50 protein-coding genes, 1 tRNA gene and 5 pseudogenes (2 of these 56 cut by a window edge) are annotated in these 57671 nt (G+C 35.3%); 23 read left to right on the forward strand and 33 right to left on the reverse strand.

From position 1 onward, the window contains the following. From OM961_RS03375 to OM961_RS03390, 4 genes are all read right to left on the reverse strand, one after another. On the reverse strand, positions 1-597 hold the beginning of the coding sequence (locus OM961_RS03375; protein WP_264339404.1) for a coiled-coil domain-containing protein. It extends 762 nt beyond the left edge of the window; the window shows 597 of its 1359 coding nt (coding positions 1-597); the start codon lies at positions 595-597; its stop codon lies off the left edge, out of view. A 165-nt stretch (positions 598-762) separates the two neighbouring features. Further along, on the reverse strand, positions 763-1875 hold the full coding sequence (locus tag OM961_RS03380; RefSeq protein ID WP_264339405.1) for an AAA family ATPase: 1113 nt from the start codon (positions 1873-1875) through the stop codon (positions 763-765). Positions 1876-1880: 5 nt separating this feature from the next. After that, complete coding sequence (locus tag OM961_RS03385) at positions 1881-2225, reverse strand: hypothetical protein (protein ID WP_264339406.1); 345 nt, start codon at positions 2223-2225, stop codon at positions 1881-1883. Positions 2226-2297: 72 nt separating this feature from the next. Continuing rightward, the gene (locus OM961_RS03390; protein ID WP_264339407.1) at positions 2298-4958 is read right to left on the reverse strand and encodes a valine--tRNA ligase; all 2661 of its coding nucleotides are present in this window, start codon (positions 4956-4958) and stop codon (positions 2298-2300) included. Between the two features lie 249 nt (positions 4959-5207). Here OM961_RS03390 and OM961_RS03395 point away from each other — a divergent pair, with 249 nt between their 5' ends. Further along, positions 5208-6500 (forward strand): coiled-coil domain-containing protein, encoded by a 1293-nt coding sequence (locus OM961_RS03395; protein WP_264339408.1) that lies wholly within the window; start codon positions 5208-5210, stop codon positions 6498-6500. A gap of 50 nt (positions 6501-6550) precedes the next feature. Here the strand turns inward: OM961_RS03395 and OM961_RS03400 are convergent, their stop codons facing one another. Next, positions 6551-7066, reverse strand: coding sequence for a gamma carbonic anhydrase family protein (locus tag OM961_RS03400; RefSeq protein WP_264339409.1), 516 nt, complete (start codon positions 7064-7066; stop codon positions 6551-6553). 144 nt (positions 7067-7210) lie between these two features. Here OM961_RS03400 and secG point away from each other — a divergent pair, with 144 nt between their 5' ends. The 4 genes and pseudogenes from secG to OM961_RS07625 all read left to right on the forward strand — a co-directional run. Further along, positions 7211-7531 (forward strand): preprotein translocase subunit SecG, encoded by a 321-nt coding sequence (secG, locus tag OM961_RS03405; RefSeq protein WP_007548880.1) that lies wholly within the window; start codon positions 7211-7213, stop codon positions 7529-7531. Next, positions 7531-9135, forward strand: a complete 1605-nt coding sequence (locus OM961_RS03410; protein ID WP_264339410.1) for a CTP synthase — start codon at positions 7531-7533, stop codon at positions 9133-9135. Before secG ends, OM961_RS03410 begins: the two co-directional genes overlap by 1 nt. Positions 9136-9160: 25 nt before the next feature. Further along, positions 9161-9571: a nucleoside deaminase gene (locus tag OM961_RS03415; protein ID WP_015588966.1), complete on the forward strand. Its 411-nt coding sequence runs from the start codon at positions 9161-9163 to the stop codon at positions 9569-9571. A gap of 180 nt (positions 9572-9751) precedes the next feature. Then, a pseudogene (locus tag OM961_RS07625) lies at positions 9752-9859 on the forward strand (WPE palindromic element domain-containing protein); the annotation flags it as partial. A gap of 72 nt (positions 9860-9931) precedes the next feature. Here OM961_RS07625 and OM961_RS03425 read toward each other — a convergent pair. The 3 genes from OM961_RS03425 to OM961_RS03435 form a co-directional block, all read right to left on the reverse strand. After that, positions 9932-11257: an IS4 family transposase gene (locus tag OM961_RS03425; protein WP_264339146.1), complete on the reverse strand. Its 1326-nt coding sequence runs from the start codon at positions 11255-11257 to the stop codon at positions 9932-9934. 378 nt (positions 11258-11635) lie between these two features. After that, positions 11636-13102 carry an IS4 family transposase gene (locus OM961_RS03430; protein ID WP_264339584.1) on the reverse strand — a complete coding sequence of 489 codons (1467 nt, stop codon included), beginning with the start codon at positions 13100-13102 and terminating at the stop codon, positions 11636-11638. A 186-nt stretch (positions 13103-13288) separates the two neighbouring features. Continuing rightward, entirely contained in the window at positions 13289-14554 is a 1266-nt protein-coding gene (locus tag OM961_RS03435; RefSeq protein ID WP_264339412.1) for an MFS transporter, read from the reverse strand. 153 nt (positions 14555-14707) lie between these two features. On the opposite strand from OM961_RS03435, the gene OM961_RS03440 reads away from it, so the two are divergent. From OM961_RS03440 to OM961_RS03460, 5 genes are all read left to right on the forward strand, one after another. Then, positions 14708-15292 (forward strand): hypothetical protein, encoded by a 585-nt coding sequence (locus tag OM961_RS03440; protein WP_264339595.1) that lies wholly within the window; start codon positions 14708-14710, stop codon positions 15290-15292. Positions 15293-15349: 57 nt separating this feature from the next. Further along, a complete protein-coding gene (locus OM961_RS03445; protein ID WP_264339413.1) occupies positions 15350-16675 on the forward strand; it encodes an IS4 family transposase in 1326 nt (441 codons plus the stop codon). A gap of 395 nt (positions 16676-17070) precedes the next feature. Further along, positions 17071-17892, forward strand: a complete 822-nt coding sequence (locus OM961_RS03450; RefSeq protein WP_264339414.1) for an AAA family ATPase — start codon at positions 17071-17073, stop codon at positions 17890-17892. A gap of 150 nt (positions 17893-18042) precedes the next feature. Continuing rightward, positions 18043-18396, forward strand: coding sequence for an ATP-binding protein (locus OM961_RS03455; protein WP_264339415.1), 354 nt, complete (start codon positions 18043-18045; stop codon positions 18394-18396). Between the two features lie 547 nt (positions 18397-18943). Continuing rightward, positions 18944-19942 (forward strand): pyruvate dehydrogenase complex E1 component subunit beta, encoded by a 999-nt coding sequence (locus tag OM961_RS03460; protein WP_012673123.1) that lies wholly within the window; start codon positions 18944-18946, stop codon positions 19940-19942. Here the strand turns inward: OM961_RS03460 and OM961_RS03465 are convergent. Beyond that, positions 19918-20292, reverse strand: a complete 375-nt coding sequence (locus tag OM961_RS03465; RefSeq protein ID WP_006279664.1) for a TrbC/VirB2 family protein — start codon at positions 20290-20292, stop codon at positions 19918-19920. The two genes, OM961_RS03460 and OM961_RS03465, sit on opposite strands and share 25 nt — an antisense overlap. A gap of 359 nt (positions 20293-20651) precedes the next feature. Here OM961_RS03465 and OM961_RS07630 point away from each other — a divergent pair. Together OM961_RS07630 and OM961_RS03485 are read left to right on the forward strand one after the other, a co-directional pair. Continuing rightward, positions 20652-21592 (forward strand): annotated as a pseudogene (locus OM961_RS07630) (IS5 family transposase). Positions 21593-21599: 7 nt separating this feature from the next. After that, positions 21600-21734 carry a hypothetical protein gene (locus OM961_RS03485; RefSeq protein ID WP_264339417.1) on the forward strand — a complete coding sequence of 45 codons (135 nt, stop codon included), beginning with the start codon at positions 21600-21602 and terminating at the stop codon, positions 21732-21734. Between the two features lie 511 nt (positions 21735-22245). On the opposite strand, the gene lepA is transcribed toward OM961_RS03485, so the two are convergent. The 11 genes and pseudogenes from lepA to pgsA form a co-directional block, all read right to left on the reverse strand. Continuing rightward, positions 22246-24042 carry a translation elongation factor 4 gene (gene lepA, locus OM961_RS03490; RefSeq protein ID WP_264339418.1) on the reverse strand — a complete coding sequence of 599 codons (1797 nt, stop codon included), beginning with the start codon at positions 24040-24042 and terminating at the stop codon, positions 22246-22248. A gap of 75 nt (positions 24043-24117) precedes the next feature. Continuing rightward, entirely contained in the window at positions 24118-25521 is a 1404-nt protein-coding gene (locus OM961_RS03495; RefSeq protein WP_264339419.1) for a malonyl-CoA decarboxylase, read from the reverse strand. A gap of 713 nt (positions 25522-26234) precedes the next feature. Beyond that, positions 26235-26369: a hypothetical protein gene (locus tag OM961_RS03500; RefSeq protein WP_264339417.1), complete on the reverse strand. Its 135-nt coding sequence runs from the start codon at positions 26367-26369 to the stop codon at positions 26235-26237. 7 nt (positions 26370-26376) lie between these two features. Continuing rightward, positions 26377-27317 (reverse strand): annotated as a pseudogene (locus tag OM961_RS07635) (IS5 family transposase). Between the two features lie 480 nt (positions 27318-27797). Beyond that, the gene (locus OM961_RS03520) at positions 27798-28499 is read right to left on the reverse strand and encodes a thiamine diphosphokinase (RefSeq protein ID WP_264339420.1); all 702 of its coding nucleotides are present in this window, start codon (positions 28497-28499) and stop codon (positions 27798-27800) included. A 39-nt stretch (positions 28500-28538) separates the two neighbouring features. Next, positions 28539-29384: an SPFH domain-containing protein gene (locus tag OM961_RS03525; RefSeq protein WP_264339596.1), complete on the reverse strand. Its 846-nt coding sequence runs from the start codon at positions 29382-29384 to the stop codon at positions 28539-28541. Positions 29385-29391: 7 nt separating this feature from the next. Beyond that, the gene (locus OM961_RS03530) at positions 29392-30330 is read right to left on the reverse strand and encodes a M23 family metallopeptidase (protein WP_264339421.1); all 939 of its coding nucleotides are present in this window, start codon (positions 30328-30330) and stop codon (positions 29392-29394) included. Continuing rightward, a complete protein-coding gene (locus OM961_RS03535; protein ID WP_155968523.1) occupies positions 30327-31061 on the reverse strand; it encodes a YebC/PmpR family DNA-binding transcriptional regulator in 735 nt (244 codons plus the stop codon). The genes OM961_RS03530 and OM961_RS03535 overlap by 4 nt, the downstream gene beginning before the upstream one ends. Before the next feature lie 59 nt (positions 31062-31120). Next, complete coding sequence (locus OM961_RS03540; protein ID WP_155968525.1) at positions 31121-31828, reverse strand: outer membrane protein assembly factor BamD; 708 nt, start codon at positions 31826-31828, stop codon at positions 31121-31123. A gap of 60 nt (positions 31829-31888) precedes the next feature. Continuing rightward, complete coding sequence (locus tag OM961_RS03545; RefSeq protein ID WP_264339422.1) at positions 31889-32830, reverse strand: hypothetical protein; 942 nt, start codon at positions 32828-32830, stop codon at positions 31889-31891. Positions 32831-32941: 111 nt separating this feature from the next. After that, positions 32942-33484, reverse strand: a complete 543-nt coding sequence (gene pgsA / locus OM961_RS03550) for a CDP-diacylglycerol--glycerol-3-phosphate 3-phosphatidyltransferase (RefSeq protein ID WP_012673109.1) — start codon at positions 33482-33484, stop codon at positions 32942-32944. A gap of 134 nt (positions 33485-33618) precedes the next feature. Between pgsA and OM961_RS03555 the strand changes: the two genes are divergently transcribed. Then, the gene (locus OM961_RS03555) at positions 33619-34941 is read left to right on the forward strand and encodes a malic enzyme-like NAD(P)-binding protein (protein WP_155969552.1); all 1323 of its coding nucleotides are present in this window, start codon (positions 33619-33621) and stop codon (positions 34939-34941) included. A gap of 14 nt (positions 34942-34955) precedes the next feature. On the opposite strand, the gene OM961_RS03560 is transcribed toward OM961_RS03555, so the two are convergent. Beyond that, positions 34956-35828: a P44/Msp2 family outer membrane protein gene (locus OM961_RS03560; RefSeq protein WP_080717615.1), complete on the reverse strand. Its 873-nt coding sequence runs from the start codon at positions 35826-35828 to the stop codon at positions 34956-34958. Positions 35829-35992: 164 nt separating this feature from the next. On the opposite strand from OM961_RS03560, the gene OM961_RS03565 reads away from it, so the two are divergent. Both OM961_RS03565 and grxD read left to right on the forward strand, forming a co-directional pair. Beyond that, the gene (locus OM961_RS03565; RefSeq protein WP_006280012.1) at positions 35993-36211 is read left to right on the forward strand and encodes a BolA/IbaG family iron-sulfur metabolism protein; all 219 of its coding nucleotides are present in this window, start codon (positions 35993-35995) and stop codon (positions 36209-36211) included. Between the two features lie 15 nt (positions 36212-36226). Continuing rightward, positions 36227-36550, forward strand: coding sequence for a Grx4 family monothiol glutaredoxin (gene grxD / locus OM961_RS03570; RefSeq protein ID WP_006280013.1), 324 nt, complete (start codon positions 36227-36229; stop codon positions 36548-36550). Between the two features lie 194 nt (positions 36551-36744). On the opposite strand, the gene fumC is transcribed toward grxD, so the two are convergent. From fumC to murC, 5 genes are all read right to left on the reverse strand, one after another. After that, positions 36745-38139 (reverse strand): class II fumarate hydratase, encoded by a 1395-nt coding sequence (gene fumC / locus OM961_RS03575; RefSeq protein WP_264339423.1) that lies wholly within the window; start codon positions 38137-38139, stop codon positions 36745-36747. Between the two features lie 264 nt (positions 38140-38403). Further along, positions 38404-38562, reverse strand: a complete 159-nt coding sequence (locus OM961_RS03580) for a hypothetical protein (protein WP_264339424.1) — start codon at positions 38560-38562, stop codon at positions 38404-38406. Between the two features lie 52 nt (positions 38563-38614). Next, on the reverse strand, positions 38615-39637 hold the full coding sequence (gene cgtA / locus OM961_RS03585) for an Obg family GTPase CgtA (RefSeq protein WP_174515741.1): 1023 nt from the start codon (positions 39635-39637) through the stop codon (positions 38615-38617). After that, positions 39625-40899 carry a phosphopyruvate hydratase gene (gene eno, locus OM961_RS03590; RefSeq protein WP_264339425.1) on the reverse strand — a complete coding sequence of 425 codons (1275 nt, stop codon included), beginning with the start codon at positions 40897-40899 and terminating at the stop codon, positions 39625-39627. Before eno ends, cgtA begins: the two co-directional genes overlap by 13 nt. A gap of 4 nt (positions 40900-40903) precedes the next feature. Further along, on the reverse strand, positions 40904-42400 hold the full coding sequence (murC, locus tag OM961_RS03595; protein WP_264339426.1) for a UDP-N-acetylmuramate--L-alanine ligase: 1497 nt from the start codon (positions 42398-42400) through the stop codon (positions 40904-40906). Between the two features lie 26 nt (positions 42401-42426). Between murC and OM961_RS03600 the strand changes: the two genes are divergently transcribed. The 3 genes from OM961_RS03600 (at position 42427) to OM961_RS03610 (ending at position 46935) form a co-directional block, all read left to right on the forward strand. Next, positions 42427-43101 carry a septal ring lytic transglycosylase RlpA family protein gene (locus tag OM961_RS03600; RefSeq protein WP_010082236.1) on the forward strand — a complete coding sequence of 225 codons (675 nt, stop codon included), beginning with the start codon at positions 42427-42429 and terminating at the stop codon, positions 43099-43101. A gap of 847 nt (positions 43102-43948) precedes the next feature. Next, the gene (locus OM961_RS03605; RefSeq protein WP_065095203.1) at positions 43949-45313 is read left to right on the forward strand and encodes an ankyrin repeat domain-containing protein; all 1365 of its coding nucleotides are present in this window, start codon (positions 43949-43951) and stop codon (positions 45311-45313) included. Between the two features lie 134 nt (positions 45314-45447). Next, positions 45448-46935 (forward strand): type II secretion system protein GspD, encoded by a 1488-nt coding sequence (locus tag OM961_RS03610; RefSeq protein ID WP_264339427.1) that lies wholly within the window; start codon positions 45448-45450, stop codon positions 46933-46935. A 7-nt stretch (positions 46936-46942) separates the two neighbouring features. Here the strand turns inward: OM961_RS03610 and OM961_RS03615 are convergent, their stop codons facing one another. Both OM961_RS03615 and mtaB read right to left on the reverse strand, forming a co-directional pair. Beyond that, positions 46943-47854, reverse strand: coding sequence for a P44/Msp2 family outer membrane protein (locus OM961_RS03615; RefSeq protein WP_264339597.1), 912 nt, complete (start codon positions 47852-47854; stop codon positions 46943-46945). Between the two features lie 66 nt (positions 47855-47920). Next, positions 47921-49147 (reverse strand): tRNA (N(6)-L-threonylcarbamoyladenosine(37)-C(2))-methylthiotransferase MtaB, encoded by a 1227-nt coding sequence (gene mtaB / locus OM961_RS03620; protein WP_010082135.1) that lies wholly within the window; start codon positions 49145-49147, stop codon positions 47921-47923. Positions 49148-49536: 389 nt separating this feature from the next. Between mtaB and gatA the strand changes: the two genes are divergently transcribed. Next, positions 49537-51006, forward strand: a complete 1470-nt coding sequence (gene gatA / locus OM961_RS03625) for an Asp-tRNA(Asn)/Glu-tRNA(Gln) amidotransferase subunit GatA (RefSeq protein WP_264339428.1) — start codon at positions 49537-49539, stop codon at positions 51004-51006. Positions 51007-51241: 235 nt separating this feature from the next. After that, positions 51242-52567, forward strand: coding sequence for an IS4 family transposase (locus OM961_RS03630; protein ID WP_264339429.1), 1326 nt, complete (start codon positions 51242-51244; stop codon positions 52565-52567). A gap of 59 nt (positions 52568-52626) precedes the next feature. On the opposite strand, the gene OM961_RS03635 is transcribed toward OM961_RS03630, so the two are convergent. Next, positions 52627-53211, reverse strand: a complete 585-nt coding sequence (locus OM961_RS03635) for a hypothetical protein (RefSeq protein ID WP_264339430.1) — start codon at positions 53209-53211, stop codon at positions 52627-52629. Between the two features lie 94 nt (positions 53212-53305). On the opposite strand from OM961_RS03635, the pseudogene OM961_RS07640 reads away from it, so the two are divergent. Next, positions 53306-54392: pseudogene (locus tag OM961_RS07640) on the forward strand (IS3 family transposase). 46 nt (positions 54393-54438) lie between these two features. On the opposite strand, the pseudogene OM961_RS03650 reads toward OM961_RS07640, so the two are convergent. The 3 genes and pseudogenes from OM961_RS03650 to OM961_RS03660 form a co-directional block, all read right to left on the reverse strand. After that, positions 54439-54809: pseudogene (locus tag OM961_RS03650) on the reverse strand (IS4-like element ISWosp8 family transposase); the annotation flags it as partial. Positions 54810-55030: 221 nt separating this feature from the next. After that, positions 55031-56032, reverse strand: a complete 1002-nt coding sequence (locus OM961_RS03655) for a gamma-glutamyl-gamma-aminobutyrate hydrolase family protein (RefSeq protein WP_264339431.1) — start codon at positions 56030-56032, stop codon at positions 55031-55033. A gap of 90 nt (positions 56033-56122) precedes the next feature. Continuing rightward, positions 56123-56195: transfer RNA gene (locus tag OM961_RS03660), tRNA-Phe, on the reverse strand. 79 nt (positions 56196-56274) lie between these two features. Between OM961_RS03660 and coaD the strand changes: the two genes are divergently transcribed. Beyond that, positions 56275-56781, forward strand: coding sequence for a pantetheine-phosphate adenylyltransferase (gene coaD, locus OM961_RS03665; protein ID WP_015589048.1), 507 nt, complete (start codon positions 56275-56277; stop codon positions 56779-56781). 68 nt (positions 56782-56849) lie between these two features. Further along, complete coding sequence (locus OM961_RS03670) at positions 56850-57041, forward strand: zinc-finger domain-containing protein (protein WP_006279326.1); 192 nt, start codon at positions 56850-56852, stop codon at positions 57039-57041. A gap of 16 nt (positions 57042-57057) precedes the next feature. Here the strand turns inward: OM961_RS03670 and OM961_RS03675 are convergent, their stop codons facing one another. Then, positions 57058-57671, reverse strand: partial view of a phosphatidate cytidylyltransferase gene (locus tag OM961_RS03675; protein WP_015589049.1) — the 3' portion only. Its footprint extends 13 nt past the window's final position; only the last 614 of its 627 coding nucleotides appear in the window; the start codon falls outside the window, past its right edge; it ends in the stop codon at positions 57058-57060.

Here is a 57671-nt window from a genome sequence, read left to right on the forward strand (position 1 = left end):
GTCTATTTTCCCTTTCAATTCTGTTATACGTTCTTCTTTTTCTTGTAACTGTTCACGTAAACACGAGATTTTAAGATGTAATTCTTCTTCTCGTGCAACAAGCTTATCTATTTCCTCTTTTGTTTTGTCCAATTCATTGTCTATTTCAAACGTACGATTCTTTGCTGTTTCTAATTTTTTCTCTAAAGATTTTTTTTCTTCAAGAAGAGATTCTCTCTCAACTTCTGACTCATTTACTTTCTGATTCAATTTTTTTGCTCTCTTGTCCAAATTTTGCTTTTCTCGAGTTAATTCATGTAATTGATTCTTCACTTCTTTGTTTGCAGCTTCTTCAGCTTCCTTTCCTAGAGTTATTTTATTTTCCAACTCTTGCTCTTTTTGAGCGAATTTATTTCTCTCAATCTCTATTTTCTTATTATTACGAATTATTTTATATAAAAGTGCAAGCACCAAAACAGATAATGTAGCTAAAGCAAGAATTAGAGGAAGAGGCACATTAGAAGTTACAATAAGCGCTAAAGATGTAAGTAACGTAAGAGTAGCTAAGGAACTAGCTACAAAATAAAATGCATTAGCCTCACTAAGCAAATTGCTCATTACTCCCCTCCCCCCCACGTTCAGCAGTCTTGTATATATTTATTAAAATTCTCTTATCTGTGGAGGGGAGTATTTATTTTTATCCTGCACCTACAACAAACTTCCCATCTTCAGTCTGCTAGCTAAAAATGGCTAAGGTTTTATGTATCCAGTGTACAACTGTACTCAAAATGTGTGGTAGCTATTGGTTGGGGTAGAACATATACTGGTATATCCAGAATCACATGAAGCGTCATTCAGCTTACGTGATGGTCTGGATGTGTATTGCTGTGATTCTCCTATAGAATTTTCAATTTTCCCGTTAGTCTGCTTATTCGACACCTTTGTAACATTATGAGTCTTCTTAAAATTTCGACAAATAACCCCAATCCTAGTATTGTCAAGTACTTTACTTCCACAATCTTCTATTTCCTTTAATAAACTAATCAGATTTGCTGGTGAAAAATTCTCATTAGTATTGCGTAAAATTGTGTCAATAAATATATTTTGCAATTCTTTCTTCTGAAAATACTCATTTATTATTTTTTTACGTGTGTCTGTGTCTAATGTAGGAATCTTAATGTGTGTAGACAAACGACCACCCCTAATAAGTGCATCATCTAAAACATTTATACGATTAGTTGCAGCAATCACCGTCACACCTTTTCTAAATTCAAATCCATCCAATTCAGCTAATAAATTATTTAAAGATTCTACATTATTATCACTGCGCATTTTGCCAATGCTATCAATTTCATCTATAAAAATTATACAAGGAGTGTTTTTTTTTGCTTTCTCAAAAACCTTATTTATATTTGACACATTAAGCAAATCAGATCCAGAAACACTTATAAATGCAGATTTGAATCTAGTTTCACTTGCAATCGCCTTAGCAGTCATAGTCTTACCAGTTCCTGGTGGACCATACAAAATGTATCCTTCTCCTTTTTCTAGAGCATTTGGTTCACAAATCCTTATCAACTTTTGTTTTATATCGTTTTGAAGTATAACATCATCAAATGTTATCTTTCCTCTTTCTTCATCTTTTCCATAAAACTTCATCCGCAGCTCTTCTTTTACTTCAACTTTCTTTATGAGACTACCAAGCCTTTCTTCTAATTCCTCTTTTGTTATGAGACTACCAATTAGCTTTTCCATTTCATCGCTAAGCTTCTTACTTAGCTCTTCCATTTCACCTTTTGTTGTAGCATTATTAGCTTGCTTTGAAATTTCATCTAATTTTGCCGTGAAACTACTAATTAGCCCTTCCACTTCATCTTTTTTTGCAGCACTACCCATTAGCTTTACAATTTCATTGTATTGACTACTAAGCCTCTTATTAGCTCTTTGATTTGAAGCTCTAAGCTTTGTATTATATTTTCTTGCTCTTTAGCTAATCCATTTTTTTCATTAGGTTCTGCTTTTTGTGCATCAAGCTTTTTATTCTGGCTGATCATTTTACATGAAAGTACAAGCACCAGAACAGAAAGTATAGACAAACTCAAAGCAACAGGAAGAGCTACATTAAAGGCTGCAACTGAAGACAAGAACTTAACATAAGGGGCAACAGCAAGTGTCCCAGACGCAAGCAATACCAAAGTAGCAAGAGCACCAGCTATAAGATATGGTGCATTGGTTTTACTATACAAATCCCTCATTATTCCCTCATACTAATAATGATTACAATAGCATGGATATTAAAGGAAGTAAAGCTATAAAAATCAGTATAAGTCTATATTCACTATGTATTTTCCGTCTTCAGTTTCAAGCTCAGACTGCATCCACTCTATCGTTTCCGCATTGCAAACTGCCTGCAAATCATCCTGTGCAGATTGATTCAATTTATCCTCTCGTAGATCTGCTTTTATCATCAACTTTTTTATCAGATGCTTAACTGATACATTATTATCTGCCTTTATCTTTCTGATAATGTTTAATATCTGAATAACATTATCTCCCATTTCCTCTGAATATTTATCGTAGATAAGTTCTTCTTTGCTCGGCCAATTACTTTGATTGTGTACAGAATTATAACTATACAATTGGTGGTATATCTCTTCTGTAATGTAAGGCAAGAAAGGTGCAAATAACCGCAAAATAATATTCAGTACATACGCCAAGCTTTGTTTTGCACTTAAACTGCTTCCGTACGCACGTTTTTTTACTAACTCCAAGTAACTATCACAAAAATCCTTCCAAAAAAATTCCTCTATTACGCCCAAAGCTTCGCAGTATTCAAATTGTAATAGGTTGTTCGTTGCTCTTTCTATAACTTTGTATAACTTAGACAATATCCACTTATCCATTGTCTCGTGAGCAGAATTTATGCTCATCACTTGATGCTTTTCCATGAACATGGAAACGAACTTGCTAGCGTTCCAAAGTTTTGTAACGAGGCGCTTGCCAATTTTGAATGTATTTTCAGAGTAGACTGTATCAACTCCAAGCCTTGAGTTCGCTGCCCAATAGCGCACTACATCAGCTCCATAAGTTTCAAGTATTACATGAGGAGTAATGATGTTACCCTTTGATTTACTCATCTTTTTCTTATCATCTGCTAAACACCAACCGCTGATCATAATGTTTTTCCAAGGTAAAGAATTTGCATGATAATGTGCCTTTAAAATAGTATAAAAAGCCCAAGTTCTTATTATCTCATGGCTCTGGCTGCGCAGATCTGCAGGAAATATCGTATCATAGCGATGATTTGGTAAGCTAAACTCACTGTTTACTGCTAGTGCACTTAGTTGAGGAGTAATTGAACTTGTGGCCCAGGTATCCATTACATCTTGATCTGGGATAACCTCTTCTTTGCTATACCCTTTTGGCAAATCTTTCAATGGATCTATAGGCAGGTCCTTTATCTCAGCTAGAATAATTTTACCTTCTTCTCCCTTACGGTTGGAATACCACGCTGGAAATGGCACACCAAAATAACGTTGCCTTGAGATGCACCAGTCCCAATTTAGCCCTTCTATCCACACTTCCATACGTTTACGCATAGTAGCTGGATGCCAATTGCATTCTTTTACTTTATCTAATACTTGAGCTTTTTGCTCTAAGGTCTTGATAAACCATTGATAAGTAGGCAATATCTCAAGTGGTGCACCAGATCTTTCTGCACACTTAACAGAATGAGAAATGTTAGTGCTTTCTACCAAAAGTCCTTTTTCAGTTAGGATTTCGATTATCCGCTTTCTTGCTGCTGTAACTTTCAATCCATTTATTTCATTTAGTATATCGTCTGTCATCCGAGTAGCTGACACTGGGATCCATTCTTCTTTCTGATCACACCCACCTTCCTTTGTCATCTGAGTAGCCCTTTCTCCTGTCATCCCAGTAGCCCCTATGGTGTCATCCCAGTGCCCAGACACTGGGATCCATTCTTCTTTTTTCTGACCATACGCTGACATGATATCTTCCTCTGTCATCGCTGGCATTGGCTCTTTTTCCTGGATTCCAGTGTCAAGCACTGGAATGACATCATCTAGGTCCATCCTTCCATCCTGATCGATGATAATTTTCATCGGTAGATTATGCTTTTGCTGCCAATATATGTCGAGTTCATCACCGAATGTACAACACATAACAAGCCCGGTGCCTTTATCTATTTTAACCTTATCATCTGCTATTATTGGAACTTTCTCCTCTGTTATTGGCACTACCGCTGTTTTTCCGATCAGATGAGTGTAGCGCGTATCCTCTGGATGACAAAAAACTGCAACACATGCAGGAAGTAACTCAGGCCGCGTAGTTGCAATGTTGATCTGCTCATTTTCTTGAGTAGAGAAAACTATCGTGTTTAAGGATGACTCAAAAACTTTATCTTCTATTTCTGCTTGCGCAATTGCGGTTTTATCAACCGGGTCCCAAAGGATGGGCTGCATTTTTCTATATGCATATCCCTTATTATATAGATCAATAAACGACATCTGTGAAAGCGTCACAGTTTCCTTGCTGATCGTGTGATATTCCAAATCCCAGTCATAACTAATGCCGACCGATTTAAATAGTTCCTTGAATTCTTGCTTTGATTTTTCAATAACCTCATGGCACATCTCTATAAATTTTTCCCTGCCAACTTCTTTTGCGCGGGTTTTATAGGTTTGCTCAACCAATCTTTCAGTGGGAAGCCCATTATCATCAAACCCAATTGGGTAAAATACATCTTTTCCCAGCATGCGCTGAAACCTTGCAATAAAGTCCGTGTGGCAATAGCTAAATATATGGCCGATATGGAGTTTTCCTGATATTGTCGGTGGAGGCGTGTCTATAGTGAAAGTGTTATCCTTTTCACCATTCCATTTATAAACTTTACTACCTTCCCATAATATGTTGCATTTGTCTTCAACTTCTTTAAAGCCGTATTTTTCTTTTAACATAAATATTTCTCAATTTTAAACTTTAAGCTAGCAACGTCATACCGCCGCGGTATCTCTAGATCCCGCTAACAAGCAGCGGAATGACGATGGTCGGTAAACCTAAATTACTTTAGCTATAGCACAATTACGGCAATTTTACGCCAAAATTTTTTGTTTACGAACATAAATTTTCTATGCTATGATAAAAATATTACTTGACCTTAGGTTCTAAGGGTATTATGTAATGTTAAATTATAATTGAGGTTCGTTATGCTAAGCTTAAAGAATGGTACAATACAGGTTGCCGATGATAAAATAGTGCTTGTTATAAAAAAAGATGATTATGAAGAATTTAAAAAGTATAAAAACGTAGATAAGAGTGGTGCTATAATTGATGACAAGTTTTATGTGGGCTGTACGCTAAATGATCAACAACTATATATTACTGGTTCTTATCCTCAAGAAGAACTAGGAGATAATACAATCATGAATGTAAAATCCGTTGGGAAAAAGGGTGGCAAATATTTTAGTCGCCTAGAAGAAATGAAAAATCTGTTAGGCTTTAACGATGGGAAAGAGGAGATTATGGTAAAAGACCTATCTTGCCATCCCACAGTACAATTGTTAGAAGAGAAAAATGTTAAAACAACAGAATTGGAAGCTGCAGAAGAGCAGTTAAAGGGGAAAAATGAAGAATTAGAAGCTGCAAAGAAGAAAGCTGAGGAGGAATTGAGAATTAAAACACAAGAATTACAAGATCAATTGGACACAGCTCAGCAGGAAAAACAAGACTTAGAAGCTGAAGTGGAAAAACTAAAGGCAATAGATTCTACAGCGTTGCAGCAGCAGTTAGAAGAGAAAAATGCTAAAATAACAGAATTGGAAGCATTAGATGCTGTGGCGTTACAGCAAAAGTTAACAGAGAAAGAGAATGAAATGACAGCATTAAAAGCTCAACCAGATGCTGCTGTTACGAAGTTAGAGGGTGAAAAAACAACACTAACAAATAAAATAAAAGATTTAGAAGCACAGTTAAACAACCAACCAAATGCTGCTCAGTTAAAAGCCAAAGAGGATGAAATAAATAAACTAAATGATGAAGTTGCGCAGTTAAAGGCAGCACCAAATGATACTGCTGCTCAGTTAAAAGCCAAAGAGAATGAAATAATAGCATTAAAAGATCAAGTTCAGCAGTTGCAAGCAGCACCAAATGATACTGCTGCTCAGTTAAAAGCCAAAAAGGATGAAACAAAAGACTTACAAAATCGATTGACTGAAGCTGAGGAGAAAAATAGAAAACTAGAAGATAAAAGCAAAACAACTGAGCAACCAAAACAAGGCAATGGAGCACGGTACACTGCTACTGTTGGTATGGGTCTTGCTGCTGGACTGATAGCATTTACTGCACTTGAACGTACAGTTAAGTTAGAGATGTTAGTAATGATTGGTATAGCAGTAGCATCTGCACTCGTAGCCGGTGGTATTACATATGCAGTATTACCTAGTACTCAAGTAGATGGGGCAAAAGCACAAGAAGTAAATGAGAATGGGAAAAAGAAGTAACAAGGGTTAAGCCGAAATGTACGTGTCAAGTAAAACACTTGACGCGAACTTCAGTTTTTATATTCCTTCATTAGCATAATATAATTTTGTGCTGATTGTGTAATATGTTTAATTTCTTCATTCGACATTTTTTTGAAGAATTTTGCTGGCCTGCCAGCCCATATTTCCCCACTTTTTATCACTTTTCCGTGTGTTACCAGTGAGCCAGCAGCTACCATAGCTTCAGGCTCCACAACTGCATGGTCCATCACGGTAGAGCCCATACCAATAAACGCCTTATCATGCACCGTGCATGCGTGCAACACACAAAAATGTCCCACTGTTACCATGCTGCCAATAATTGTGTCACCACCTGGGTTTCTATCCACATGAATTACCGTTCCATCTTGAATATTTGTTCCATTACCTATTTTTATTGATCCAACGTCCCCTCTGATTACACAATCAAACCAGATGCTTGCATCTCTTCCTATTTCAACCTTGCCTATGATATGCGAACCACCTGCGATGAAAGCACTTTCGTCTATTTTTGGTTCATAATCTTTGTATTTTAAAATGTGATACATATTAAGCCCAAAGTCTTATGCATATGTTAATCAAAATAAGGTAAGCAGTAAATACATACTTAGATTTCAAACTACTTGGGTGACAGATGTTCTTGACTTACGTGCTTTGTACTGCTAAGATTTTTATTTTCAGCCCTATCTATAATGTCAGTAGCGGTATTAAGTATATTTCAAATAATATTGGTTGTTGTGTTAGTAATTTTAGTGCTCTTGCAGCCGCCTGGAAGTAGTTCGTTAAGTGGTTTTAGTAATACACAACAGGGGGTCAATTCGATGATTCCGGTGAAATCTTCTGAAAACCCGCTCAGCAGAATAACGGCTATTGTTGCTGGATTGTTTATTATAAACACATTGCTATTGTCAGGATTATGTTCAAAAGACGTACATAAAAAATCGATCGCAGAAAAAATTATATTAGAAAAAAAGCAAGAAAGTGAATCTACTTCTGTTCCATTTGAAAATTAATGAAGGAAGCTAAATTTATCTTTGTCACAGGTGGAGTTGTGTCATCGCTTGGTAAAGGCTTAGTTGCTTCGAGTGTTGGTGCGCTTCTTCAAGCTCACGGTTTTAAGATCCGTATCAGAAAACTTGACCCGTATCTCAACATTGATCCTGGGACAATGAACCCAACTCAGCACGGAGAGGTATTTGTTACCGAAGATGGTGCTGAAACTGATTTGGATCTTGGGCATTATGAGCGTTTTACTGGAATTAAAGCAACAAAAGGTGACAATATAACAACTGGTAAGATATATCATGAGTTATTGAAGAAAGAGAGGCGTGGTGATTATCTGGGCAAAACTGTGCAAGTCATTCCTCATGTAACAGATTTGATCAAATCGTTCATTTTTAATGGTACGGAAGGTTTAGATTTTGTAATATGTGAAATAGGTGGAACTGTAGGTGACATTGAAAGCCAACCATTTTTGGAGGCTATACGCCAAGTTAACTACACATTAGGAAAACAAAGAGTTATCCTTATTCACTTAACTTTAATACCATATCTTACCGCAGCGCAAGAATTAAAGACAAAGCCAACGCAGCATTCAGTTCGAGAGTTAAATTCCGCGGGGTTACAACCAGATATTATATTATGCCGCAGTGAGAAAGAAATTTTCGATAATCAAAGAGAGAAAATAGCTAAGCTTTGCAATGTTTCTTTATCCAATGTGATACCTGCTCCTGATGTGAGTCATATATATGAGTTACCGGTGTTGTATAGCCAATGTGGGCTTGATACGCAAATTTTGGAGCACTTTCATTTAAGTAAGCCAAGACCAAGCTTGACTGAATGGGATCAAATAGTGCATTCCATAAGGCACCCAACACAGGAAGTTACTGTGTCTATAGTGGGAAAATACACCGAATTCCCTGATGCGTATAAATCACTAGTTGAAGCATTAAATCATGGTGCGATTAGTAATAAAGTCAAAGTAAGGATAAATTGGGTTAACTCAAGAGAGAAGGAAGAAAAACCTATAAATGAAAAACTTATAGGAGAGAAATTACAGAATTCTCATGCAATCCTTGTTCCAGGGGGGTTTGGTGATGACGGAGTAGAGGGTAAAATATTAGCAATAAATTATGCCCGTACAAATAATATCCCATTTTTCGGAATTTGCCTTGGTATGCAGCTTGCAATTATTGAGTTTGCTCGTAATGTTGTTAAGCTTGAAGATGCACACTCTGAAGAATTTCGTAACTGTAAACATCCAATCGTTAAGTTAGCTGGCGATCAAGATGACGATCTTGGTGGAACCATGAGACTTGGGGCATACAAATGTAATATAAATGCAAACTCTAAAATGATGGATGCATATAGTAACACTACTATTTCAGAAAGACACAGGCATAGGTACATAATCAATTCAGATTATAAAGATGACTTAGAAAAAAATGGGCTGTTATGCAGTGGCATATCAGAAGATGGAACGTGCATAGAGGCAGTGGAGTTAGAGAGTCATCCGTGGTTTATTGGTGTGCAGTTTCATCCAGAATTTCAATCAAAGCCGTTTTCTCCTCATCCTCTTTTCGTGTCGTTCGTTAAAGCAGCAATTGATAAGAAATAAGTGCCTAGTGTTTAAGTATCAATATATGGAGCTTGCCATAGAGCAAGCCAAACTCGCTCAAAAAAATGATGAGGTGCCTATAGGTGCTGTAATAGTGAGTGGAGACAATATCATTTCTTCTGCACACAATATATCCAGCGATCCAACTGCACATGCAGAGATGTTAGCGATCAGACAAGCATTTTCAACTCCCACGCTTTGTGATGCTGATATGTACGTAACATTAGAACCATGTCCGATGTGTGCTCAAGCTATTTCCTTTGCCAGAATTAAACGATTGTACTTTGGAGCTTATAATCCAAAAGGTGGAGGAATTGAAAATGGTGCTAAGATATTTCAATTTTGCAGCCATATACCTGAAGTTTATGGTGGGATATTAGAAACAGAATGCTCTTTTTTGTTAAAGGATTTTTTTGAGAAACTAAGGAACATTTGATAAATCGTCATGCTACTTGTTTTCCGATACAAAATCGTCATCCCGCTACTTGTTAGCGGGATCTATGCTAGGAGATACCGTGACGGTATGGCGGTTAAGTAATTCGTCATTCCAGCGCGTGACGCACAACTATACAAACATTGTCCACCAGCAGGGTGTCATCCGAGTAGCTGACACTGCCCTCCTTTGTCATCCCAGTGCCCTGACTACTTGGATCCAGAAGACTTAATTTTAACCAAGTGGCTGCATAATAAAGGCTGGATTCCAGTGTCAAGCACTGGAATGACATTACAGGGACACTGGGATGACATCATCCTTTTCTCTGGATTCCAGACTGGAATGACAGCCATACGCGTCAAGTTAAGAGATTGTGAGCAAATTTAGAGAGGTTAAAGTGGATACTCTAGCCCTTCTACGTTTGTCTTTTAATGAAAATCGCGACCAAGTTATAGTGAGTTTTTTAAGAAATGCTTTTAAACTATTAATTTTGGTTAATACTAAAAATAACTCTCTAACCCGCCTTTTTAGCTCAATAAATGCCTTTGTTAAGCTAAGTTCTGTATTCTTTTTCACTTCTGTGCAACCAACTATGCCGTGAAATATAAGAATTGCGCACAATTTAGCATATAGTTCACATAATACTCTGCATGGCTTTCCTTTTAGCTTATCAAGCCTGATATGGCTTTTATACAATTTAAATAATAACTCAATTTGCCACCTTACTCTGTAAATCGTTAATACTTGCTCAGCACTAATTTTATTTTCTGAAACATTAGTTATAAATATTGACCAGTTCAACAATTTTTGATTTCTTTTAGAGGATGTATATCCCTGCGATCTTGCTAATCTATTAGCTTTCCTTCTTCTGGCCATAGACTGTTCTTCAGTTAGTTTCTGACATATAATTCTTACTCTAATTTTTGCTTCTTTTCCTAACAATACCTCGTTTTCTAAAAATAACTTATCCTCTAAACATTCTAATAACTCCATTTTTTGATTTGTTTCTACATCATATATGTTGGTATCGGATTTATAACGACTTATGAAATAAGCTCCTATTTCATTGATTTGTTTAAAAGAACTTGGCACAAAATAACCGAGATCAGATATTAGCAAATCATTGCTTAATATATTACTTAAATGTTTCCTATATCCCTGGTCTGATCTTACCCCCTCCGTTAAATTAAGTTGGTCTATTATCTGATTCATGTAGTCGAAAACTAATTGTAACTTTATTCCAGACTTAGTATTGCTTTCATAGCCACTGTAGCTAGTACCATAACCTTTATACATCTCTTCCATACTGTTAGGTAGAGTAATATAGCTACTGTCCAATAATTTAACACTATTAAATTGCTGTAAGATTTTGCAATCAACTTGCAAGATATTTTTAAAGAGAATCACAGATTCATTATACATCCTTTTCATAAATTCCACTGCTTCTTCAGTAAATCTAAAATCCAAACCTTGTTTTGTTATATCTATCGAGTCCTCGTTTAGTAATTGACACATTGTTTCTACGCTACAATTATCAACTCCTATATTACCCAAGACCATGGCTTTTACGAATGATGAACCTTTTAGCTTTCTCTTTCTTTTTATAAACCTTGTTGTAATTGAGATTTTCTCTGCTTTTTCATTAAAAAATTCTTTGAGCTTTTTTGATAAGCAAGTTATTTTATTCATTGGTTCTCTCACTAAAAGTATATCTGGGAGAACTTATACCTTATTATTCTATCTCTTTCATACCTTTATTTCCTTAACTTGACGCGTATGGGAATGACAGCAGTCCTACGTCATACCGTCACGGTATCTCTAGATCCCGCTAACAACTTACTATTACCCACAAATATAAATGTTTGTTGCATAGCTCTTAATGGCATAACTTTTGCTTGAAATAACTGTTTATATGGTGCAATTTACAGCTTTTAGTTGCTAAAATTATAACTCTTAGTTTAATAATTTTAATCTAATAAGCTTTCAGGTTAATAAAATTAAATTATTTGAGTAAATACAATATTATGTTTTTATTTGTGGGTAATAGTAAGCTTCAAAACCTTACTATTACCCACAAGTATAAAATTCATGAGCAAGTTTCCATCCTTCTGCTAAATCAAAGAGACGTTTCCATCCCTTCCACAAAGCTATAGGGCCTGGTTCTAAGTCATTTTTGCGAGCTAAAAACCCTCCTAACTTGGCCACCCACCTCACAATTTCTCTTATAGGTGGTGGTGTCTCAGGATAGTTTTTTGTCTTAAGCATTTTGGTATATAAAACCTTCCATTCGTCGTCAGTCAGTATGAAAGTGCAAGAAAGATTTGGATTTGTTCTAGCTACTAGTGTGATAAAAAATATTCTCCATGCAATTATACTCATTATTGTAAGAAAGCGGATTAATCTATCTGCTGCTTGGAGCCTACATTCTTCAACTTTAAGACCAGATTTCAAAATTTTATGAAAAACCTCTATTCTCCATCTTAAGCAATACCATTGTATTTTTTCTACTGCTTCTTCAAAATTATTAATATTTATATTTGTCAACAAAATCCAGTTCACAGGCTCTTCGCCAAATGGGGGGTATTTTTCTATAGCATAGACAGCATTTAAACTTAAATTAGGAAGTTTTTGGGTTTTACGTCTAGCGTTATTTTTTGATGCATTCATCACAAAGTTGCTAAACTTTACTTCTAAAACTGTTGTTCTTTGAGGTTTATCATTGCGAGCAGGAATATTCACTTGTATTTCTCCTTGACAAGACATGCGATTCATCAGATCCCACAACCTTTCACCACCTTTTTCAGAATAAGTCGACTTCTTATTTATTGTTCTGTTTTGATTTCCTCTTACTACAAAAAGAGATTGATTAGTGGAAGCAACTTCAAATAAATCATACATATCTGCTTCTCTGTCACAGACGGTAACTACCTTGATATCCTTTAATCCAGGATGATTAGTAGAATATTTAAGTGATTCTATCCACCGTATGCTTTCTTTCTCTTCTATGGGAACAGCAGTATTATGGCTTCTTCTTTTCAACTCTTTTAGGTCTTCAGCTAAGGAGGGTCTAGTACTAATTTTTTGATCCAATAATCCTATAGGCAGTCCTTCTGTTGTAACTGCAAACGTTGTATGCATCACTAATCCATGTGTTTTAAAATTAGTTGTTTTAGATGTTAATCTTGCTGCTATAATCCCTAATCCTTCGGTCTTTTTATGATTTTTATATGAGATATAACTCGTGTCTTGGATAGCTAAGATAGTTGAGTATTCTTTAGCTCTTTCAACAGTTTTAATTATATGACTTTCTAATATCTTTCTCTCAGAAATGGCATCGTTTTGGAAAAATCTATAAGCTGCTTTACTTTGATGCCAATCTTCACAAGCTTGATTTATTGAACGCTCAGGCGATTCAGCAAAACTATTAACTATTTTTAGAAGCCTTTTACTTAATCTTATATCACCAAAATTAACAATTCCAAATTCACTTTCTGCCCATTCGCCAGTTGAAGTATTTATAGTTCTTTTCATCATATATTCCATTTTTAGACCATAGATCCATTTATAATAGAAAGTTGAATTAGTAAAATATCAGCTTTTTTACTATTTATATACTTATGGGTAATAGTAAGCGCTAACAAGCAGCGGGATGACGGTTGTCAGGGTGTCAGCTACTTAGATGAAACCCTTTCCCGGTCTATCAAATCACATAGGAGAAAACTAAGACCAATCAAATTTCTTATCTTGCGGTTTTATTTGCAATATTGCTACCACACTGATCAATAAGCAAAAGACTACATAAAGCCCAGCGGCAAAGTTTACTTGAGGAAATGTTATAGTAAACCAAGTGCATATCATAGGAGTAAATCCTCCATGTAACGCATAAGAGATGTTACGTGATAAACTCACTCCACTAAATCTAACATTGGTAGGAAAAAGTTCAGCAGCAACTATTCCTATAGGATTTATACCCCTTTCTATTATAGAAAGAGCCATTACACCAAGCATAATTATAAGATAACTTTTATAGTAGTATGCAGTAGATAACACAGGACAACACAGTACCATTGTGATCACTGTAAATAAGATTGCAGTGCGCTCTTTTCCTACTTTATCAGCTAACATTCCGAGCGCTATTGAAGATATCGGCATTAATATACTGGTTATAATGAGCACAATTTCATTGACATATGTTGTTACATACGTCTCAACCGACACTATTTCTTTTGCAATTGTTCGAAGAAATATGGTAAATCCAACAACAACATTAACAGGTACAGATATTAAAATAGCAAGTATCAGAGCTCTCTTGTAGCGTTTTATAAGCTCTATTATTGGCAAATCAGATAAATTCCTTTGTTTTCGATTTTCTTCATATGCTGGAGTTTCTCCTAATGTGTATACACTATATGCGCTGATTAACCCCAAAACAAATGAAAAAGTAAACGGCAACCTCCAACCCCAAGCGTTAAAATCAGTGTTTTTTTTGCAGATGATCACTACAATCACAGAGAGCAAGATGCCAATGGAGCGACCAAAACTTATTATTCCAAAAAACATTCCTAGTTTTTTCTTATTAGGTAAATGCTCTATGAGATAAACAGAACTGCCTCCTTGTTCAGCGCCAAGCGCAATCCCTTGTGTCACATGGATTGCAAGAAGCAATATAGTAGAAGTTATACCTATTTTGCTATAACTTGGAATAAACGCAACGAGACTAGACGGAATCGATATTAGCAAGATAGCAATCGTTAATGCCATTCTCCTTCCATACCTGTCACCAATGTGACCAAATATGAATGCGCCAAGTGGCCTTACCATAGCACCCAGTCCTGCAATTCCAAACAATTGCAGTATTCTGTTGTAAACATCTTTTGCACAACAAAACTCTCTACTAATTATGTTAACCAGATCGATAAAGAGCATATGGTCATACCATATTGCGATTCTGCAGAGAATAGCTGATATCAACACCCTTGTTTGCACTAAATTTAATTTGTAAATGTTTGCTTATTTCATTGTGGCTGCTTTTTGGGATTTTGCAACCTAAGGTGTGGGTTGACTTTTTTATTATGGTGTGTGAAACTAAAATGTTATTAACATAGGGACAAAGTTATGGTGGGTGTAATTTATTTAGCGATGCTGGGCGTGGCAGCAATAATAGGAGCTATAATAGGCACTTTAATAGGTCTCTTACTAAGTTTCACTAGTCTTTCACCTCTGATAATAGGCGGAACTGTTGGAGCCATCTATGTAGTGCCATTAATTGCAGCTTTCATAACAATTCTTTTGTATCCAATTCCATATGAGCGTCATAGCGGGTTAACATTAAAAGAAACTGCGTGTCTAGCTGGCTTGTTTATTGGAAGTGTTGCAGCCGGAGTTGGCCTTGTTGCATGTGGCTTGACTCCAATAATTAAAGTAGATTCTTTATCGTCTTTATCAACTACAGTTAGTTCTTTGTTAGCTATGGGAGCTACAATACCAGTACTTCTGATTGCAACTGCAATTGGAGTAGCTATTGTAATCGAGCTCGCTAAGCAAGCTAAGGAGTACATATCAGGTAAAATAATGCAAGCAGAAAAAGAACCTGTGACTGATACACATGAAGAACCAGGCTCTAAAATGGAAGAAGCAAAAGAAGAAAAAACTGCTAGAAATAAGCAGGCAGTACGGGAATGTTCAAAAAAGCATACGCGTCAAGTTAAGGAAATAAAGGTATGAAAGAGATAGAATAATAAGGTATAAGTTCTCCCAGATATACTTTTAGTGAGAGAACCAATGAATAAAATAACTTGCTTATCAAAAAAGCTCAAAGAATTTTTTAATGAAAAAGCAGAGAAAATCTCAATTATAACAAGGTTTATAAAAAGAAAGAGAAAGCTAAAAGGTTCATCATTCGTAAAAGCCATGGTCTTGGGTAATATAGGAGTTGATAATTGTAGCGTAGAAACAATGTGTCAATTACTAAACGAGGACTCGATAGATATAACAAAACAAGGTTTGGATTTTAGATTTACTGAAGAAGCAGTGGAATTTATGAAAAGGATGTATAATGAATCTGTGATTCTCTTTAAAAATATCTTGCAAGTTGATTGCAAAATCTTACAGCAATTTAATAGTGTTAAATTATTGGACAGTAGCTATATTACTCTACCTAACAGTATGGAAGAGATGTATAAAGGTTATGGTACTAGCTACAGTGGCTATGAAAGCAATACTAAGTCTGGAATAAAGTTACAATTAGTTTTCGACTACATGAATCAGATAATAGACCAACTTAATTTAACGGAGGGGGTAAGATCAGACCAGGGATATAGGAAACATTTAAGTAATATATTAAGCAATGATTTGCTAATATCTGATCTCGGTTATTTTGTGCCAAGTTCTTTTAAACAAATCAATGAAATAGGAGCTTATTTCATAAGTCGTTATAAATCCGATACCAACATATATGATGTAGAAACAAATCAAAAAATGGAGTTATTAGAATGTTTAGAGGATAAGTTATTTTTAGAAAACGAGGTATTGTTAGGAAAAGAAGCAAAAATTAGAGTAAGAATTATATGTCAGAAACTAACTGAAGAACAGTCTATGGCCAGAAGAAGGAAAGCTAATAGATTAGCAAGATCGCAGGGATATACATCCTCTAAAAGAAATCAAAAATTGTTGAACTGGTCAATATTTATAACTAATGTTCCAGAAAATAAAATTAGTGCTGAGCAAGTATTAACGATTTACAGAGTAAGGTGGCAAATTGAGTTATTATTTAAATTGTATAAAAGCCATATCAGGCTTGATAAGCTAAAAGGAAAGCCATGCAGAGTATTATGTGAACTATATGCTAAATTGTGCGCAATTCTTATATTTCACGGCATAGTTGGTTGCACAGAAGTGAAAAAGAATACAGAACTTAGCTTAACAAAGGCATTTATTGAGCTAAAAAGGCGGGTTAGAGAGTTATTTTTAGTATTAACCAAAATTAATAGTTTAAAAGCATTTCTTAAAAAACTCACTATAACTTGGTCGCGATTTTCATTAAAAGACAAACGTAGAAGGGCTAGAGTATCCACTTTAACCTCTCTAAATTTGCTCACAATCTCTTAACTTGACGCGTATGGTTCAAAAAACTCACCTCAACCTGGTTAAAATTTTCCTTAAAAGATAAATACAGAAAAACAAGAATATCAATAGCTTATTGTTTTAGCATTTACGATAAAGCAGTAAGCATTTTAAGACTAGTTACTAATTTAGTAAAATTCAAGACTTTCAATAATTTACCTAAAATCTAATCCAGAATTCGGGTTAATAATAAAATCTTGTTTTTTGAAAATGAATTTGGTAAACTTTAAGGATGTATGTGACAATATGGTGATATATTGTTTTTAGTATTTAATAAATTAAAGTACGTACTTGATAATTTTTCTGAACGCTCTAATCAAGCTAAAATAGGTAAGCTAGATAAAATTATTCTTAGTTTAAAATTGGTATAAGGTATTAAGATGAAAAAAATTGAAATTTCAGAATTACTAAAAAGAATTTCAATCTGTTTACTATGCGTGGCAACTATTGTCTCTATCGCTTTTTTGTTTGCCTATATGCATACAATGTTGCTTAGTAAAGGGTATGAGTTAGCTGCACATTATGTTAGTGAAGCTATGCCTTGTGTGTTACTTGTCGTTCTCCTTTTTATTGTTTGGTTTGTATATGATCAAGTATTCAGCAAACTAAAGGAAGTAGAGCTGCCTATATCGATAGAATTAGCTAATTCAGATGATAAAAGAATAACATTTGCTGATGCTATAATTGATGACTCCTTAAAACAACGGTTGCAGATGATTTGCTGTGACCAAATGACAGAAGAAATGCGCAAGCTGTTTGGAAATAAAAGTATTAATTCACTAAGAGGTTACATATTATATGGCCCTCCTGGAAATGGTAAAACACTTATCGCTCGTGCAATTGCAGGTGAATCAAATATGAATTTCATAAGCATCTCAGGTCCTGAACTTATTGGAGTATATATTGGTCATGGTGCACATGCTGTACGCGAGCTTTTTAAAATAGCAAAAAAATATTCTCCTTGTATAGTCTTTATAGATGAAATAGATGCAGTTGCTCAAAAAAGAAGTACCGCTAATAACTCAGCTTACCATTGTCGAGAGAGTTTAACACAGTTGTTAACTGAAATAGATGGATTTAAGAGCAGAAAAGATATAATAGTAATTGGTGCAACTAACCTTATCGGTGGTATAGATCCAGCACTTATTAGACCCTTACTATTACCCACAAATAAAAACATAGTATTGTATTTACTCAAATAATTTAATTTTATTAACCTGAAAGCTTATTAGATTAAAATTATTAAACTAAGAGTTATAATTTTAGCAACTAAAAGCTGTAAATTGCACCATATAAACAGTTATTTCAAGCAAAAGTTATGCCATTAAGAGCTATGCAACAAACATTTATATTTGTGGGTAATAGTAAGTATTAGACCTGGACGTTTAGGTCAGAAGGTTTATGTCCCTAATCCAAACATAGAGGTGAGACAAAAGATATTGGCACTTTATATGCGAGGTACAAAAACTGATGAAAAGCTAAGCCTCCAAGACATTGCAGACAAGAATGAAGGCTATTCTGGGGCTGAGTTAGAGCAATTAGTGAATGAAGCAAAAATTAGCGCTGGTGCGCAAAGACGGCTTATAGTGAGTGAGGAAGATTTCAGTTACGCGCTTCACAGGTTAAGTCCAGAACAAGAAAGAGATAGAATAAAGTTAGTTTCAAACGCGAAGACACAGATAGAAGAAACTTCTTTTATACGGTAAACATAAAAATTGAAATTATAGAAGTGTAGCTGAGCCAACCTTCGTTATTCTTATTATTACCCACAAATAAAGACATGGTATTGCATTTACTCAAATAATTTAATTTTATTAACCTGAAAGCTTATTGGATTAAAATTATTAAATTAAGAGTTATAATTTTAGCAACTAAAAGCTGTAAATTGCACCATATAAACAGTTATTTCAAGCAAAAGTTATACTGACCTTAGCTAGAAAAAGTGGTGGAAAAGTTAGGAATGTTTTTTACAAAAAAAGACAGTATCAATAAAAAGGATTTTATTCTATTTGAAATATAAAATTATCATGTATTTTTCTGTTATTCCCAAGTGAATTATTATTAACTTAGCAGTATATATTATTAAAAACACAAGCAATACAATCATTTTTAGCAACCAAAACCAGCAAGCGTGAGAAGATTTTTTTTTGGAATGAGTTGGTCATGATGTTTGTAAAACTTAATTTGTACACTTTACTTACCCCCAGTAATTCTGATATAGTTACTTTAGTTAAAGTCTATAAAAGTTTATAAATGGCAACCTTAAGTGTAAGAGAAGCTTTATGCACAGCAATTAGAGAAGAAATGCAAAACGACTCTGATGTGCTTATCATGGGTGAAGAAGTTGCAGAGTATGATGGTGCTTATAAAGTAACGAAAGGATTACTGAAAGAGTTTGGAGAAAACAGAGTAGTTGATACGCCTATTACCGAACATGGATTTGCTGGCCTTGCTGTTGGAGCGGCATTTGCTGGATTAAAGCCAATCGTTGAGTTTATGACTTTTAATTTTTCTATGCAAGCTATTGACCAAATTGTGAATTCCGCAGCAAAAACAAATTATATGTCAGGCGGACAACTTGGATGCCCTATAGTATTTCGTGGACCAAATGGCGCTGCAGCAAGAGTTGCTGCACAACATTCTCAATGCTTTGCAGCTTGGTATTCGCATATACCGGGGTTAAAAGTAATAGCACCCTATTTTGCCTCCGATTGCAGAGGTCTGCTTAAAGCTGCAATTCGTGACCCTAATCCGGTAATATTTCTAGAAAACGAAATAGCTTATGGACATGAGCATGAAGTTTCTGACTCTGAGCTATCAAACAAAGATTATCTACTTGAGATAGGCAAAGCTGCTGTTATACGGGAAGGAAAGGATGTAACTATCACTGCTTTTTCATTAAAATTAATGGATGCCTTAAATGCAGCAGATTTACTTTCGAGTGAAGGTATAGAAGCTGAAGTTATTGACCTCAGAACCTTAAGACCACTTGACACTCAAACTGTTATTAACTCTATTCAGAAGACTAATAGGTTAGTTAGTGTAGAAGAAGGATGGCCATTTGCAGGAATAGGAGCAGAGCTGTCAGCCGTTGTTATGGAACAAGGATTTGACTACCTTGATGCTCCAGTTGTACGTGTAACTGGCAAGGACATCCCCTTACCTTACGCTGCAAATCTAGAAAAAAAAGCATTACCGCAAGTGGAAGATATAGTTGAAGCCGTGCATCAGGTCTGTTTTAGAAAAAAATAGTTCTTTTTTGTGTCTCCTGTTCCGCATTGGTCCATCAAAGAAGTATTTCCAGTGCCGCCTATACCACCCATTACTTTTATGACGATAGTTTTAGCACCGAAAAATACAGCACAAAATATACCGAGTGCAAAAAGAGCTGGCCATGGCATTCTACCAAATATCGCAAGCAAAGCTGCACCTATTATCACTACGGTCATAAGCGGTCCGCCTATTCCCCAAACGTAGCCAATAATGTTACATATTACTTGAGCAGTTGTATCAGTATTAGTGTCAGCGGCAGCACTCCCAACATGAGAAAAAGAAATAAATAATACTATAAAAAGAATATTAAAAACTTTCCTAGGGTTCATCTCTATACCTTAAATTTAGATATTGCAATTATACCTAAAATACTATAATTTTTAGTAAAACTAGCATAAAGATTGAATAACAAACAGTGCCACAAAAGTAGTTGACACACAACTGCACAAATATTGTAATATAGACATAGTAAACGATATTATTCCAGTGCTTGACGCTGGAATCCAGACTTTAATTGTTATATTTATAAATAAGTCTGGTAAGAATAAACGTTCATCTCAAATGCAGTATTTTTGTTGAAATAGCTCAACTGGATCCCAGTGGGCTTTGTTGCATAGCAACTGAAAAAATCTGGTGGCTACTGACAAAATTCATTATAAAATAGCCATTTAACCTTGAAAGAAAAAATATGCCACAAAAAATGAGGGTCAGTAACCATAGCGAATATAACAAATTTCTAGAAAAAAGAGGAAATATTTTTCATTATATCAACGAAGCCATAGAAAAGTGGTACGAGAATGGTCCAAAAATACCAGGTGGCAACAATATTTATAGCGATAAAGTTGTAATTTTGGTGCACATAATAACTTGTTTATTTAGAATAGGCCTGAGGCAAACAGTTGGGTTTATAGCAGGATACCTTGAGCAAATTGGGAAAAATTTGCAAGTTATCAGCTATTCACAATCATCAAGAAGGTTTAAGAAACTCAATATTAAGATCAATGATTGCAGAAAATAATATGGAAGATATCGAAATTGCTATAGACAGTACAGGAATTAGTATATACAACAACACTCCTGGTCATAGCAAAGAAAATAGCGAAGATAGAAAGTATCGCAGCTATGAACAGACAAGAAAATTGCATGTAATGTTGAATACAAACAGCAAAAAAGCCATAGCTGTAAAATACAGTAACGGCTGATCACTATGGAGCTTGTGATTTGCTAAAAGAAGTCGATTTTCAGTATGTCATAAAAGTACTATATGCAGATAGGGCATATGACAGAGAAAAGCTCTATAAGCTGTGTAATCAATATGGTATAAAAACGAAAATTCCTCCGAAAAACAACGCAGCAGAGCATCCAAAGTTAGACTATATAGCTGAGAGAAATGCTGCAATTAGACTAATAAAATCATGCAGCGAAGATGGAATGAAGAGGTGGAAAAGGCAAACAAACTACGGAAAAAGATCTTATATAGAAAGTTTTTTCTCGCGACTGAAACAAACATTCGGGTTTAGTTTTAGGAATAAATCTGAGACAAATAGAGAGAAGGAACTACTTGTTAAATGCTATTTGCTCAATAAGTTCACTGATATTGGTATGGCTAAATTTGAGATAGCTTCATAAATTTATTGTGCGTTACCTACTATCCGAAGAGCGATGCAACAAAGCCATCCCAGTGTCAAGCACTGGGATGACAGCAGTCCTACGTCATACCGCCGCGGTATCTCAGCCGCTAACAAGTAGCGGGATGACGGTTGTCGTTTAGCCATAAACATTAAGAAATTTACCAAATGAAAAAAAGGCAAAAGAAGCCCCGTGGTGGTTGGCTATTTACTATGTACTAAAATATCGGCGTTTTTTTATTCTAAAACGCTTGATTAAGAGCGATTTAGCTGCTTTTAACTTGCAACTAACCTACACCGCAAGTGTTTAAGAAATTTACTAAGGAGGAAAAAAGGCAAAGAAACCCCGTAGTAGCTAGCATTCAAATTCTCCCTTGTCAATTTGACGTTTTTTGCTGTCTTAAACGCTTTGTAAGCGCGTTTCGGCTTATATAGGTAAAAACCTAAAAATTTTTAAAGACATGCGATGCACGTAGTGCGAAAAATTAAACATGAGACGCCAAATACCCTAAGTTTTTTGTCATCAACCTGCACAGATTGCGAAGATAAATAAATAGCTTCAGTTTCATGATAAGGGAGCTGGCGGAGTTTGTCAAGTAAGTTTTTTCGTTTCTAACGGTTGTTGCCAAAAACTATACAAGAAGTCTTTTAAGATCAATCACTTATCTTCAAGGCTTGAATAAAAGCATTCTGTGGAATATTTACGTTCCCTATAGAATGTAACCTTTTTTTACCCTTCTTTTGCTTTTCAAGTAGTTTCATTCTTCGCGTTACATCTCCACCATAGAGTTTAGCTGTTACATCTTTTCTGTATGGGTTAATCGTTTCTCTGGCAATAATTTTTCCGCCCACTGCCGCTTGAATCGCGATTTTATATTGCTGACGTGGTATTAGATCCTTCAAGCGTGCGCATATTTCACGCCCTCTTTTTTCTGCCCTACTTTTGTGAACGATACAAGCCAGTGCATCTACGGGCTCTCCATTAATTAAAAAGCTTAATTTATCTATTTGGCTTACCAGATAGCTGGAAATTTCCCAATCCAAACTTGCATATCCTTTGGAAATTGATTTTAATCGATCATAAAAGTCAAAAACAACTTCAGACAGTGGTAATTTATATCTTAACAATGCTGTTGTTGTGTTACCAATGTAAGATAAATCCTCCTGTTCTCCCCTCCTTTCTTCACATAGAGATAGAATCTCTCCCAAGTATTGGTCAGGGACCATTATGGTTGCGGTAATCCATGGTTCTTCCACAATTTCAATTTTCGTTGGATCTGGCATATCACTTGGGTTATGAATATTCAAAATTTCACCACTTCGTGTTGTAACCCTATATATAACACTCGGTGCAGTTGCTGTTAGGTCTAAATCAAATTCTCTCTCGAGCCTTTCTTGAATAACTTCAAGATGCAACATTCCCAAAAAACCACAACGAAATCCATAGCCTAGTGCATTTGAAGTTTCAGCTTCGAAGGTAAAACTTGCATCATTTAAATGTAACTTCTCTAGAGCTTCCCTTAGATATTTAAAATCATCCGTTTTGTGAGGGAAAATGCTACAAAATACCACAGGATGCACTTCTTTAAATCCAGGAAGTGCTTCACTACAAGGTCTCTTTTCCTCAGTGATAGTGTCTCCTACCTTGCAGTCTGCTACTTCCTTCATTGAAGCAGTTATAAAACCAACTTCACCCGCTGAAAGCTCACTCGTCATAACTTTTTTAGGGGTGAAAATACCAATATTGTCCACTTGATATGTAGCATTATTAGACATCATAACAATTCTCATGCCTTTTTTTAGCACTCCATTTTTAACTCGCACTAAAATTACTACTCCTAAGTAAGTGTCATACCAACTATCAACCAAAATTGCTTGCAATGGAGCATTTACATCACCTTGAGGAGCTGGAAGTTTTGCTACTATTGCTTCCAGTACATCTTTTATTCCAAGTCCAGTTTTTGCTGATATTAAAACTGACTCACTTGCATCAATACCGATTATTTCCTCAACCTGGAGTTTTACCCCTTCTGGATCTGCAGCAGGAAGATCAACTTTATTGAGCACAACTATTATTTCATGGTTGTTGTCAATAGCTTTATATACATTTGCAAGGGTTTGTGCTTCAACGCCCTGGCTACTATCTACCACTAAAAGTGAACCTTCACATGCGGCTAAGCTTCGGCTTACCTCGTAAGAAAAGTCAACGTGACCTGGGGTGTCCATGAGATTTAGGCAATATTGATTACCGTCGTTTGCCGTATAATTGAGTTTTACCGTCTGTGCCTTAATTGTAATCCCACGTTCGCGTTCTATATCCATTGAATCGAGTATTTGATTGGTCATTTCTCTTGCTTCAAGGCCGTTACATTCCTCTATTAAACGGTCAGCAAGCGTTGACTTACCGTGGTCTATATGCGCTATTATTGCAAAATTTCTTATGTTGTTCATTTATGGCTATTTTACTTAAGTAGAACCATTTTACATTTTAAGTGTTGTGAGGGCAATCCTTTATTAAGAGACTATTTACTCCTTCAACATAGACGACACTTTTTTCGAGCAGGAAATCACTTTATTAACCATATAGTTTTCATGATTATTATCTATTTTAGGCAACTCATATAGATAATTTACCATCATCCCGGCTGACTGACTAATACCCTTTTCAGAAGTATCCGCCATCCAGTTTAATTGTTTTATTGATGCGCCATTGCTTAAATGAAAATGTGCCACCGGGTCATAAGTATTTCCATTACTATTATTCACTTTTAGTAAATAATATGCACATAGTTTAAGCATGTATTGTTTAGTTTCATTTGTACATTCAACATTAGTTTTTAATTGCTCTGCACTTTCTAAAATTTCTGCACTAGATTGTTTTATATTTAGTTTGCCCAATAAAGTGACATCTTGGTTTAGATTGTTTTTTAGCCATTTCGTAAAGCCAGGTATTGGAGAAAGAGTTGCATATGTTTTTATACTTTTAAACTCCTGTGATAGCTTTTCTACAACCCTTTTGATCAAAAAATTACCAAGGCTGATTCCAGATAACCCTGCTTGAGTATTTGATATTGAATAGAATATAGCAGTGCTCGCATTACTCGGATCATTTGAAGGTACTGACTCATCTAAAAGGTGTTGAATGCTATCTGCAATCTTATCCACCAATGCAACCTCTACAAAAATTAGAGGTTCGTTTGGTATCTTGTAATGAAAAAAAGCAAAACAGAGACGATCAGAATCTAGTCTGTTTTTTAGGTCGCCCCAAGAGGAAATTTTATGCACAGCTTCATATTTTATAAGTTTTTCTAGCAATGATGCAGGTGAATCCCAAGTGATTTGACGAAGATCGAGTAGATCGACATCAACCCAAGTATAGAGTATATTTTTTAATTCGTTCTCTAGTGGATTCAAGCTTCTATGTTGGTTTTTTAGCTTAAGCACATCAGAACGCATATCAACAATAAACTTAAGGCCTTCTGGTAAAGAAATAAATTGCTTTAATATTTTAGAACGCGGTGATTCAAGAATTTTTATTAAATCCTGTTCAAATTTATAGTTTAACTCGGGATCTTGGTTTTTCTTATACTCTCTAATTTTCTCATCTATTTCCGCTTTATTCGGATTAAATTTTTCTGCCAGGGTTTGTAGAAATTTTATTTTACCTTTCTCTGATAAGCTTAAGTACAAGTTACCAAGAGATACAGCGTTTTTACGTGCTGAAACCTCCCCTCCCTTTGGATTTAAGCACTCGTTCATCTTCAAGACTAAACTATCGATATCGCGACTGTTGCTTAAATCAGGACTGATGTTACCAATCCACGATCTTACAGCATCTGCCACTCCACCTAGTATTTTAAAAAAGCTTCTTACCGCCTTTTTGTCTTCAACTTTCACTATATCAGTTTTTACCAATGATTCTTTTGTCATAGATTCCCTTTATTATACATAGCTAATGCAAGTCAGGGTCATACCGCCGCGATATCTCTAGATCCCGCTAACAAGCAGCGGGATGACGGTTGTCGGTAAACCCAAGTTATTTTAGCTACATATAGCTTAAGTTAAAGGAAAATTTTAGCTACATAGCAGGCACTATTACTAGATTATTAATAATTCAGTAATACAATAGACTTCTTGCACTACCTCCCAAGCCACAACTGTCATTCAGTAGAAACGAAAAAACTTGCTTGACAAACTCCGCCAGCCCCCCTATCATGAAACTGAAGCTATTGTATTTGCTTTCGCCAATCTGCAGATTAAAAGGTAAGGATTACTTAATGTATCGGCGTCTTATGTTCAATTTTTTGCAGTATATAGATACTGTATGTCTTTACAAAACTTCATCTACATCTAGATTTTTATCTAAATAAGCTGAACGCGCTTATAAAGCGTTACAAGACATCAAAAAATGCCAATACTCGACAGAGATAGTAAAAGACTAGCTAACTCGGGGATTCTTTGTCTTTTTTTCTGCTTAGTAAATTTCTTAAACATTTGCAGCGTAGGTTAGTTGCAATTAAAAGTGGCTGAATCTCGCTTGTCAAGCGTTTAAAACATAAAAAACGCCAATATTTTAAAGCGGATAATAACCTCAGGGCTTCTTTTGCCTTTTTTTCATTTGGTAAATTTCTTAATGTTTATGGCTAAACGACAACCGTCATCCCGCTACTTGTTAGCGGCTGAGATACCGCGGCGGTATGACGTAGGACTGCTGTCATCCCAGTGCTTGACACTGGGATGGCTTTGTTGCATCGCTCTTCGGATAGTAGGTAACGCACAATAAATTTATGAAGCTATCTCAAATTTAGCCATACCAATATCAGTGAACTTATTGAGCAAATAGCATTTAACAAGTAGTTCCTTCTCTCTATTTGTCTCAGATTTATTCCTAAAACTAAACCCGAATGTTTGTTTCAGTCGCGAGAAAAAACTTTCTATATAAGATCTTTTTCCATAACTCATCTCTTTTTTCCACTTCTTTATACCATCTTCATCATATGACTTTATGAGCTTGACTGCAGAATTTCTCTCAGCCATATAGTCTAACTTTGGATGCTCTGCTGCGTTGTTTTTCGGAGGAATTTTCGTTTTTATACCATATTGATTACACAGCTTATAGAGCTTTTCTCTGTCATATGCCCTATCTGCATATAGTACTTTTATGACATACTGAAAATCGACTTCTTTTAGCAAATCACAAGCTCCATAGTGATCAGCCGTTACTGTATTTTACAGCTATGGCTTTTTTGCTGTTTGTATTCAACATTACATGCAATTTTCTTGTCTGTTCATAGCTGCGATACTTTCTATCTTCGCTATTTTCTTTGCTATGACCAGGAGTGTTGTTGTATATACTAATTCCTGTACTGTCTATAGCAATTTCGATATCTTCCATATTATTTTCTGCAATCATTGATCTTAATATTGAGTTTCTTAAACCTTCTTGATGATTGTGAATAGCTGATAACTTGCAAATTTTTCCCAATTTGCTCAAGGTATCCTGCTATAAACCCAACTGTTTGCCTCAGGCCTATTCTAAATAAACAAGTTATTATGTGCACCAAAATTACAACTTTATCGCTATAAATATTGTTGCCACCTGGTATTTTTGGACCATTCTCGTACCACTTTTCTATGGCTTCGTTGATATAATGAAAAATATTTCCTCTTTTTTCTAGAAATTTGTTATATTCGCTATGGTTACTGACCCTCATTTTTTGTGGCATATTTTTTCTTTCAAGGTTAAATGGCTATTTTATAATGAATTTTGTCAGTAGCCACCAGATTTTTTCAGTTGCTATGCAACAAAGCCCACTGGGATCCAGCCTTTCACGCAATCCCATCAAGAACGTTATATTTTACATAACACTTTTATGCTTACCAACTTAATAAAATTCCTGGATCCCAGTGTCTGGGCACTGGGATGACAGGCTAGCCTGACAACCGTCATTCCTGTAAAGATCAAGTATCCCACTACGTGTTAGCGGATGAGATACCGCGGCGGTATGACGGTTCGTGGCGGTATGACGGTTAAGCAATTCGTCATACCGCTGCTTGTTAGCGGCTAAGAGATACCGCGGCGGTATGACGTAGGACTGCTGTCATTCAAGTAGCTGAAACTGGAATGACACGTCATAAAGGAACCAGTGTCAGCTACTTGGATGATACCTTTTTTCTACTTAGTTTGGGTTATGCAAGAAGTCTATTTACTTCTTAACTTGACGCACATGATGTCTTGCAGCATCATCTACTGTCTCTAAATAAATCATTGCTAGACATATACCACTGTGTACTTCTACGGATACCTTATTGCCTAAACTTCGATTAAAGCAAGAATTTTTTCCCGGAAAAGCAAGATTACTAAGGTGCAGTTCCCATTTTAATCCTTTGGTTGATATTTGAGCTCTCGGTATACCAAGTAAAGATATTTTAGTATTTTTTGGCAAAGAAAAAAAATGGGTAATACCTTTTTGTAAAGTGTAACCTACCATGGGAGGTGAAGGTGTGTAAAAGATACTATCTGTACTTAGAAAAACGTTAATATTTTGTAGTATATGATCAATTGCTCCTCCAGTAATACCTGTTATTATCGATGGCAGTAACTTCATTGTCTTTAAATGGGCTATGGCTTTAGAAAAGTCACAATAATCTTGATCAGGTAGATATATCGTATTCAAATTAGCACGTAAATCCAGATTTACGCTATCCAAATCTCCTACTACAAGATCAGGTTTTACGCCAATTGATAGAAGCTTGTTTGCTCCTCCATCTACAGCAATAATAGGTATATCTCGTTTAAAAAACGATGAATCAGGTATTTCCCCATTTAGCACAACAATAGAACGATATTGTTGTTGTATGCTACAATGTAGTACATGATTATGAAATGCTTCACGCAGCTTTTGCATCGTAATAACATTTTTGAATAACCGATATTAGCAATTATACTAATTATTATCCAAACTAATCGTTGGTTGTGCATCTTGCTCAGAGATTAGGGCAACCAACAAATTATTTATCAATTGAACCTTTTGCTTGCCATCTAATTGTAAGCTTTTGTTTTTTTCAAAATGAGCTATTACTTCCTCGACAATTCCTATTGCATTTTGCACTATAAGCTTTCTTGCAGAAGTGATAGCATGTGCTTGTTGACGCCTTAATATTGCTTGTGCAATCTCGGACGAATACGCCAAATGCGATATTCTCGCTTCTGTAATCTCAATTCCTGCAATATCTAATCTTTGTTGTAACATTGACTGCAATTCACTCGAAATTTTATCAGAATTTTTACGTAAAGATTCCTCATCGCTTTCGCTGTCATACGGATAGTTACTAGCTAATTCTCTTATTACTGAGTCACTTTGTACAAAAACAAATTCGTGATAGTTGTTAACATTATAATACGCCTTTGCAGGACTGCTCACTCTCCAAACAATTACTGCTGAAATCTCTATTGGACTTCCATTGGCATCATTAACTTTTATTTTTTCTGTGTTAATATTCTGAAATTTTAGGGAAACTATATATTTGCTTGAAAAGGGAAGCGTTACACATATTCCAGACTTAAAATAAGTTCCAATATAATGACCAAAAAATTCTATCACTCTTGCTTCATTAGGGTCATTAATAAAAAATCCTTGAAGAAAAGTCAAAATTGAAACGGCAGCAACTCCAAGTGCAATTGTGCTGTCATATGCCAAAAAAAGCAGCGATAAAATTAATCCTAGCGCTATTAGTACAGGAAAAGCCCGAATTTGACTCAAATTTCTATCGTTTATCGTATTCTTATCCATATTGTCTTTAAACTTCTTTTTCACTTGAACTCTCTCTGTTGATCGTTTTGTTTATCTTATTTACAAATAGTTTAAACTCTCTTAATTCATGATCAGGCAATTTTACTTCAGTTTTATGTGCTATCGTAAGCGGATCAATGTGTTTGCCATTATATATAACTTCGTAATGTAAATGGGGTCCTGTTGCAACACCAGTGCTACCAACATAAGCGATGATCTGCCCCTGCTTTACTTTAGAGCCTAACTTTATATCGCCACTAAATCTACTTATATGCGCGTAACAGGTTGAATATTCATTTTTGTGTTTTATTTTGATGTAATTTCCATAGCCACCATTCTTTCCTATATATTCTATCACACCCTCTGCAGCAGCGTATATGGGAGTGCCAAGTTTAGCTGCATAATCCACTCCTTTGTGAAAAGCAATTTTACCGCGAACAGGATGCTTTCTATTGCCAAATTTTGAGGATATGCGATAATCTCCATTTAAAGGATTTGCAAAAATTTCGCCATTTTTTAAGCTTATTCCTTCTTTATTAAAATACCTTTCTTTGCCGTCTTGCGATTTATAATGATATAAACTAATAGCTTTCTTGTTTATTGTCAGTGAAGCATATAAAATTTTTTCTTCAGTCTTCTGATTATTAGGCAATCTCTCAAAAAGAACCTCCAATTTACTCTTCGGCACAATGTCTTTTTTAAAATCAACACCGAAATCTTTATATATGTTGATCAATTTCACCACTGTATTTGGCGCCAACCCTTCCGTGGCAAAAAAGGAAGATTTTATGGTACTGGATATGAATAACAACTTTCTATCACTTTCTGTCGTCAAAGTAGCTTTTTTTTTTCTGATTCCATGCTGGAATGGCTGTGCAAGATCTGTTGATGTTTCAGTAGCATATGCTGGTAAAATACAAAGCAATACAAATATTACCAGCCTCATAGCTTATCAACAAAAGTAAAATTACCTTCCACATACTGTACATCATCATTATCTTCCAGCTCTTCAACCAATGCAGATAATTTATCAATCAACTCTTTATCGCTAATTTCAATCAGATCTTTTGGCTGCCATGAAAGACGAGCAAGTTCTGGTTCTCCGAATTTTGCATAAAAGGCATCGCGTACTTTACCAAAATCTTTTATTTCACAAGTTATAACGTGTAATCCTTCTTTGTCATTTTCCTCAACATTCAATACTTCTAATTCGATTCCATGACTGAATAAATCGTCAAAATTCATACCTTCTGCTTTATAGACGATTAAGCCTACATGATCGAAAAGGTAACTAACACTTCCTGTTTCTCCTAAATTTCCACCTTTACGAGAAAAGATATAACGTACCTCAGAAGCAGTACGGTTGCGGTTATTAGTCAAGGCATGGACAATGAGTGCAGTGCCAGAAGGCCCATGACCTTCATATTGTATTTCCTCGTAATTTTCTCCAGCAACGTTACCAGTTGCATTTTTTATTGCTGTTTCTATTTTATCTTTTGGTAGATTTTCCTTGCGTGCAGCAAATATAGCAGAGCGAAGGCGCGGGTTGAGTTCGGGTAGCCCTTGCTTTGCAGCAACTGCTATTTCTCTAATCAGCTTCGTAAATTTTTGAGAGCGCTTTGCATCCTGAGCACCTTTCCGGTGTTTTATATTTGAAAATTGTGAATGACCAGCCATATTCAAATAGTTAAAAACCTAATTATATATCAAAGCATAGAAAAAGCTAAAGCAAATTTTCAAGCCTCTGGCTTGGCATCTTGCAGGTTTTCTGCTAATAACATACTTTCATACTGCTCAGCTTCTAAGTCAAGGCCAAGGGCTGAATGGGCTGCTACTAAATAGTTAATAGACTTAGAAAAATATTTAGAATCCTTATAGCTTGCCATATTCTGGAAACGCTTAATTGCTGCTAAATATTCACCACGCCTCAGGTAAAATTTACCGATAGAATACTCTTTTGTTGATATATGTTCTGTGATTAATTTTGCTCTTTCCTTTATCTCGTCTACATATTCGCTGCCTGGAAAGAGATTAATGTACTCAGTGGCTAGCTCTAAAGTTTTATATGCAGTTTGCTGTCCAAGTTGCACTTTATTAATTTGCATGTAATAAGATAATACCCTTAAGTAGTATACATATGGTAAATCTTCACCATTTGAATAAACATATATATAATCAGCCATATCACTTGCAGCACTGCTATAGTTACCCATATTATAGTGAGAGACCCCAGATAATAATTTTGCTTTCATTGCCCAATAAGAAAAAGGATACAAATCCTCTATCTTATGAAATGCCCTAATAGCTTGTTTATATTTTTTCTGGTCAAAAAGTTCAACTGCTTCTTCATATAGTTCAGTTTCAGTTTTTTCAAGATCATCCGCATACGATTGTGTAAAGGAGCAAATTAGGAAAATAAAGCACGTGATTAAAGTCTTATACATAAGATTTTTTTCGATCAAAATAAAGTATAGACCTAAATATTACTTAAATAAATAAATTTCTTAGGCAATAGCCGGTCCTTCTTCTTTATAACTACGGTCAGAACTACCTGCATTTCTTGATTCACCTCGTCCTTCCACTTTTGGATCTTTCAGCGTCTTACTGTAGAAATGTATAGTTAAGACCTGTACAGCCATAAAAATTGCAATACCTATCAAGCCTAAAGTAGGTCCAACAGCAGGATTTAAGGACGATGCTAATGCTATTAACATTATCCTTCTTATTAAAAATACAGAAGAACCAGCAAGCGCCAATCCGGCTACAGATATATTGCTAGTTTTCTTGCTAGATTTCTCATCAAGATCAGACTTTTCTGTTTCCTTTTTCTTATTTTTTTCATGCTTATCAATATAAGAAACAAGAGTTGCAAGAAAAGCAATTGCATTGGCAAGAAATAAAATTGCATCCTCTGCTGCTTCAAGTGAAGATGTTTCACCCATTATCATACCTACAATAACCAGTGCAGTTGTTATAGCCTCAATATAGATCAAACACTGACCTATATCAGAAATATTGTGCTCTTTTTCCTTTACTTCCTCTCCATTTTCAATAATCTCCAACTCTCGTTCTTTTTGTGCTATCTTCCTATTATTGTAAATTAAATATAGCGTACAAATAAGAGATAAGACTGTAAAAGGTAATATAGTGTGGCTTAGCGCGCCACTTATCACGCCAAGTAATACCTGATCGCTATATGTTTTTTCCAGTTCAATCGCCATCAGCAATGTAAATGGGACCATTGTTGCCAATGATGCACATTTTCTATATAGCTCTCTTTTTTTTAGTGCTAATAGTTCTTGTTCTAGCCTTTCTCTTTTGACTTCTTTATCAACTGTTGGCCAAAAATCCCAAAAAAACTCTTCTAATGGTTCAAAATCTCTTTTTTTCTTATTCTTTCCTGGAACCTTTTTAGTAGAAGAAAATTTGCCACTAGGTATTTTCATAATATTAACCTAATTAGTTGTAAGTTAATACAATTATACACCTTTTTGCTTTCTGAGTCAATATCACTAAGATATTAACTACTCTTGTCTATTAACTATTTCCTAGGAGATTTAATCAATCTGTTTGATGCCGGCTAGGATATAATTATAGCCTGACCACATAGTTATAATAGCTGCAACCCATAAACAAATCGCACCTGTATATTGAATCATATAATAATCGTTCATTATTAGCGCTACTACAGCAACCATCTGTAGAAATGTTTTAATTTTTCCAGCTTTGCTTACAGGTAGACTAACATTTGTAGCTATCAAAAACTCCCGCAAACCCGAGACTAATATCTCCCTACAGATGATGATAATCGATGGTACTATTGTAAAATCATTTATCTTCTGCTTATAAACTAGCATAATTATCGTTGAAACCACTATTAATTTATCAGCAATTGGATCAAATAGCTTGCCAAATTTTGATTGGACTTTCCACGCACGCGCCAAGTAACCATCAAAAAAATCCGTAATGCACGCAAACACAAAGATTGATATTGTTATCAGGCCTGCATATTTATTTTCTATATAAAAACTTAATATTATTGCTGGTACTGCAAGCGCACGAGAAATTGTAAGCAAATTAGGCACGTTTTTCTTAAGCATGTAATACCATTCTACGTAGTAGGTAAACTTATACAGAAGTACACCAGAGTTCACAAGCTAATAGTTTACAATTGAACATTTATAAAAACTCCATATACTTAAAAAATACAAGCTTAAAATATAAGGATGTAATGATGAACGATGATTTAGATAGTACCACAAAACAAGAGGCACTTAATTATCACAGTAGAGGTGGTAAACCTGGTAAAATTTCAATCATGCCAACAAAACCTTTATCTACCCAGTATGATTTGTCACTTGCTTATTCCCCTGGCGTTGCAGCTCCGTGCCTTGAAATAGCTAAAAATCCTGAGGTTGTTTATGATTATACGGCAAAAAGCAACTGTGTTGCTGTCATTTCAAATGGCACTGCAGTGCTTGGACTTGGTAATATCGGTCCTCTTGCTGCAAAACCTGTCATGGAAGGCAAAGCTGTTTTATTTAAGCGTTTTGCTGATATTGATGCAGTTGATATAGAAGTTGGTACAGAAAATATAGAAGATTTTATCAATGCAGTAAGGTACCTTGGGCCAAGTTGGGGGGGGATAAATTTAGAGGATATAAGATCTCCCGATTGTTTTATAATAGAGAAACGTCTGAATGAACTGATGGATATTCCAGTGTTCCATGATGACCAGCATGGAACTGCAGTGGTTGTTGCAGCTGGTATAGAAAATGCTCTTGATATTGTCGGAAAGAAATTAGAGGACGTTAAGATCATTATGAATGGTGCTGGAGCAGCCGGTATTGCATGTTTAGAAATACTAAAGTCCATGGGCGCTAAAAATATAGTGCTGTGTGATAAGCAAGGAGTAATATACAAAGGTAGAAACGAGGACATGAATGAGTGGAAGGAAAAATATGCAATTGATACTTCCGAACGTTCTCTACTTGATACAATAAAAGGCGCTGATGTATTCATCGGACTATCTGCAAAAGATGTGTTAAATGAAGAGATGTTAAAGAGTATGGGCAAAGACCCGATTATTTTTGCTCTTGCCAATCCCGATCCAGAAGTAAGGCCTGAGTTTGCAAAATCTGTGAGGCCAGATGCAATAATTGCAACTGGTAGGTCAGATTACAACAACCAAGTCAACAACGTAATGGGTTTTCCTTATATATTTAGAGGGGCACTTGATGTACATGCAACAACAATAAATGATGAAATGAAAATTGCAGCTGCAGATGCAATAGCAAAGCTTGCCCGTGAGCCAGTACCAGGTGAGATATCTGCAGTCTATGGCGGTCGTAAAATGGGCTATGGACGTGAATATATAATACCTACTCCATTTGACCCAAGATTAATTTCTATAGTAGCTCCTGCTGTTGCAAAAGCCGCAGTTGATTCAGGTGTTGCAAGAAAGGCAATACAAGATTGGAGTAAATATGAAAATCAATTAAAATCTCGTCTTTCTAATGTTCTCAGCACGCTGAATTTACTATCTTCACATATGTAATTTATTGGATAAAGTTAAAAGTGATAAACCAACCCAAACTCTAAGCCATATATGCCAAACCTATTGGTAATGGTTGCAGTTGTTGATTCAACACGTGCAGTTTCATCAACCTTACTTCCTCCACCGGCAGGAATATATCCTTCACCAGCTAGTATCTTTATTCCTGGTACAATATCTTTAAATTGGTTATCAAGGATACCAAAATAGCGTAAACCAGCAAATGCTTGAGTTTGTGCTGTAAGTTGGTGATTGATACCAAGTTTTGCTTGGTAAGCCAAGGCATATCTGGTTTTTCCTAGAAATTTAACCCTAGTTACACCTGCACCAATACCAACATATGGGGTGAATGGCATTTTTGCTATATTAAAATCACGATATACATTGACCATTCCAGCTAAGTTATTAAAACCTTCATTTTTCATCTTAAATGCAGCTCTGAACTCTGCTTCAACACTACAATTTTCTTGAATGTGAATATCAACCTTTCCACTTCTCCAAGGTGAATTGCATTCCGCTCCAGTAGACGCATCATTGTGACGACGAAGTTCAATATATCTTGCTTTTTTCTTATCTGAATAATCTTCATCATACAAGTTAGTCTGAGAATATAAGCCTTCAAACTCAACTCTCATATTTTTGAATAAATACCCTATTGCAGCACTACCGGCAAACCCTGGAACATATTTAGGACTGTATCCAGCTTCAATTCGCTCCTTCTTATTAAAACTAAAAACCCCCTCTGTTATATTGTCACCTGCATCTTCTTTTCCTTCTAGAGAACCTATTGCATTGAAGAATGCTCCAAAATAGTTAGCTTTGATGTAAACATTCTCTAAGTTATTTATTTTATCATCGTAAGATAAGCACCTAAATGAAAAAGTTAGCAAAACCAAAGATATGTGAATTTAAATCTTTCGCCCACCATAAAGCCTCCCTGCATAACTTGTCATTCCATTATTATAGTATGCTTCTATTTTTTATGATAGCAACTTTTTATTGCGCTCAATCGTTTTAGATTTATAATGAAAGTATTGTAATTTAAAGCAAATCAATGACTATTGCAATTCACGAATTAGAGAGGATCATCAAACAATCGTTCCCCGACGCTGATATAAAGATTCATGATCTTGCTGGAGATGATGACCATTATCATTTAAAAATAAACTCCAAGTGTTTTCTTGGAAAGACAAAAATAGAACAGCATAAAATGGTATATAAAGCTCTGGAAGGTCAGTCTATACACGCCTTGCAACTGGAAACTAATACTTAAAAATAAGGTGAATTTATGAGCAATTTTGAACAAATAAAAAAAGATATAACAGAAAATGATGTGGTATTGTATATGAAAGGCACTTCTGATTTTCCTCAATGCGGATTCTCTGGACTCGTCGTGTCAATCCTAAAAAAATTGAACGTGAAGTTTAAGTATATTAACGTGTTGGAGAATGATGAAATACGTGAATCTATAAAAAAGTTTTCTGATTGGCCAACAATTCCACAATTATATATAAAGGAAGAGTTTATTGGTGGTTGCGACATCACTCGCGAGATGTACGAAAAAGGCGAACTGCAAAGTTTATTGAAGGAAAAAAAAATTATTGCGGAATAAGTACCAAGAAACCAGTGCCCAGACGCTGGATAACGTAGTATTGCTATGAAAAAGGATCTTATGTCTTAAACCGTATCCGTTCAGGGGAGCGGCAAAATAAGGTAGACAAAGCAAGATAATAATGTTGATGTTAACACTATTGTCAAGTTTACTGGCCTTTCTATTAGTGAGATTGAAGAATTAAGTGTGAGCGGTTACAAATAATTTACCATTTCTTCTGGTTTCACTATCCTTTCAAACTCTTCCTCAGTGAGCAGTTGAAGTTTTGCTGCTGCTTCTTTTAGAGTGATATTTTCTTTATAAGCAAGCTTCGCTATTTTTGCTGCATTGTCGTACCCTATATGCGTATTTAATATAGTGACCAACATCAACGACTGATTCAGTAAATCTTTTATCCTCTCTTCATTTGCTTTAATACCAACTACACATTTTTCTGTAAAATTTAAACTTGCGTCAGCTAAAAGTCTTATAGACTGCAAAACATTGTAAATTATCACTGGCTTAAACACATTCAATTCAAAATGACCGTTTGAACCACTAATGGTTACAGCAACATGATTTCCCATAACTTGAGTGCATACCATAGTCACCGCTTCACACTGAGTTGGATTCACTTTACCTGGCATAATTGAAGAACCAGGCTCATTTTCCGGTAACATTATTTCCCCAATTCCGCATCTTGGACCAGAACCAAGCAACCTTATATCATTTGCAATTTTCATTAAACTGACTGCTACTGTATTGAGTGTTCCACTGAGCTCAACTAAAGCATCATTTGCTGCTAGCGCTTCAAATTTATTGCCTGCTGAAGTAAATGGAAGGTTAGTAATTTCTGCAACTTGGCTTGAAAAATCTTCAGCAAAACCCTTTTTAGTATTGAGTCCCGTGCCAACTGCAGTGCCACCTTGTGCAAGCTCATATATATCACTTAAAGTTGATTTTACTCTCTCTATCCCCTTTTTAATCTGGACTGCATAGCCAGAGAACTCCTGTCCTAGTGTTAGGGGCGTTGCATCTTGCAGATGAGTACGTCCTACTTTTATTATATCTTTAAATTCCTGAACCTTATTATCCAGCACCTTATGCAATTTTTCAAGATTTGGAATAAGCAAGCAGTTTATTTGCTCTGCTGCTGCTATATGCATTGCTGTTGGAAAGGTGTCATTTGACGACTGACCATAATTCACATGATCATTTGGATGTATCGGAGATTTACTACCCAAATTACCACCTAAAATCTCTATTGCGCGATTGCTGATCACTTCATTCATATTCATATTAGTCTGCGTTCCGGATCCGGTTTGCCAAACAACAAGCGGAAATTCATTATTAAATTTGCCATCTATTACTTCCTTTGCGGCTGCGCAGATTGCGTCCCCTACCTTATTATCTATGCTACCCTGCTTCATGTTAACATGTGCTGCTGCAAGTTTTACTATTGCTAATGCTTTAATCAGAGGCTCTGGCATTTTTTCTGTGCCAATCTTAAAATTTTCTAAAGAACGCTGAGTCTGCGCTCCCCAGTAATGTTCACTTGGTACTTTTACTTCCCCTAAGCTGTCTGATTCTATTCTCGTCTTTCTATCCATATTTTCCTCCTGGTGTTATGCAAACTGGTTCACTACATAATTTTTTCATGCCTACTTCTTGGTTAATTAAATCATACTAGATCCAAGTAGTCAAGTGTACGAACATTGCAATTTTCAGGTAACTTGCATGGTAGATGTACAACTGTACGAACATTGTCTAGCAGGAGGGTGTCATCCCAGCGCCCCTATGATGTCATCACAGTGCTTGACACTTGGATCCAGAAATTTTATTAAGTTGGTAAGCATAAAAGTAGCCGTTTTATGTTAAAATACAACGTTTTGATGATTATGAAAAGGCTGGATCCCAGTGTCTGGGCACTGGGATGACACCATCTGCCACGCAAATTGCCTGTAAATTGCAATGTTCGTACAGTTGTGTGGTAGATGCAAGTAGCTGACACTGGGATTTGTTGTGTTTAACAAAAACAAATGTTCGTACAAATATATTCTAGTTATATGATAAAATAAATGAAATTCACATCTTAAAAGGATCATATACATCGATTTCCTTAGAATTACTCTTTTTCAATTTTTCACTTAATAATCTTAAAATAGGCTGTAAATCACCATTAATTGATAAGCACAGCACTTCTTTATTGAGATAATTAGCTAGGTGATTCTTCTTTTCCAGAATTTCTGCTTCCCTCAATAAGTCGCATTTGTTTAATACTACAATCTCTTCTTTTTCAACAAGATCACTATTGTAAAGTTCCAATTCATTATGGATACAACTATAAGCCGAAACAACGTCATCGTGAGTTACATCGATTAAATGAAGTAAAATTTGACACCTTTCTATGTGCTTTAAAAATTTATGCCCGAGCCCAACTCCAAGGTGAGCATCAGTAATTATTCCAGGAATATCTGCTATTACAACTTCGCTATCATCCACTTTTACCATGCCTAAATGAGGTCTTACGGTGGTAAATGGATAATCGCCTACTTTTGTATCGGAATTTGAGCAGCGAGTCAAAAATTTTGATTTACCTGCGTTTGGCATGCCAATAATTCCAACATCTGATAAAACTTTTAGTTTTAATAATACATGTTTTTCTTCGCCAGGCTGACCGTAAGTAAAATGTCTTGGTGCCTTATTAGTAGAAGATTTAAAATTAGTATTTCCAAGTCCACCTTTTCCACCCTGTGCTACTTGAAATTCCATACCAGGCTTGTCAAGGTCTACTATTATCTCTTCACTTTCTTCATCAATTATTTGTGCACCGACTGGAACTTTAAGTATAACGTCTTTCCCTGCTGTGCCAGATCTATCCCTGCCTGCACCATTTTTTCCACTATCTGCTTTAATGTGTCTTCTATAACGAAAATGAAGCAAAGTGTTGAGATTAGCGTCGCTGATGAAAACTATGTTTCCACCCTTTCCTCCATTACCACCATTTGGACCACCAAATTCAACGAACTTTTCTCGACGAAAACTTGCACAGCCATCACCACCGTCACCGGCTTTTAAACACAATTTTACTTCGTCTATAAAACCCATGCTAACCCACGATAATATTTAGCATCCTTTCCTAACGTGCTTTCTATTCTCATTAGCTCATTATACTTCGCGAGTCTATCAGAACGCGATAGCGACCCGGTTTTTATTTGCCCGCAATTTGACGCAACTGCTATATGAGATATTGTTGTGTCTTCTGTTTCACCTGAGCGATGAGAAACAACAGCTTTATAGCCATTTGATTTTGCCATTTCAATAGCAGCAAAAGTTTCTGTTAACGTCCCTATTTGATTTGGCTTGATCAGTACAGCATTTGCCATTTTTTCCTCTATTCCTTTGCATATCAGTTCACAATTTGTAACAAACAAATCATCCCCAACCAATTGAATTTTACTCCCCAATTTTGCAGTAAGTAATTTCCAACCTTCATAGTCGTCTTCACTCATTGCATCTTCTATAGAAATTATTGGATATCTTTTCACAAGATTACAATAATATCCAGTCAACTCTTCTGAAGTAAGCCCCTTACTTTCAAATTCGTAAATTCCATCTTCATAAAAAGTAGATGAAGCAACATCAAGGCCCAGTGCAAAATCACTTTGCGCTGAATAACCTGCTGATTCTATAGCGTATATGATCAAGTCAAGTGCTTCTTCAGTGCTTTCAATATTTGGTGCAAAACCACCTTCATCTCCTACGTTTGTGCTATAACCTTTTTTCTTAAGAATGCTACGTAAGTTGTGGAACACCTCCGCAGATATTCTGATAGCTTCACTGAAAGTCTCAGCACCGACCGGAAGAATCATGAATTCTTGGAAATCGAGCTTATTGTCTGCATGTACTCCACCATTAATTATGTTAATGAGTGGAACCGGCATAACACTCATCTGCTCTCCTCCCAAATATCTGTAGAGCGGCATATTGAAGCTGTTTGCTGCTGCTTTTGCAACCGCAAGAGACACACCCAAAGTTGCATTTGCTCCAAGTTTAGATTTATTTTTTGTTCCATCCAGTTCAATTAATGCTTTATCAATTGCATTTTGGTCCGCTGCATTCATTCCAATGATTTCATCTACTATTATCCCATTTACAGCTTGAACAGCTTTCAGCACTCCCTTACCACAATACCTTTTCTCATCTTGGTCCCTGAGTTCCAAGGCTTCTAATTTACCGGTTGAAGCTCCAGAAGGTACAGATGCCCTGCCTATTGCACCATCACAGAGCTCAATTTCTACCTCAATAGTGGGGTAACCCCTGCTATCTAAAATTTCTCTTGCAAATACGTTATTGATTATCTTATTCATTACATTAAACCTTAACTTCCGCAATAAGTGCTGCAGTTTCCTTTGCCAATTTAGCTATATTACTACCAGCACCAATAAATAATACTATATCACTTGGACTTGTCGAATCACTAATAAAATGTGAAATGAGCAAAGCATCATTCATAATTTTTGTGTTATTAAATCCATTACTGATTAAAGCTTTTTGTATATCATCAATCCCACAACCAGGAATAGGCTTGTCTTCTGGGGGATGAACAGGAGTGAGGATGACATAATCAAACATCATGAAAATTCGTATGAATTCATCAAAAAAATTACGAATGCGGGCAAAACGAAGTGGTTCGATAATTCCTATTACTTTTCCTTTAGTAATCGAACGTGCAGCCGTTAAAGTTGCATATATTTCATTTGGATGATGGGCATAATCCTCAATTAACTTAACACCTTTAATATCGGCAATCAAAGAGAATCTTCTTGCTACTCCTTGAAATTCCAAAAGGCCTTTTTTAATATCTGCATCGCTAATTCCGAGCTTTATCGCAACTGATATTGCAGCTAGGGCGTTGCTTACTTTGTGAATTCCAATTGCATTTGATAGTACTATGTTTTTTAAAGGGCTGGATCCCAGTGTCACGCACTGGGATGACATCTCTGTACACTTTCCTTTTGTCATTCCAGCACGTAATGCTGGAATCCAGTTGTTCAACACATCAAATTCTATGCTGTTAGCATGCTGTTTAATGTTGCTGGCTCTTATGCTACCATTCTCAAACCCAAACGTTATAGAATTACCCGCATCATAATCGATGTCTACAGAATCAGGTAAAACTGCAGAACCTGCATTATTCACGAATTGGGAAAATGCATTTTTGATATTATCAAATGTGCCGTAATAATCTATGTGGTCATTGTTAATACTTGTTATGACAGCAATCTTTGCAGGGATTTTTAGCATAGTTCCATCAGACTCATCAGACTCGATCAGAAAAGTGTCACTCCCTCCAAGTTTGAAGTTGCTCTTATAGGAATTTAATATCCCTCCTACAGTTACAGTCGCATCAATGCCAGAATGATCAAAAATGGAAGCAATCATAGCGGTTGTTGTTGTCTTTCCGCTCGAACCTGAAACCGCTATCACATATTTATCTCTTAAAAGTTCAGCAAGTATGTCTGATCTATGCAAAATGGTTTTATTGTTATTTTTTGCCGCAATTAACTCCACATTATCAGATTCTATCGCAGAAGAATGTACAACTATTTGAGCTTGGCTTATATTATCAGCATTGTGACCAATATAAACCTCTATACCCAGCTTTTGTAACCTATTTATATTGTCGTTTGATTGTGCATCACTACCTTGAACTTTGTAATTGGAATTGTGAAGAATTTCAGCAATGGCACTCATTCCAATTCCACCTATACCAATAATATGTATTATTCCTTTTTGAGTTTTGTTAATATTTAGCAGTAGATGTTTACTCATTACTAAATTTATTATAGTATAATTTAAAATCCTCATAGTATCGAACCCTCTTACCGAATACAATGATAAAAAACCTAACCTTTCTATGTCTAATATTTGTTTTGATAAGTAGCTGCAGTTTTAGCAACAGGTTTAACTGCACTGCAGGTCATTATAAAATTGGCAGCAGCTACACAATAAATGGTATAACTTATTATCCAAAAAACTGTAAACACTATGAAGAGATAGGGATAGCATCGTGGTATGGAATAGAAGATCATGGCACACTTACAGCAAATGGTGAAGCGTTTAACCGTCACTTGATCTCTGCAGCGCATAAGACTTTGCCCTTACCCTGCTTTGTTCTTGTCACTAATTTAGAAAATGGAAGAAAGCTTGTTACAAGGGTTAACGATAGAGGGCCTTTTATTGAAGGCAGAATAATAGACTTATCAGAAAAAGCAGCTCAAGTCTTAGGATTTCATAAATCTGGGCTTGCAAAAGTAAAAGTTCAATACCTAAGAAAGATGTCAGAACAATTGATACAAAATACTCCTCATTACAGAAAGCAATATGAAAAAGAAATGCAGAAACGTCATCCGAAACAAGACAGTGCAGAAAGTAAGGGATATGTTGCATTTTTTAAAAGTGCTCAGGCTGCTAAATCAGCTGCATCAAAGCTTCGCAATCAAGGAATAAAAAATGTTAGATTGCTTTTTAAGAACGATCAATATTGCGTGAAAGTGAGTTATAGGTAGTGGTGAGTGCAGAATTTGAAAGATTTGGTTAATGTAAGGAACGCTGGCTAACTATTGTAAGTTAAAAATGTGATATAAAAAAGATATCAACAATTTATAGCTATACCACCGCGATATCTCTTAGCCGCTAACACGTAGCGGAATGACGAGCTTATCGTCACGCCACCGCTAACCGTCATACCGCGATTTATTCGCGGTATCTCAGCCGCTAACAAGTAGCGGGATGACGAGCTTATCGTCATGCCACCGCGAACCGTCATGCCGCGATTCATTCGCGGTATCTCAGCCGCTAACAAGTAGCAGAATGACAGCAATCCTACGTCATACCGTCACGGTATCTCTAGATCCCGCTAACAAGTAGCGGGATACTTGACCTTTACAGGAATGACAGTTGTCGTTTAGCTATAAATGTTAAGAAATTTACCAAATAAAAAAAAAGGCAAAGAAACCCTAGGGTAGCTAGTATTCAAATTCTCCCTTGTCTATTTGACGTCTTTTACTGTCTTAAACACTTTATAAGCGCGTTTCGGCTTGTATAGGTAGAAACCTAAAAGTTTTATAAAGACATGAGGTGCACATAGTGCAAAAAATTAAGCATGATTTACGCCAAATACATTAAGTTTTTTGTCATTAATCCACTGCAGAGATTGCGAAGATAAATAAATAGCTTCAGTTTCATGATAAGAGGGCTGGCGGAGTTTGTCAAGTAAGTTTTTCGTTTCATCCAATGCGCTGCCAAAAGTTTGTTATGCAAGAATGCACTAGCCATTTCTCACAGATTCATTTAAACTTAATCAAGTAGGAGTATTATTAACGCGAAAAGAGTTTAATTAGAGATTTAAGTGATATGGCGCGTGAGGAAGATATAAACCAATTAGTAGAAAATGGATTTGATATTAACTCAAAAGATGCAAGTGGAATCACTCTCTTGCATAAGTTCACAAAAGAAGGCGATTTAGTTGGAGTAAAGTCATTACTAGAGCACGAAGCTGATTTCAATGTCGTAGACAACGAAAATAGAAACCCTCTGCATTACGCCATTATGCATGGACACAAGAAAGTTGCTAAACTTTTTGTTAACCAACTGACAATTAATTCCAAGGATAAAAATGGATTCACTCCACTGCACCTTGCTGCACTACAAGATGACACGGAATTAATAGATTTTTTGATAACAAAAGGCGCAAAAATTAATGAAAAAGATGCCAAAGAGGGCTATACTCCTCTTCATATAGCTTCACTATACGGTTCTAAAAAAAGCGTCCAAATTTTAATTGATAGCGGAGCAAATCTCGAATGTGAAGATAACAATTTTCGTACTCCTTTGTTTTTAACCATTTATCAATGCACCGCACATTATGACAGCAGAGCAGAAATTATAGAATATCTGATAAAGAAAGGTGCAAATATAGAAGCCAAAGATGCAGAAAATAACACTACGCTTTTCCTAGCAGCGTATAACAACAAAATGCAAATAGTAAAACTTATTGCAAAAAAACAGCAAGCAAGTAACGATAAAATTAAACTTAAAGAGTTTTTTTGCACAAAAAACAACCATGGTTTTGATGCGTTAGATTGCGCTATTGAGCATAATAATAGAAAAATGGTAACATTTCTTGTTTCAAAGGGAATAGAAGCAAACGATCAAGATTTTAATGGTAACGCTAGGCTGCATAAAGCTAGCCATAATGGTAACACTAAAACAGTTAAGCTCTTATTGAAGCTTAAGGTAAACGTTAATGCTGTTACTAAATGTAACAGAACTCCCTTGCTACTCGCAGTTAAAAAAGGCCATACACAAATTGTGAAAATGTTATTGGAAGTTAGAGCCAATATGAACATTTGTGAGCAACAAGGTTTTGCACCTCTACATCTTGCTGTTCAAAAGGATTATTTTGATATAGCTCAGTTGTTAACAGAAAAAGGTGCAGACCTTAACATTAAGTGCAATAACGGTCATACCGCAATAGATATGTTCATTAGCAAGGCTCATAGCAAAAAAAACATCGAAGAAAATTACAAAAAATTTTGTAGATTTTTGATGCTTTACCTGAAAGAACTACATAGTAAACACAAAGCCTGTTGTATACTTTCAACCCTAGCTCTAAGCTTAACAATTATAGGCTTACCATTTATTTTCAAGCCTATTATTAAATACAGAGAAAGAAGTAAAATATATAAAAAAATTAGGGCTATGCTGGTCTACATTTAAGTACAAGAAGAGTATACAAAAAATACATAGCCAAAGCTAATACACGACAATTATCTGCTCGATGAAAATGAGATTAAATACATTTTTAATATTTTTATAGAAATCTATTAGTATAGATTTTGTATGCTGTTCTAATGGCTATTTTTAAATGCTTAATACTCCTCTTCATTATTTCTTGCACACATCTACCTACCAAGCAATATCCTATTAACATAGACAATTATAAGCACGATTATCCGTTGCAACAATATAACACCTCTTTGGAGATTAATGAACCGGCAATACCAGAAATTATGCCTTTACCAATAGAGTTTCCCGATCTCACAATCAGTAATCAGCTTATTTCTATTAATGTTAGTGAAGAAGTATCAGTAAAGGATTTGCTGATTGAGATAGGAAAACTTTCTGACGTTAACTTGGATATGGACCCAAAAATATCAGGTAATATTATTTTAAAGCTAAAAGATAAGGATATAAACGAAGTAATTCAGAGTATAGCAAATAGCGCCAAACTGCGTTACTCAACAAGTAATGGTGTAATTAGAATTGAGCAGGACTTGCCATACGCACAAAATTATTACGTAGACTTCATCAATATTCAACATTCTGCTCAAAGCAGTTTCGTCATTAATAACAATATTACTAACAATGATGGAAGTAACGTTGATAGGGACTATAACAATGTTATGAAGTCTCAATACAGTAGTGACTTATGGAATTCATTAGAAAAAGGCTTGAATGCAATAATGGATGTTAACGGGGTGGATGATGGCGAATTCCTTTCATCCAACAGAGAAGCTGGTGTTATTATTTTGAATGCTAGAAAAGATATCCACAAAGCTGTTGAAGAATATATTAATAAGGTTAAGAAGTTAGCGTCTTCTCAAGTAATGATAGAGGCAAAAATAGTTGAAGTTGTGCTAGATGACAAATACCTTTCTGGTATGAACTTAAATGACTTACAAGATGGAACTAAGTCTATAATAAATCAAGATAACTCCATTATTAACCTAGCAATGAACTTTGGTGCAAATGATCTAGGAGATTTAGTAAAAAATTTAGACAAATTTGGCACTTCAACTGTAATTTCAAGCCCCAGAGTACATGCTATAAATAATCAGCAAGCGATGATTTCATTTACTAAAAACCATATTTATTTTACCTCCGATATACAAAAAGATACTAGAAACTCTAATCAGACCTTAATTACCAAGATGAATAGCGTCCCAATAGGTGTTGTGCTAATAATCCACCCAAGCATTAACATTGATACTAGTGAAATATTCATGGATATACATCCAACTTTATCAAGAATTAACGGCTACACTAAAGATCCAGATATAGAGTACGTCGCACAGCAGAGTAAAATGAAATTAAATAGCGACATTCCAATTGTTGAAATCAGAGAAATGAACTCTATGTTAAAAATTAAGAGCGGTGAAATTATGGTAATCGGCGGGCTTATAGAACATAGAGAAGATAAGCAAAGCTTATTGCATCAGAAATCAAAAAGGCTAGCGAATAATATTAGAACAGTAGAAACTGTCATTTTTTTAAAAGGAACAATCGTACCAACATTTGGTTTGTTAGATAGAAAAGATAAGAATTTATATATATATTAAATTATCACTAAAAATTAAATATCAAACCAACTTCAATATTGTGAGTAGATATGTCATCTGCAACAGGTATCGGAACGCTAAAGTAACGATAGCCGAGAAAGGTTTTGATTTCTGGGATTATTGAATAATCAACACCAAGTTTTATTTGATAAGCAAACCAAGGAACATTCAGTGGCATTGAATTTTGGGGTGACCCATTAATCCTTTTTAATCTAAAAACTGTTGGTCCTATACCAAGACCGATGTACGGAGCAAATTGTGTATCCTGAACGCTGGGATTATAATAGAAGTTTAACAAAAACGCAAATATACTTGCTGATTTATCAAATACCGGAGGAGAATTACTATCTTCAATATTGGCTATAGAATACGCGGCTTCAAAATCAATTTTACCATTTTCTCCAGCATAGTAACCTAAAGACATGCTGCTAAACCACTGGAAATCAATTTTACCATCAAATTGCTGTATACTTTTAATTTCATCTGCCACTATATTTTTTATTATAAAACCATAATGACTTTCAACTAAAGTTAGGACTCTTTTTCCTATTTCTTGTATACCCTTTACAAATATTTCTGAATTATCACGGTATACCTTACCACCGTTAGCGCTAACATAAAAATCAAGTTTTTTTGATTTTTCTTTTGTAGGCTCAGCTTGATCTGCAATACGTGACCACATATTTTTCTGATCAGCTACTTGGAAAACAGAAGGTGGACTACTTTCAAGTTCTTGATATTTTATTGGTATTTCTTTTGCAGTAACCTCCTCAGAACGTATCACACTTTTATTATTGTCTGTTTCTAATTTTAAGGGTTGTACTTGCTCAATGTGTGTATCATTACTAATATAAGTAATAAAAAAATAGACACATGAAATGAAAATCAAAAATAAAGTAATAGATATTCTAGTTATCATAAATGAATTCACAATTATCATTTACAGTATAATTACTATATCGTATATTTCTTCAATGTACAAAAATTAAGAAAAAATATTTCCAATTAGATAATTATTTTCCACTCCTTTAACATTAACTTTCACAATACTCTTGGCTTGAGCTTTTGATTCAAGCTTTATTAATGCAAAATTTTCTGCTCTACCGACATTATTTTGCTCAACCAGAACACTTTGCTTAGTGTTGATCAAGGATTGACAAAAACTGCTCATAATTTCTTTATTTACTTCTCTTAAATTTTTTACTCGTTCTTTACGCACATTCTCTGGTACTTGTGGCATTCGTGCAGCAGGTGTATTTTTCCGCTCTGAATATGGAAAAGCATGTAGGTAAACTATATTTGTTTTTTTCAGTAAATCAACTGTATCCTGAAACATTTCATCAGTTTCTGTTGGAAATCCAGCAATAATATCAGCGCCAAATGCTATATTAGGCCTCAAGCTCTTCATTTTATGACAAAATTCTATCACTTGTTCTCTGTTGTGACGACGCTTCATTCTCTTTAGTATTAAATTATTACCAGATTGTAGACTCAAATGTAAATGAGGCATAAGTCTTGACTCATTAGCTATTAAATCCATTAATTCGTCGTCAACTTCAGCAACATCGATAGAGGAAAGTCTTAGCCTCTTCAACTCTGGTATATCCTTTAAAACTCTCCTAATCATTGAACCAAGTGATGGCTTACCCAACAAATCTGTACCAAAGTCAGTAATATCAACCCCTGTAAACACTACTTCTTGATATCCATTTTCTACAAAGATCCTGATTTGCTCTATAATACTGTTTATTGGCACAGATCGATTATTCCCTCTTGCCTCAGTAATTGAACAAAATGTGCAGCTATGATTACAACCATTTTGAATTTCAATAAATGCCCTTGACTTATCTTCAAATCCATTAATTAGAACAGGTTCTACTTGGTTATCACTGACCAAGATTTTATCGTCATTTAGTAAGTAATTTTCAGCTTTTAGCTTATCTTGATTACCGAGCACTTTACTTACACCAGGAATGCTACTGTAAACTTCTGGATCCAACTGAACAGCACAACCAACTACGATAATTTCTTTATTTGGATCATTTTTGTAAATCTTACGTATCTTTTGCTTTACCTGACGTTCTGCTTCGTTTGTCACTGCACAGCTATGCACCACAACAACATTTTCTCTCTTTGCTTTTTTTAATGCTTCTTTGATTAACTCGCTCTCGTAAAAATTTAGACGACAACCAAATGTTATCACTTCATTCATGTTAGTATTTTTTGCTTTAATAGACCTAAATTATATCAAATATCCAAGCAAAGTCTCTTGCATGACTATTTTTTTGTAAATAAATGCTATGCAAGCAGCAGACACTGGGATCTCAACGATTTTCACTCAGACACAGTATCACTCCTTTGCTTATTATAGTCTTTTGACCTTTTTAAGATACAATCCGGATTGGATACTGAGTTGGTGAGTATAAAAGTATAGCTTCTACGTCATACCGCTGCGGTATCTCTTAGCCGCTAACAAGTAGCGGGATGACGATTGTCGGTGAATCTAAGTTACCTTAGCTACATTTCTAGCTGTAACTATAAATGTATGGATTTTTTATCGTGCCATGTTATAATTAACGTCTTGCTAAAAATTAAATATTGATGAATGAACTAAGAAAGTTAAGTATTACACAAATGCATGACGGGCTCAAAAAAAAGAGTTTTTCTGCCGTTGAACTCGTAGAGGCGCACATCAGTGCGGTTGAAAATGAGAAATTAAATGCATTTATAACAAAAACCCCAGAGATAGCAATGAAAGCTGCTAAAGCTGCAGATGAACATTTCTCTAGGCAAAAGGATGATTTAATCTCGCCGCTCATGGGTGTACCAGTTGGCATCAAAGATCTATTCTGTACAAAAGGAATAAAAACAACAGCATGCTCAAAAATGCTGGAAAATTTCGTTCCGACTTACGAATCTACGGTGTCTGACTTGCTTTTAAAAAGTGGAGCAGCCATGCTCGGTAAGCTTAATATGGATGAATTTGCTATGGGTTCTGCGAACACAAATAGCTATTTTGGCCCTGTTGAAAATGTGTGGATTAGAAAAAGCGATGGGGAAAAAGTTGTTCCTGGTGGATCATCTGGTGGATCTGCAGCATCGGTGGCTGGATTTTTATGCGCTGGAGCACTAGGGAGTGACACCGGTGGATCTGTGCGCCAACCAGCAGCTTATTGTGGAGTGGTTGGAATAAAGCCAACTTATGGAAGATGCTCGCGTTTTGGTATGATTGCATTTGCGAGTTCTCTAGATCAAGCAGGAGTCATTACTCGTTCTGTCTCTGATTCAGCATTAATGCTGGAAGCAATCTGTGGCTATGATACAAAAGATTCAATATCAAGCGAAAAGCCAGTGCCTAAATTTTCTAGCTTTATAAATGGTGATGTCAAGGGTAAGCGTATTGGTATACCAAAAGAATATAGGATGGATGGAATTTCAGAGGAAATAGTCCATAATTGGGAGAAAGTTGCTTCCTATTTAAAAGAAAATGGCGCTGAAGTTGTTGACGTTACTCTGCCACATACTAAATATGCAATACCAGTCTATTATTTAATTTGTTCTGCTGAAACTTCATCCAATCTTGCTCGTTATGACGGTGTGCGTTATGGGTTCAGGGTTGATGCTGATACCCTTGAAGAAATGTATTCACTAACAAGAGCAGAAGGTTTCGGTAAAGAGGTGAAAAGAAGAATTTTAATTGGCGCTTATGCGCTTTCCTCAGGTCATTACAATGAATATTACGAAAAAGCACAGTGTATCAGGGCATTAATCAGAAATGATTTTATAAAAGCGTTTGAAAAAATAGATTACATACTTGTGCCATCTGCTCCAACAGAAGCTTTTGGCTTAAATGAAAAGCCAGATCCGCTAATTATGTGCATCAATGATGTGTTTACTGTGCCGGCAAGTCTGGCAGGATTGCCTGCTATTTCTGTTCCTGTTGGGCTCTCCAATGAGGGTTTACCACTTGCCTTGCAAGTGATTGGAAATTATTATGATGAAGCTGGAATATTAAATGTGGCAAGTGTGATAGAGCAAAATTGCAGCAGAATAATTAGACCTCTTGCATAATCTATTTTTTGATAGTAATTTTTGCATTAAAATTTGCTTACGCTCCTCAACGTACTCTATGGTTCCATTTTTAGATGAATAGCAAAAACAGGGTATATTAATCTGTTTACAAAATTTTCGTGTAACAGTTCACACTTAATTAAACCATACGCGTCAAGTTAAGGAAATAAAGGTATGAAAGAGATAGAATAATAAGGTATAAGTTCTCCCAGATATACTTTTAGTGAGAGAACCAATGAATAAAATAACTTGCTTATCAAAAAAGCTCAAAGAATTTTTTAATGAAAAAGCAGAGAAAATCTCAATTACAACAAGGTTTATAAAAAGAAAGAGAAAGCTAAAAGGTTCATCATTCGTAAAAGCCATGGTCTTGGGTAATATAGGAGTTGATAATTGTAGCGTAGAAACAATGTGTCAATTACTAAACGAGGACTCGATAGATATAACAAAACAAGGTTTGGATTTTAGATTTACTGAAGAAGCAGTGGAATTTATGAAAAGGATGTATAATGAATCTGTGATTCTCTTTAAAAATATCTTGCAAGTTGATTGCAAAATCTTACAGCAATTTAATAGTGTTAAATTATTGGACAGTAGCTATATTACTCTACCTAACAGTATGGAAGAGATGTATAAAGGTTATGGTACTAGCTACAGTGGCTATGAAAGCAATACTAAGTCTGGAATAAAGTTACAATTAGTTTTCGACTACATGAATCAGATAATAGACCAACTTAATTTAACGGAGGGGGTAAGATCAGACCAGGGATATAGGAAACATTTAAGTAATATATTAAGCAATAATTTGCTAATATCTGATCTCGGTTATTTTGTGCCAAGTTCTTTTAAACAAATCAATGAAATAGGAGCTTATTTCATAAGTCGTTATAAATCCGATACCAACATATATGATGTAGAAACAAATCAAAAAATGGAGTTATTAGAATGTTTAGAGGATAAGTTATTTTTAGAAAACGAGGTATTGTTAGGAAAAGAAGCAAAAATTAGAGTAAGAATTATATGTCAGAAACTAACTGAAGAACAGTCTATGGCCAGAAGAAGGAAAGCTAATAGATTAGCAAGATCGCAGGGATATACATCCTCTAAAAGAAATCAAAAATTGTTGAACTGGTCAATATTTATAACTAATGTTCCAGAAAATAAAATTAGTGCTGAGCAAGTATTAACGATTTACAGAGTAAGGTGGCAAATTGAGTTATTATTTAAATTGTATAAAAGCCATATCAGGCTTGATAAGCTAAAAGGAAAGCCATGCAGAGTATTATGTGAACTATATGCTAAATTGTGCGCAATTCTTATATTTCGCGGCATAGTTGGTTGCACAGAAGTGAAAAAGAATACAGAACTTAGCTTAACAAAGGCATTTATTGAGCTAAAAAGGCGGGTTAGAGAGTTATTTTTAGTATTAACCAAAATTAATAGTTTAAAAGCATTTCTTAAAAAACTCACTATAACTTGGTCGCGATTTTCATTAAAAGACAAACGTAGAAGGGCTAGAGTATCCACTTTAACCTCTCTAAATTTGCTCACAATCTCTTAACTTGACGCGTATGCTTAATTAAACAGACTGAATTCTGTAATTTTGGGATGTTGAAAAATTTACCTCACGTTGTCATTCCATCGCATAACGCTGAAATCCAGATTTATAGAAACGAAAAAACTTGCTTGACACATTTTGCCAACCCCCTTATTACGATGTGTGGTACAATGATACAAATTAAGAATTCCCCCATCCTGTGCTGGTTCTTCGATCTGAAATCCTACTTCTACCTGATCACAACCAATGTTAATTTGTCCTATTAATGCTTTAATAATGCCGCGCTTAGTTTGCCAATCTAGCTGTTCCAGGTTCGATTTTACACTAGAATAAAAATTCTTTATGCTATTTATAATAAGACTTATTCCTTTTTCTACTGCCTTCTGATCAACTACCTTTTTTTTCTCTTCTTCTATCCCTTGTAAGCGTTCTTTCATTTTTCTCATTGTCTGTTTAAATTCTTCCTCGCTTATATATCCTTTCTCTCCTGCATTTTCTTGACTATAATAATCTTCCATTAATTTTTCGATACCTTCTTTTATTTGATTTTCTCTTCTTGCAAACTTTTTCTCTGATGATTCATCATTTTTATTTTCTAATACTCTACGTTGGTATTCCTTTTTTATCATCTCTGGGTTTTTTAGCACATCTTTCACCTTTTCCCATACTGACCTTACCCAGAAAAAGTGGAGAGAAAGAAAGGAGTTTTTTCGGGTAAAATAAAATTTTGGAGGATTAGAAATGGCAAGAGAATATACGGCAGAATTCAAATTGGAAGCTGTTAAGCTGGCAAATGAACAAAGAAAGGTAGGTCAACCAGTTGCAAAAGTAGCAAGAGATCTAGGAATAAGGGATAGTGTATTAGGAAAATGGATGAAGAAATATAACGAAAAAAAGTCAGCGGCAAATGCATTTCCAGGTAGAGGTAACATGGCTCCTTACGACAAAGAGAGGTTTGATTTACAAAGCAAGAGTAACAAGGGAAAGAGACATTTAAAAAAAAGCCCTGGCCAGTCAAAAAGAGTAAAATATTTTTTTATATAGTAACTGCTATAAAGTACAGGAATTATGTAGGATTTTCTGCTAGTGGCTACTATAAGTGGACCACAAGAAAAATAAGCAGTAGAGAATCAGCAAATAAAGAGCTACTCGCAGCTATTCAAAAAATATATCAAGTTTCTAAATGTAGATATGGAGCTTCTAAAATTCATGCTGAATTGAAGGCTTTGGGTAAAAGTTGCAACTTAAAAACAGTGCAAAGTATTATGCAGAAAAATGGTATTCAGGCTATATTGAGAAGAAAATTTAAAATTAAGAAACAACAAACGGACAGTAGCTCCCAATATATTAGACCAAAACTTTATTGTCGATCAACCAAACAAAGTATGGGATTACTTATATAAAAACCAAAGAAGGATGGCTATATTTGGCAACAATAATCGATCTATATTCACGCATGGTAGTTAATGAGCAGTTCAATAAATAAACAATTGGTTATGGACTCTTTATTAATGGCCGTTAACAAGCGTAAACCTGCCAAAAATCTACTATTACATAGTGATCAAGGTTCACAATATACTTCGCAAGGTTATCAATATCTCTTATCCATAAAAAACATAGATGAGTCATAAAGGTTGTTGTTACGACAATTCTGTTGTGGAAAGCTTCTTTAGCTCATTGAAAAGAGAAATACTTATTGATACTTCACAACACTCTGCTCAACAAACTAGAACTGCAATATTTGAATACATAGAAATTTTTTATAACAAACAACGTCACTATTAACTATTGCATTCCTGAGCATTTTGATTCATCATTCTCTTTGTGAAAAACATTCCAAACTTTCTCTCCACTTTTTCTGGGTAAGGTCAGTTTCCATTTGGTTCAAACTCGGATACAATTTCTCCAGAGCTGGGTAATCTCATACCAGAACCATCTGCTGCAATAAGTCTATAGCCTCTCCAACTCAGGTTCATCCTGATAGGCTGTTTGGATGCTTAAATTCTTGAAAGCCTGTATGGCAAATCTTATACCTTGCTTTAGAAAAAGCTTGCTTTGAGGGTACATGTCAATGGCTCCATAAGTTTACATTCTATTCCCAAACTTTTTTTAACTAACTTTAAAATCATAGAAAATACTGTCGAAAAAGCTTGTTCGTGTAAAACTCAACACAATGGATTTTCTGAAAAGTTTTCGAGTATATTGCATTTTTAATTTGTAAGATAAGATCTTTTCCTTTTTGCATGCCTCACCTAAAAAAGACACATTTTAAACTTTTTTGTTGCAATAAAATAGAAACAAAAGTGCTGTCCCTTGCACTCTTTGGATAATTTAATGATAAAAAATTTGGAGAGAAATTTTATACACTATCGCTGATATTTTTCCTTAAGTTGACGCCATTGCCTGAACGGATACATGACAAATCTATCGTTTATCAAATCGTCGGTAAGCCTAAAGCTATAGCCATTAAGCACGATAAAGAAAATCATTCATAATCGCTATAGCAACTAGTGTAGACACTTGACGTTCCTTGTGATTTGATAAATAGAGGTTTTTATCTGACTTCACAACAAGGGCTTCTGGATGACTTTGAAAGTGAACATTACCATGCTTATCTTCAATAGCCTCTATTACCCCCTCACTGGAAAATGCTGCAACTTTATATCCAAGTGACTCCAATTTTCTTCTATTTTCTGGTGTATTACCTACTGCTCCTGAATGAGCATCTGGAAAATATGTTGAAAACCAGCCATTTTCATTAGGTATTAGGAATTTGGCTACTACTTCTGCTAAACGACTATTTGGAACGATCTTTATCTGCTGGAGAGGTACATCCTCTTTCTGTGGATTAGGTGCTGATTTTAAATGAGATCTTTGCTTCTCTTCATCACTCACAACACTCACTACTTCAATTCCCTTTGCATTCATTATGCCTTCACATATGCCAAGTAAATGAATTGCAGGGTTATCATCAACTATTTTTACAATTGCTTCAGTAACAAGCTGGCGATAAGGAGTGGGTGCTGAATGTAAATTATCCGGAATAAATATCCTATTTATTTTGTGCTCTTTAATGAATTGTGCAACTTCAACTTTTATTCGGTCTAATGTTAGCTTTTTTGCCAATGTTTTATCTTGTTTTGCGAGATTAAGTGACTCTGTCTGAATTTTTTTAAGGCTAATTATCTTATTATAATCAATCAGTACAGTCTTAACCACAAAGTTATTAAACATCTCATAGATATTTTGAGATAGCCCAAGTTCATGTGCTTCTTCCGTTTTCAACAAACCAACAACTACGTCATTATTTACTGTATTTTCTGCCGTCAAGACAGTTGACGCTGGTTCTTCTTTTCTGGTTACATGTTGAGATGCCGGTTTTTCACTAACGCCAGCATAAGTAATATTGCTTAATAATAGAACTATAATTAATAAGATATTAAATATTCTGCTATAATATCTATACATATAGTTTACCCTCTCAACACTTATATCAATATCATAACATATTATAGAACGTTTTACAACAAAAAGGTAAATTTGGTAAGAAAGAGAAGGTGGCCTGAGCAGGAATCGAACCAGCGACACAAGGATTTTCAGTCCTTTGCTCTACCAACTGAGCTATCAGGCCAACTGTATACTTTTATTTTTAGATAAAAAATGTTATTATGTCTATCAAAAGTTTTTAAAGTAGTTTATAAAAATAAAGGATGAACATTAATGACAAAATAGGAATCTACCCTGGCACATTTGACCCTATAACTTTTGGGCATATTGACATAATCAAAAGAGCGTGTAAACTAGTCGATAAATTAATAATAGGAGTTGCAGAAAACGTTAATAAGCATACTGCCTTTGACACAAAGCTACGCACAAGCATGGCTGAAAATGAAATCAAAGGACTAGGAATTGATGCAGATGTTATATCTTTTAATGGGTTGCTAGTGAAGTTTGCCAAAGAGCAGAATGCTTCTGTTATTATTAGAGGATTAAGAGCAGTGTCGGATTTTGATTACGAGTTTCAAATGAGTTGGGTAAATTATAAACTTCTTCCTGAAATCGAAACCATATTTCTTCCCGCTTCTGAAGATACTCAATTTATCTCATCAAGCTTTGTAAAGGAAATAGCAAGATTAGGAGAAGATGTTAGCAAATTTGTATCAAAAGGTGTTCAAAACGAATTGATTAACCTGAATAGGATAAAAAATGGAGAATAGTGCTTGTTGTTTTTTATTTCTGAATGGGTATATTCAATATATAAAATGTTATAAGCTAAAGGAGCAGCATGTCAAAAGTGAGGGTTAATAATAGAAAAGTTTGTTGTCATGGTGATGAGAATGATGAGGGTTCCGGCCATCCATTAATATATTTAGATATGGGAGAAGAAGAGGAAATAGCCTGCCCTTATTGTGAAAAGACGTTTGTCCATGACTGCACTGTAGAAGCGGTTGGGGAGCTGACTAGGGATGAGCTCTAATGGCACTTCTGCAGACTTAGCTTATGTAAATAGCAATAAGAGGGGCAGTAAAAATGAAACTGTCCATACGGTCGAGCACTCCCCCATGGCCAGGTATCATATTTCCACTATCTTTAACACCGTAAGCTCTTTTAACAAGCGACTCAGTGAAATCGCCAAGTTGCGCTAGAATAGCAATTGCAAGGCCAATGATTGGAGAATAAAAAATTGAAAATAGACCAAAAAATATTGATCCAAAAATTGTGCACACTACTCCAGCTAAAATCGCACCAAGAAGTCCTGTCCAAGTTTTTCCAGGGCTAAGAATTGGGCAAATTTTAGCTCCACCAAAATTCTTGCCAAATAGGTAGGCAGTAACGTCAATTCCCCAAATGGTTAAGACGAACCATACTAATGCGTATTTTCCCTGTGGTAGATTATATAAATATATTAATGAGGCGCTTGGTAGTGCAATCAATAATAATGCAAAAACGTATAAAATTTTATTTCCTTGGGTTAGATTATACCATTCAAAAGAAGATAAAACTGCTATTGAAAAAATCAATAGGTAAAACGATAAATCACTAAAATATGTAGCAAAGGAAAATATGAATAATATTACTATTGAGGACAACATTCTAATTATAAAAT

The organism is Wolbachia endosymbiont (group A) of Cydia splendana, from assembly GCF_947179475.1.
GTDB classification, from domain to species: Bacteria; Pseudomonadota; Alphaproteobacteria; order Rickettsiales; family Anaplasmataceae; genus Wolbachia; species Wolbachia pipientis.

Coding starts and splice junctions, on each gene's coding strand:
- OM961_RS03380 (WP_264339405.1), bottom strand. CDS start 1,875: ATGGGTAGTGCTGCAAAAAAAGATGAAGTGGAAGGGCTAATTAGTAGT.
- OM961_RS03390 (WP_264339407.1), bottom strand. CDS start 4,958: ATGTTAAAAGAAAAATACGGCTTTAAAGAAGTTGAAGACAAATGCAAC.
- OM961_RS03395 (WP_264339408.1), top strand. CDS start 5,208: ATGCTAAGCTTAAAGAATGGTACAATACAGGTTGCCGATGATAAAATA.
- OM961_RS03400 (WP_264339409.1), bottom strand. CDS start 7,066: ATGTATCACATTTTAAAATACAAAGATTATGAACCAAAAATAGACGAA.
- secG (WP_007548880.1), top strand. CDS start 7,211: ATGTCAGTAGCGGTATTAAGTATATTTCAAATAATATTGGTTGTTGTG.
- OM961_RS03410 (WP_264339410.1), top strand. CDS start 7,531: ATGAAGGAAGCTAAATTTATCTTTGTCACAGGTGGAGTTGTGTCATCG.
- OM961_RS03415 (WP_015588966.1), top strand. CDS start 9,161: ATGGAGCTTGCCATAGAGCAAGCCAAACTCGCTCAAAAAAATGATGAG.
- OM961_RS03425 (WP_264339146.1), bottom strand. CDS start 11,257: ATGAATAAAATAACTTGCTTATCAAAAAAGCTCAAAGAATTTTTTAAT.
- OM961_RS03430 (WP_264339584.1), bottom strand. CDS start 13,102: ATGATGAAAAGAACTATAAATACTTCAACTGGCGAATGGGCAGAAAGT.
- OM961_RS03440 (WP_264339595.1), top strand. CDS start 14,708: ATGCTGGGCGTGGCAGCAATAATAGGAGCTATAATAGGCACTTTAATA.
- OM961_RS03445 (WP_264339413.1), top strand. CDS start 15,350: ATGAATAAAATAACTTGCTTATCAAAAAAGCTCAAAGAATTTTTTAAT.
- OM961_RS03450 (WP_264339414.1), top strand. CDS start 17,071: ATGAAAAAAATTGAAATTTCAGAATTACTAAAAAGAATTTCAATCTGT.
- OM961_RS03460 (WP_012673123.1), top strand. CDS start 18,944: ATGGCAACCTTAAGTGTAAGAGAAGCTTTATGCACAGCAATTAGAGAA.
- OM961_RS03465 (WP_006279664.1), bottom strand. CDS start 20,292: ATGAACCCTAGGAAAGTTTTTAATATTCTTTTTATAGTATTATTTATT.
- lepA (WP_264339418.1), bottom strand. CDS start 24,042: ATGAACAACATAAGAAATTTTGCAATAATAGCGCATATAGACCACGGT.
- OM961_RS03495 (WP_264339419.1), bottom strand. CDS start 25,521: ATGACAAAAGAATCATTGGTAAAAACTGATATAGTGAAAGTTGAAGAC.
- OM961_RS03520 (WP_264339420.1), bottom strand. CDS start 28,499: ATGCAAAAGCTGCGTGAAGCATTTCATAATCATGTACTACATTGTAGC.
- OM961_RS03525 (WP_264339596.1), bottom strand. CDS start 29,384: ATGGATAAGAATACGATAAACGATAGAAATTTGAGTCAAATTCGGGCT.
- OM961_RS03530 (WP_264339421.1), bottom strand. CDS start 30,330: ATGAGGCTGGTAATATTTGTATTGCTTTGTATTTTACCAGCATATGCT.
- OM961_RS03535 (WP_155968523.1), bottom strand. CDS start 31,061: ATGGCTGGTCATTCACAATTTTCAAATATAAAACACCGGAAAGGTGCT.
- OM961_RS03540 (WP_155968525.1), bottom strand. CDS start 31,828: ATGTATAAGACTTTAATCACGTGCTTTATTTTCCTAATTTGCTCCTTT.
- OM961_RS03545 (WP_264339422.1), bottom strand. CDS start 32,830: ATGAAAATACCTAGTGGCAAATTTTCTTCTACTAAAAAGGTTCCAGGA.
- pgsA (WP_012673109.1), bottom strand. CDS start 33,484: ATGCTTAAGAAAAACGTGCCTAATTTGCTTACAATTTCTCGTGCGCTT.
- OM961_RS03555 (WP_155969552.1), top strand. CDS start 33,619: ATGAACGATGATTTAGATAGTACCACAAAACAAGAGGCACTTAATTAT.
- OM961_RS03565 (WP_006280012.1), top strand. CDS start 35,993: ATGACTATTGCAATTCACGAATTAGAGAGGATCATCAAACAATCGTTC.
- grxD (WP_006280013.1), top strand. CDS start 36,227: ATGAGCAATTTTGAACAAATAAAAAAAGATATAACAGAAAATGATGTG.
- fumC (WP_264339423.1), bottom strand. CDS start 38,139: ATGGATAGAAAGACGAGAATAGAATCAGACAGCTTAGGGGAAGTAAAA.
- cgtA (WP_174515741.1), bottom strand. CDS start 39,637: ATGGGTTTTATAGACGAAGTAAAATTGTGTTTAAAAGCCGGTGACGGT.
- eno (WP_264339425.1), bottom strand. CDS start 40,899: ATGAATAAGATAATCAATAACGTATTTGCAAGAGAAATTTTAGATAGC.
- murC (WP_264339426.1), bottom strand. CDS start 42,400: ATGAGGATTTTAAATTATACTATAATAAATTTAGTAATGAGTAAACAT.
- OM961_RS03600 (WP_010082236.1), top strand. CDS start 42,427: ATGATAAAAAACCTAACCTTTCTATGTCTAATATTTGTTTTGATAAGT.
- OM961_RS03605 (WP_065095203.1), top strand. CDS start 43,949: ATGGCGCGTGAGGAAGATATAAACCAATTAGTAGAAAATGGATTTGAT.
- OM961_RS03610 (WP_264339427.1), top strand. CDS start 45,448: ATGGCTATTTTTAAATGCTTAATACTCCTCTTCATTATTTCTTGCACA.
- OM961_RS03615 (WP_264339597.1), bottom strand. CDS start 47,854: ATGATAACTAGAATATCTATTACTTTATTTTTGATTTTCATTTCATGT.
- mtaB (WP_010082135.1), bottom strand. CDS start 49,147: ATGAATGAAGTGATAACATTTGGTTGTCGTCTAAATTTTTACGAGAGC.
- gatA (WP_264339428.1), top strand. CDS start 49,537: ATGAATGAACTAAGAAAGTTAAGTATTACACAAATGCATGACGGGCTC.
- OM961_RS03630 (WP_264339429.1), top strand. CDS start 51,242: ATGAATAAAATAACTTGCTTATCAAAAAAGCTCAAAGAATTTTTTAAT.
- OM961_RS03655 (WP_264339431.1), bottom strand. CDS start 56,032: ATGTATAGATATTATAGCAGAATATTTAATATCTTATTAATTATAGTT.
- coaD (WP_015589048.1), top strand. CDS start 56,275: ATGAACATTAATGACAAAATAGGAATCTACCCTGGCACATTTGACCCT.
- OM961_RS03670 (WP_006279326.1), top strand. CDS start 56,850: ATGTCAAAAGTGAGGGTTAATAATAGAAAAGTTTGTTGTCATGGTGAT.